Origin of the sequence: Bradyrhizobium sp., assembly GCF_035484855.1 — a bacterium.
Taxonomy (GTDB): Bacteria; Pseudomonadota; Alphaproteobacteria; order Rhizobiales; family Xanthobacteraceae; genus Bradyrhizobium.
This window is the reverse complement of record NZ_DATHOP010000287.1, coordinates 54574-112244: the sequence shown is the minus strand read 5'-3', so window position 1 is coordinate 112244 and position 57671 is coordinate 54574. Positions and strand designations below refer to the sequence as shown.

Here is a 57671-nt window from a genome sequence, read left to right as displayed (position 1 = left end):
GCCACACGACGGTATCGGCGACCTCAGCCGGCGTCACCAGCCTCGCTTGCGGATTGTTGCGGGAAAGATCGGCGACCGCCTGCTCATGGCTACGACCGGTTTTTTTCATGATGTTGTCGATGCTGTCGGCGAGCAGATCGGTGTCGGTGAATCCGGGACACACCGCATTGACGGTGATGTGCGTCGTTGCCAGCTCGAGCGCCAGAGAGCGTACCAGCCCGACGACGGCATGTTTGGCGGCGCTGTAGGCGCTGGCATAGGCGTAACCTTTGAGACCGGCGGTCGATGCAATGGCGACGATGCGGCCATAGGGCCTGACCTTCATCGCGGGCAACACGGCCTGGACGGCATGAACGACGCCCATGAAGTCGACATCGATCATGCGCCGGAACAATGCAACGTCGGATTTGGCGAACGGCGCGGATTCCGCGACGCCGGCATTGGCGATCAGGATATCGATCGGCTGGCGGTCACCTGCCCTCGCAATCGCCGCACTGATGGCGGCCTCGTCCGCGACGTCAGCCACCTCCGCGAAATGCGCAGCACCGGCGGCAACCGCTTCCTCCAGTGTCGCCCGGTTGCGGCCGATCACCGTGACGGTCGCGCCCGCCTGCGCGAGCGCAGAGGCAATGGCGCGGCCGATGCCCCGCCCGCCACCGGTGACCAGCGCATGCGAGGAACGCGGCAGTCCGGACATGCGCAGGCCTTCCCGAGTGAATTCATCGACTGGCGGGTTTGCGTATATTTTAGACTTCAAGCTTTTGCAAGAAACGGCGCCCCGGCGTCACTTGCTTTAAGTATAAAATATCGCTTTTCATCCGTGGATGTGCTGTTAGCATCCGAAAAGGTCCGACAGGAGAGCCGGCGTGCCTCAACCCACAACCTTGAAAACCGCTGACGGCCGCTTCGGCTATGAGGCCGCAGGCGACTTCACTGCGCCGCCGCTGGTGTTCCTGCATGGCATCGGCGGCGCGGCGCGGGGCTGGCGCGGCCAGATCGAGGCGTTCGGCGATCGCTACCACGCGATCGCCTGGGACATGCCGGGCTATGGCGGCTCGGCGCCGCTTGCCGCCGTCAGCATCGTCACGCTCGCCGACGCATTGCAGGATTTCCTGCAAGCGACAGGCGCGGCAAAACCCATCCTGGTCGGGCATTCGATCGGCGGCATGATCGTGCAGCAGTGGCTGACGAAACATCCGGACAGCGCCGCCGCCGTCGTTCTCGCGCAGACCAGCCCGGCGTTCGGCAAGGCCGACGGCGACTGGCAGAAGGAATTCATCGGCGCGCGGCTTGGTCCGCTCGACCGCGGCGAAACCATGGTGTCGCTGGCACCTTCGCTGGTGCGGGAATTGGTCGGCGATGATCCTGATCCCGCCGGGATGGAGCTTGCGCGCGACTGCATGGCAGCCGTACCCGAGGCGAGCTATCGCGCCAGCATGCTGGCGCTGCTCGGGTTCGACCAGCGCGGCGCGCTGAAGAATATCGCGGTGCCGACATTGGTGCTGTCGGGTACAAAGGATAAGAACGCACCGGCGCCGATGATGGCGAAGATGGCGACTTACATTCCCTCGGCAACCTATGTCGAGCTCGAAGGCGTCGGCCATCTCGTCAATCTGGAACGCCCCAAGACCTTCAATGCCGCGCTGGATTCCTTTCTCAGGGCCCATGTGGCTGCAACACGAGTGACGGTATGACGGTGCAAGCCAGCAAGAGCGCGACTGATATCGACGAGATCGATCCGGATGCGCCGATCTTCGATCCCGCCGCGTTCAGGCTGAACGATGAACAGGCCGCCATCATCGCGAGCGCACGCGAGCTCGGCCAGCGCGTTTTCGCCGGCCGCGCCGCGGCCTATGATCGCGAGGCGAAATTCCCCACCGAGAATTACCGGGATCTGCATCGCTCCGGCCTGCTCGGCATCGCCATTCCGAAAAAGCACGGCGGCCTCGGCGCGGACTACCAGACCTATGCGCTCGCTGCCGCCGAGATCGGCCGCTACTGCGGCGCCACCGCGCTGACCTGGAACATGCATGTCTGCTCGACGCTATGGTCCGGTCCGCTGGCCGACGATCTCGAGATGGACGCCGCCGCTCGCGCCGAACACGAGCGCCGGCGCGCCGTCCACTACAAACGCATCGTCGAAAACGGCGCGATTTATTCGCAACCGTTCTCGGAAGGCGGCGCGGCGGCCGCCGGCGGGGTCGCGTTCGGCACCGAGGCAAAGCCGGTCAAGGGCGGCTGGATCGTCAACGGCAAGAAGATTTTTGCTTCGCTGGCGGGCCATGCCGATTACTACGGCGTGCTCTGCACCGAGGTCGCGGAAGGCGAGAAAGCCTCCCGCCGCAATACGCTCTACCTCGCGATCCCCGCCAGGACCGATGGCATTTCCGTCGTCGGCGACTGGGACCCGCTGGGGATGCGCGGCACGGTGTCGCGCACATTGCTGTTCAAGGATGTTTTCGTTGGGGAGGATGCGGCGTTGATGCCCCGCGGCGTCTATTTCCAGGCGGCGATGCGCTGGCCGCACATGTTCCTGACGCTGTCGCCGACCTATATGGGCCTCGCGCAAGCCGCCTACGATTTCACCGTGCGCTATCTGCGCGGCGAGGTGCCGGGCACGCCGCCGGTCAAGCGGCGGATGTATCCGACCAAGCAGATCGCTGTCGCCCAGATGCAGATCAAGCTCGAACAGATCAAGGCGATCTGGTTCCAGGCGGTCACCGAGGCCCGCGCCAATCCGACCAAGGAGCAGGTGCTGCGGGCCTATGCCGCGCAATATTCGGCGATGGAGGGCGCCAACGAACTTGCGACGCTGGCGATCCGCACCTGCGGCGGCCAGGCGATGCTGAAATCGTTGCCGCTGGAGCGCATCTATCGCGACAGCCGCTGCGGCTCGCTGATGCTGCCATGGACCGCCGAGCTCTGTCTCGACCGCATCGGCCGCGAGGCGCTGTATGAGACCGGCGAGACGGACGACTAGTCAGGCCAATGGACCTTTCCGACCTCATCGAGCGGAACGCGGCGTTCACGCCGGACAAGCCCGCGACCTTCTTCGAGGGTGAGGCACTCAGTTACGCCGCGTTCAATACCCGCATCGCACAAACCGCGTGCGCGCTCAGGTCCGAATTCGGCGTCAGTCGCGGCGACCGCGTCGCGATCCTCAGCCTGAATCGGCCAGACTACCTCGTGCTGCTCTATGCCTGCGCGCGGCTCGGCGCCATGCTGGTGCCGCTGAACTGGCGGCTTGCGGTCGCAGAGCAGTTGTTCATCCTGTCGGATGCCGCGATCAAGGTGCTGGTACTCGAACAGGCCTTTGCGGGGATTCTGCCGGCGCTGGAAACGCGCCTGCCCGACACTGGTGCTATCGGGCTTGATTTTGCGCCGCCCCGCGGAATCGCCTTCGATGCCCTGCTGACTCTGGCGCGCGGTAACGGCCGCAATCCGCATACCGACCTCAGCTGTCCGCTGCTGATCGTTTATACCTCGGGGACCACGGGCCGGCCCAAGGGCGCGGTACTGCGGCAGGAGGCGCTGCTGTGGAACGGCGTGATGAGCCAGCACATGCACGGCCTCACCTCGGATGATCATGTTCTCACCGTGCTGCCGTTCTTCCATGTCGGCGGCCTCAACATCCAGACCACGCCGGCGCTGCACGTTGGCGCCACCGTGACCATTCATTCGCGCTTCACGGCGGATGCAGCGCTCGCAACGATCGCGCGCGACCGTCCGACCCTGACGGTGTTGGTTCCCGCGACGATCCAGGGCGTGACCGACCATCCCGCCTGGGCCACAACCGACCTGTCCTCGCTGAAGGCGGTTTCCACGGGATCGACCATCGTGCCGCCGCACCTCATCGATCGATTTGTCCGCCGCGGCGTGCCGGTGCTTCAGGTCTATGGCTCGACGGAAACCTGCCCCGTCGCGATCTACACCCGGCTCGGCGGCGACCTGGCACGATCGGGTTCGACCGGCTTGCCTGGCCTCTGCTGCGAGGCAGTGATCATCGATCACGCCGGCAATGAACTGCCGCCCGGCACGCCGGGAGAGATCGCGGTGCGCGGTCCCAATGTGTTCCACGAATATTGGGGCAATAAGGAAGCGACGCGGGAGGCCTTGCATGACGGCTGGTATCGCACCGGCGACATCGGCCGTCGCGACGCCGACGGCTATTTCTGGGTGCACGACCGCAAGAAGAACCTGATCATCTCGGGCGGCGAGAACATCTATCCGGCGGAGGTCGAGCGCGTGCTGCTGGAGCATCCTGATGTCGTCGAATGCGGCGTGATCGGGCGGCCCGACCCGAGATGGGATGAGGTGCCGGTCGCCTATGTGATCCGGCGCGCGGGGCGCGCGGTGGAAGCGGAAGATTTGCGGGCGCATGTGCTGACGCAGTTGGCGCGCTTCAAGGTGCCCCGCGATATCGTTTTCGTCGATGATCTGCCGCGCACGGCGCTGGGCAAGGTCCAGCATTTCATGCTGCGGCAGCTCGACGCGTCGGTATCATCGAAAGGAGAGGCCATTTGAAGATCGCGGTGCTTGGCGGCGGCAATGGATCGTTTGCGGCCGCAGGCGATTTCGCGTTGCAGGGCCACGAGGTGCGCCTGTGGCGGCGCGACGCATCGGCGGTAGCGGAACATCGCGCCGCGGGATCGCGCATCCTCGTCAAGGATTCCAACGGCCGGCACGACGTGCAGCTGACAGTCGTGACGACCGACATCGCCGAAGCCGTCCATGACGCCGAACTGATCCTGTGCCCGGCGCCAGCCTTTGCTCAACCCAATATCGCCAAACTGCTCGCGCCGCATTTGACGGATGGTCAGGTCGTGTTCCTGCCGCCCGCGACCTTCGGCTCGCTGATTTTCGCGACAGTTGCACGCGATGCCGGCAATCGCGCCAGCGCAAGCTTTGCCGAAACCGGCACGCTGCCCTGGCTCACGCGCAAGCACGGACCGTTCGAGGTCGCCATCACCATCCGCGCCAAGCGGCTGCCAGTCGGCGTATTTCCGTTGAAAAATGCGAGCCATGCGCTCGAGGTGATCGGCCGCGCCTTTCCCGGCGTGATCGAGCCCTGCGGCGACGCGCTGTCGGGCGCGTTGATGAATGCGGGGCCGATCATCCATCCACCGCTGATCGTGATGAACGCCGGCCCGATCGAGCACTTCGAGCGCTGGGACATCCACAAGGAAGGTACGCAAGGCTCGATCCGGCGGGTCACCGACGCGCTCGATGCCGAACGCATCGCGGTGCGCGAAGCGCTCGGCTACGGCGGCCCACATTTTCCGCTGGCGCATCATTACGCGATCGAAGGCGAGCAATGGATGTACGGCCGCGGCTCGCATGATCGGCTGACCGACTCGGGCGACTGGCGCGAGCGCATCGTGCTCAGGGAGCATCGCTACATGCGGGAGGATTTGCGGCTCGGCCTGTCGTTATTGGTCTCGGTCGGCGAACTGGCCGGGGTTGCGACGCCGCTGGCAAGGGCATTTCTGGCCATCGGCGGCGCGATCTGCGGCGAGGATTTCATGAAGGACGGCCGCACGCTCGCAAGTCTGGGACAGGGGGGTGTCGGCCGAGAGCAATTGCAGGTGCTGTTGCGTGAGGGATTTGAGCCATGACCGCCCGTCCCGCCATTGCCTGTCTTGGCGCCGGCCGCATGGGCCGCGGCATCGCGGTTGCGTTTGCCTATGCCGGCCACGCCGTCACCATGATCGACGTCAAGACGCGATCGACTGAGCAATTCGCCACGCTTCAAACCGAAGCGCTCGGCGAAGTCAGGAAAACGCTGGCGAGCCTGGCGCGGTTCGGATTGCTGGCCGAGAGCGACACCGAGACGGTGATCGCTCGTGTCGCCGTCGCGCCTGCGCAAGACATGACTGCGGCGCTTGGCAACGCTGGCATCGTATTCGAAGGCGTGCCCGAGGTGGTCGAGCTCAAGCGCGAAGTGCTGGCATCAGCCTCGAAATGCGTCGGGCCCGATGTCATCATCGCCTCGACCACCTCAACGATTCTGGTCGACGATATCTCGGGCTCGGTCGAGAATCCAAAGCGCTTCCTCAACGTGCACTGGCTCAATCCGGCCTATCTGATTCCGCTGGTCGAGATCTCGCCGGGCGCTGCGACCGATCCGGCCGTGATCATCAGGATGAAAGCGTTGCTCGAAGGCATCGGCAAGGTGCCGGTGGTCTGCGCCGCGACGCCCGGCTTCATCGTGCCGCGCATCCAGGCGCTCGCCATGAACGAAGCGGCGCGGATGGTGGAGGAAGGCGTGGCCAGCGCCGAGGACATCGACAAGGCAATCCGCTACGGCTTTGGCTTTCGCTACGCGGTGCTGGGCCTTTTGGAATTCATCGACTGGGGCGGCGGCGATATTCTCTATTACGCGAGCCGTTACCTCGAGGATGCGCTCGGCAGCGACCGCTACCGCGCGCCCGAGGTGATCGCGCGCAACATGCGCGAGGGCCGCATCGGCCTGCGCACCGGCGCGGGCTTTCTCGATTATTCCGGCCTCGACGTCGATGCCTATCGCGACCGGCGCCTCGCGGCGCTGGTCGACATGCTCAGGCACTTTGGACTGGCCAAACCGCCGGTGCTCTAGCCGAACACATCCTGCAGCACACCGTCATGCACCACCGCGACACCGTCGAGTTCGATCGTCGTCCCCATCATCGGCAAGTCAAAATGCCCCGATGTGTAGCGGCCGGCGAACTCGTTGGCGCCGGTGGAGAACAGGAAATTGCCGGAAACCGCGCGCAGTTCGGTGCCGTTGGTATCGCGCTGGTCGTACATCGCAAGCGCCTCATAGCGGGCGGCGGGGTTCATCCCGAATCCGACATGCGACACCGCATAGGCCTCGCGGTCGCCCCACGCCGCCAGATAGGCGCGCATCATCATGGCGTCGGCGCCCTCGCCTTGCAGATCGGTGACGTAGTCGTCCTTCAAGGTCATCCGAACCGGCGACGTCAGGTAGCGCTTGAAGGTGAGATTGATGTCGCCCGGCGCCATCACCAGCGTGCCGTTGACCGCGCCGCTCTTCGGGAAGCTGACGACGATGCCGCCGGGCCAATGCGCCAGCGTGCCGGGTTTGTCGGTCCAACCCCAGACGCCGACGGTCGAGGCACCGGCCATGTCGACGTCGAGGTCGGTGCCGGCCTTCGAGGTGACGCGCATCCGCTTCGTCCCGCGCAGCATTTTTGTCGCCGCGCGCACGCGTTTTTCCAGCGCCATGTCCGGCACCATGCGCTCGAGCGCTTCGGGATGCTCGTTGGAGATATTGAGAATACGCGCACCCGCTTTCAGGATTTCCGGCGTCTCGACGGCGTGCATCAGCCCTTCGACGGTGCAGTCGACCACAAAGCCTGCCTGCTGCAGCGCCGCGACAACGGGACCGAGGCGCTGGATGGCGACGCTGGCGCCGGTGGAGCGGACCGGAACCACCTCTCTGTTGCGCGGCGTCGGCACGACAATGTGGAATGGCTTGGCGCCCATCCGCAGCAGCGCCAACTCGGCGAGGTGAACGTTCAGCGCGCGCGACTGGGTCTCCGACAGGATAGCGGCGGTGTCCCCCGACTTGACCGCGCAGCGCTCAAAGATTTCGCAGAACGCGTCGATCCATTTTGCTTCGATGCGATCAGCAAACATCAGCCTATCTCCACTTCCAGCATGGCGTCATACTTCGGGGAAGCCGCGCAGCAGATAGGACCGCAATCCCTGCAGCAAACCATTGAGGATCAATCCCAACAACGAGATCGTGATCAGCGGCACGAACATGTCGACCGCCTGAAAGGTGCGCGCCGCGGTCACCAGAACGTGGCCGAGACCGTCGGTCGAGGTGATCATTTCCGCAAGAAACACCACGATGCAGGAGATCACAAGGCCGATGCGGCAGCCGGTGAGGATCGACGGCACCGCGGCCGGCAGCACCACCTTGAACAGGATCTGACGCCGCGGCGTGCCCGCCGCCATCGCCGACCAGATCAGCTTCTGCTCCACCATCGAGGCGCCGTAATAGGTCGAGAGCAGGATCGGAAACAGGGCATCGGCCGCAACCAGGATTATCTTCGATTCGTGCCCGAAGCCGAGCAGCAACAGCAGCGCCGGATAGAGCGCGACCTTGGGCAGCGGCGCCAGCACCCGCACGATCGGCCGCACCACGGCGTCAATGGCTGGATTGGCCGCGGCCGCAAGGCCGATGCTGACGCCCAGGATCACCGCGATCGAAAACCCGGCGAACAACCGAAACAGCGTGGCGGCGATCTCCTCCTGGAACGTAGTGTCCGTGAGTTGCTGTGCCAGACGCATGAACACCTGGCCAGGCGGTGGCAGCAGCGTCGGTGGGGCATAACCGAACGACGAGATGGCCTGCCACAGCGCGATCAGCAGTGCGATCGGCACGATCCCGAGCAGAGTATCCGTGGTGAGCGCGCGCGGGTTCATGCAAAGCTCAGGGGGATATCGAAGCCCGGCTCCGACCATTTCACCAATCTCGCGCGCAGCCGTTCAAACGCGGCGTCGAGGCCTATTCCCATGGCGCCGATGATGATGATCATGGCGTAGACGGTGTCGTATTGTCCCATATCCATTGCGTTGAACAGGATGTTGCCTGCACCCGACTGCCGCGCGATCATCTCGGAGGTGACCATGGTGATCAGCGCCAGCACCAGCCCGGTACGGCAGCCGGTCAGGATTTCCGGCAGGGCCGCGGGCAGCACGATCCGGACCATGCGCCGCGCCGCCGACAGGCCCATCGCGGCACCCGACCACAGCATCTTTTCCTCGACCGCCCTGGCGCCCTGAAAACTGTGATAGATCACGGGCAGGCTGACGCCGAGAAAGATCACCAGCATTTTCGCGAGATCACCGACTCCGAGCCAGAGCATGATGATCGGCATCAGCGCCGCCTTCGGCACCGGATAGGTGACCATCAGCAGCGGGTTGAAAAACGCGGCCACACCGCGCGAGCGGCCCATCATCAATCCCAGTGGAATCGAAACGGCGACCGCCACGCCGAAGCCGATCGCCATCCGGCGCAGCGAGGCCAGGATGTTGATCAGGGATTCCTTGTCGCCGAGGATCGAGGGGATCGCGCGGATCGCTTCCCAGGCGGTGGGGAAACTGTCGGTGTCCAGGATCAGCGCCGAAACCTGCCAGATCGCGAGCAGTCCGAGGCAGGCGAGCAGCGGCGCCGAGCGCGAGAGGAGCGTGCGTGCTGCGATCATGGCCGCAACTCGGCTTCGCTGGTGTCGTCGATCATGCGCTCGATATCGACGACGTATTTCTGGTAATGCAGATCGAGCAGCAGTTCCGCCCGGCGGCGCGGCCGCGGCAGGTTGATGTCGACGATCTCCTTGATGCGGCCCGGCGAACGCGTCATCACCACGACCTTGTCGGACAGAAACACCGCTTCCTCGACCGAATGGGTGACGAACAGCACGGTCTTGCGATCGCGCTCCCAGATGTTGAGCAGGTCGTTCTGCAGCCGGGTGCGGGTATGCGCATCGAGCGCGCCGAACGGCTCGTCCATCAGCAGCACCGCGGGGTGATAGGCGAGCGTGCGCGCCAGCGCGACGCGCTGCTTCATGCCACCGGACAGTTCCTTGGGGTAGAAATGCTCAAAACCCTTGAGGCCGACCATCTCGATCAGCGCGCGGCCCTGCGCCTCGGCCTCAGCGGCCTTCACGCCCTGCTGGCGCGGGCCGTACATCACGTTGCCGAGCACGCTCTTCCAGGGAAACAGCGCGAACTCCTGAAACACCGGTCCGCGATCCGGTCCGGGCCCCGTGATCGCCCTGCCCTTCATCCTCGCCACGCCTTTGGTCGGGCTGACAAAACCACCGACGATATAAAGCAGCGTCGATTTTCCGCAGCCGGAAGGCCCGAGAATCGAGACGAAGGCGCCATCCTCGATGGAGAGGGAAATCTCGGACAACGCCAGATGGTCTTGGCGGCCGGAAGTGCGGAAAATCTGCGAAACGCGATCGATCTCGATGATGGCGGCCGCCGGCTTGCGCAGGGCAGCGGCTTCCGCTTCTAGATTCGATCGCGATGGCACTACGTTCATTCCCGCTGTTCTTCCCGGCAAAGCTCCGTCAGCCACAAGCAGATGCTGGCGATATATCGGTTAAAGCCAGCATGGCGGAAACTTGCAAGTCCTGCCGATCCAGATTGGGCCACGCTCATCGCCTGAGTACCGCGCGTACCGGCGCGGCGTCCAGCCCCCTGAGCTTCAACGGCAGTGCGATCAATTCGTAGTCGCCGGGCGCGACATCGGCAAGGACGAGGTTCTCGACAATTCGAAGGTCATGCCGCCGGCATGCCATGTGCGACGGGAGGTCTTTCGACGCCTCCGGGTCGATCGACGGCACGTCCACGCCGATCAGCCGGATGCCACGCCGCGCCAGACGCTCCACGGTCTCCGGCGCCAGCGCGCGGAAACCCGTCGGCCAGGCCAGTTCGTCACCTCTGTCCATCAATCTCAGGAGCAGTCGTGGCGGGGCCCCGTCGAGGGCGGATGCGATCTCCTCATAGCCGCAGAGAGCGCCGGTTCCGCGCGCGTCAATGACCCTTGCGGGGCCGATGAAATCGGCGAGATCCAGCGTGTCGATGCTGGCGCCCGCGGGATCGTAGTGCAGCGGCGCATCGACATGGGCGCCGCAATGCGTCGACATCGCGATGCTGGCGACGTTGACGGGACAATCCGGTCCGATCGCAAACGTCTGGCTGACGGCGAAAGCGGCATCGCCGGGAAACACCCCCATGCCGACGCGCAGCGACGGCGATATGTCGATCAGGGTCATCACAACTGGGTCCTGACCTGCCAGAGCTCGGGAAACAACACGACGTCCAGCATCTTGCGCAAATAGGAAACACCCGACGTGCCGCCGGTGCCACGCTTGAATCCGATGATGCGTTCAACCGTCGTCACGTGGTTGAAACGCCAGCGCCGGAAATAATCCTCGAAATCAACCAGCTTTTCGGCAAGCTCATACAATTCCCAGAACCGCGCCGGATCTCGATAGACCGACAACCAGGCGTTCTCGACGCTTTCGTTCGCAACATGCGGCAGCGAGACGTCGCGTTCCAGCACCGCCTTGTCGATGCCAAGGCCACGACGATGCAGGAGCTGGATGGTGAGATCGTAGATACCCGGAGCACGGCGGATGGTTTCGAGTCGCTCGGCAGCGGCTTCGTCGCCGGCATGAATTTGGATCATCGCGGCATTCTTGTTGCCGACAAGAAACTCGATCGCGCGATACTGCCAGGACTGAAATCCCGACGATTGCCCCAGCAGTCCGCGAAATTCGGTATATTCGCTCGGCGTCATGGTGCGCAGGACGTCCCAGGCCGAGTTGAGCTGCTCGAGAATGCGCGATACCCGCGATAGGGTTTTAAAGGCCGGCTGCAGGTCGTCCGCCGATATCAACCGGCAGGTGGCGTTCAGTTCGTGTATCGCAAGCTTCATCCACAGCTCCGACGTCTGGTGCTGGATGATAAACAGCATCTCATCGTGGGCGGAGGAAAGCGGCCGCTGCGCCTGCAGAACCTTGTCGAGCTGGAGATAGCCTGAATAGGATATTTCCTGGCGCTGACTCATCGCGTTCATGGCCTCAGACGAGTCGATGACATTTTTTTACGCATGCCATATCCGGTTCGCGCATGCCATGCCCGGAATACTGCCGACGATATTTTAAACTTAAAATGATAGGCTTTTGCTGTCAATCCGGATTTCCGTTATGCTTCCGGAATGTCGACCGAAATCGAGCGCGAGGCTCCCAGCATGTCGTCGGCCTCCATGACTTCGCGCGAGGCGTGCGTCGCGCGCGATTTCATCGATCCGCTTCGCAGCTTTCGCGATCGCTTTGTGATTCCGGAAGGCACCATCTATCTCGACGGCAACTCGCTCGGCCCGATGCCGCGAATCGCCCCTGGTCTCCTCAATCGCACGATCGAACAGGAATGGGGTCATGACCTTATCCGGAGCTGGAACAGCGCCGGATGGTTCGAAATGCCGGTTCGACTCGGTGATCGCATCGGCGCACTGATTGGCGCGGCGCCTGGGCAGACCGTCGTTTGCGACACCACCTCGATCAATCTCTACAAGGCCATTCATGCGGCGATTGGGTTGAGACCGGATCGCGACGTGGTGATCGCGGAGGATGCTTCGTTCCCGACAGATCTCTATATCGTCGAAGGCGCCATGAAGTCCGCGGGTCGTCCGATGAAGCGACGTTTGATCGGCGCCGACGGACCCTCGGTGGAGGCGCTGCTCGACCGAAACGTCGCGGCCGTCGTGCTTTCCCACGTCAACTATCGCACCGGCGAGCTGCTCGATATGCCCGCCATCACCAGACTGATTCATGCCGCCGGCGCGCTGGTCGTGTGGGACCTCTGTCACTCCATCGGCGTGGCGGAGATCGCCCTCGACCGGGATGCCGTCGACTTCGCGGTCGGCTGCACCTACAAATACCTCAACGGGGGCCCGGGATCTCCGGCGTTCATTTCCGTGGCAAAGGCCCATCAGGCCACCGCGCAGCATCCGCTGTCGGGCTGGTGGGGCCATGCCGCTCCCTTTGCCTTCGACCGCGATTTCCGGCCCGATCCGGGCATCAAACGATTCCTCTGCGGCACCCAGCCGATCATTTCCCTGCGCGGCGTTGACGCGGCGCTCGACGCCATGGAGGGCGCTGAAGTGGCCGCGCTCAGGCAGAAGAGTCTTGCTCTCACCGGGCTTTTCATGGCGCGGGTTGGTGCGCTTCTGCCGGACCTCAAAATCGTGACACCCCGCCAGGCGTCGTTACGCGGCAGCCAGGTCGGGATAGAATTCGACAGGGGTTATGCGGTGGTCCAGGCGATGATCGAGCGCGGCGTTATTGGCGATTTTCGAGCGCCCAACCTGATGCGTTTCGGCTTCGCGCCACTGTATGTTCGGTTCAGCGACGTTTGGGATGCCGCCGAAATCCTCGCGGAGTCCATCCATGCCGAAGTTTGGCGCGATCCCCGGTTCAGCCGGCAGCTTGAGGTGACCTGAGGCGGCCGAAGCTCGGCGGCTTGCGTGCTAGTCGAACCACGGCCACTCCGCCGCTCCGGCATGGGTGACCGCGCCGCCGGGCGCCTGGCCGACCAGGCGGGCATATTTGGCAAGCGCGCCGGCCCGATGCCGCGGTGGACGCGGTTTCCAGGCCCTTCGCCGTTCTGCGAATTCACGCTCCTCGATCAACAGATCCATGCGGCGGGCAGCGGCGTCGATCCGGATGCGGTCCCCCTCCCGCACCAGCGCCAGCGGGCCGCCGATAAAGGATTCCGGCGAGACGTAGCCGATGCACATGCCGCGTGTTGCGCCGGAGAAACGTCCGTCGGTGATCAGGGCGACTTTCTCGCCCATGCCCTGCCCATAAATCAGTGCGGTGACGCCCAGCATCTCGCGCATGCCGGGACCGCCGACCGGACCTTCATTGCGGATCACGAGAATCTCGCCGGCCGAGTAGTTGCGGTTGCGCACGGCATCGACGCAGTGCTCCTCGTCTTCGAACACGCGCACGGTGCCTTCGAACACCAGGTTTTTGAGACCGGCAACCTTGATGACGGCGCCATCGGGGCAGAGATTTCCCTTGAGAACCGCGACGCCGCCGTCCGGCATGATCGGCGCGCTCGTGGAGAAGACGACCTCGCCGTCGGGTATATTCGCGCCGCCATATTCCTCGGCAATGGTCCGACCTGTGATCGTCAGACAACTTCCGTCGATGTGGCCGCTTTCGACCAATGCACGGATGACGACGGCGGCGCCCCCGATATCGTAGACGTCTTTTGCGGTATATTTTCCGCCCGGACGTAGATTGCCGATCAAGGGCGTGCGGGCGAAAACCTCGCCGACATCGTCGATCGAAAAGGCAATGCCGGCCTCGTTGGCCAGCGCCGGCAGATGCAGCGCGGCATTGGTCGATCCGCCGGTTGCGGCCACGATGGCCGCGCCGTTTTCAAGGGATTTTCGGGTGACGATTTCGCGCGGCAACGGCCCGCCTCGTTGCAGCATCTGCATCACCAGACGACCGGCCTGGCGTGCCACCCGCGCGCGCTCGGCATAGACGCCGGGGATCATCGAGACGTTGGGCATGGTCAGTCCCATCGCTTCGGACACCATGCCCATGGTGTTGGCGGTGAACTGGCCTGCGCAGGCGCCGATGGTCGGCAGGCAACTACGCTCGATGCCTTCAAGCGTTGCCTCGTCGATTTCGCCGGTCATGAAGCTGCCGACGGCCTCGTAGGAATCCAGCACGGTGAGGGTTTTCCCCTCGAACCGCCCCGGCAGCGCGCTGCCGCCATAGATGAAGATCGACGGCACGTTGCAGCGGATCATCCCCATCATCACGCCGGGCAGCGTCTTGTCGCAGCCGCCGAATCCGATCAGCGCGTCGTAGGCGAGACCATGCACCACGGCCTCGATCGAATCGGCAATCAGCTCACGCGACAGCAGCGAGAACTTCATGCCTTCGTGATTCATGCTGATGCCGTCGGAGACGGAGATGGTGGCAAATTCCCGGGGCGTACCGCCGGCCTCCGCGATGCCGACCTTGGCGGCTTCGACCTGGAAGTCGTGGGTCATGTTGCAGGGCGTCTGCTCGCCCTTCATGCTGACGACGCCGATCATCGGCTTGGCGAGCGCCTCGTCGTCGAGCCCCATCGCGCGCATGAAGGCGCGATGCGGCGCGCGATCGAGGCCATCGGTCGTCACGCGGGATCGCCACTTCTTCATGGGATACCAATCCCTCTCCAACTCGCCGCGAAGTCTCGTTGAGACGTACTCCACCTATTGCAGCGGCGCGACGATCGTCGGATGCTTGAACTGCGCGACGTCCATCTTCGGCAGCATTCCCGTCTCGGCGTAGATGTCGAGCATCTTCTGGATCGCCGGAAAATTCGGCGCGGCGCCGGGGTCGCGGCCGAAATCATTGTCCTTGAGCAGATAGGTGTCCAGCACCGGAATCGGCGCCTTCAGCACTTCGGAGACGACCTTCAGCGTTTCCTCGCGATTGGCCAGCGCCTTCCTCATGCCGGAGGTGATGTCGCGGACATAGGCCCTTGCCAGTTCCGGGTTCTTGTCGACGAAGTCGGCACGGCAGGCTTCGAGAATGTGAACGATGTTCGGCATCGCCTGATTGAGCGAAAACAGCTTCCGGATGCCGCCCTTCGCCTCGGCGCGCGCCGCGAACGGCTGGTTCATGTTGACGGCATCGACGCGGCCCTGGCGCAGCGCGTCCTCGGAAACGGCAAATCCGACCTCGACCAGCTTGATGTCCTTGGCCGGATCGACGCCATTCTGCTTCAGCAGCATGTTGAACGGGCCCTGGGTGCCACCGCCGATCACGGAGATGCCGACGGTCTTGCCCTTGAGGTCGGCGATGGTCTTGATCGGCGAGTCGTCCTTGACAGCCCAATAGACCGAAAACCCGCCGGGTTTCTCGAAGACGTGCTGGGCGACGATGTAGGCCTTCAGGTTTCCACCGACCACGCCGTTCGCCAGCGACAGTGGCGCTTGCGTTGCGCAGTCGAGGGCACCGGCGGCGAGTGCCTGGGTCATCGGCGCGGTGCCCTGGAACTGGGTCCACTCGATGTTGTAGGTCTTTCCGATATCGGGAAATTCCTGGGGCCTTCGCATCATCCAGTATTTCGATTCCTCGGCCGGGATGGTCCAGCCGACGCGGATTGTCTGCTGCGCCTGCGATGCATTCACGCCGGCAAGGACGGCCAAAGCTCCGGCGAGAAAGGCCCATTTCGAAGTTATCCGCATCGCACTCACTCCACCTCTCCGATGCCGACTGGCGCCGGCGCAAAATTGCTTGCGCCAAACCTTTCATGGTTCAAACATTGAGGCAAGCCACCGGGCTTGCCGGTAATCGCTCGACAAAGCCTCGAGTGTGGTAAAAGCCGGCATGCCGGACGTGTTTTGGGCGACGGCTGGGAAAAGGAATAGAGAATGGCGGGGGCCGGCGGGGAGGATAAGACGAAAGTCGAAAGGCTCGGCTATCTCGGACTCGGGATGATGGGATTACCCATGAGCCAGCGCCTGCTCGAGGCAGGCTACGACGTCATGGTCTGGAACCGATCCACCGGCAAGGCCACTGCCCTGGTGGAGGCTGGCGCGAAGCTCGCAGGCGTTCCGCGCGATGTAGCCGAGAGTGCCGACATCATCTTCATGTGCCTCACCGACGCCGCAGCCGTGGAAGAGGTGGTGTTCGGCTCGGATGGCCTTGCGACAGTGGCCGGCGCCGGCAAGCTCGTCGTCGATTTCTCATCGATTCATCCCGATGCGGCGCGCGCCATCGCCGCGCGGCTGAGACTGGCCAACGGCATGGGTTGGATCGATGCGCCGGTTTCCGGCGGCACCGTGGGTGCCGAACAGGGCACGCTCGCGGTGATGGCCGGCGGCGATGCTGCCGACGTCGAACGAGCGCGGCCCTATGTTCTGGCCATGGCGCGTCGGCTCACGCATATGGGCCCATCAGGTGCCGGCCAAATGACAAAGCTCTGCAACCAGGTGATCGTCGGCTGCGCCATGGCGGTGCTGGCGGAGGCAACAAGGCTTGCGACGAATGCCGGGATCGACGCCACGCGGCTGCCGGAGGCGCTCGCCGGCGGCTTCGCGGATTCGATCCCCTTGCAATTGTTCGTGCCGCGCATGGCGCAGGGCATTCATTCGCCGCCGCTCGGCCATATCGCAACGATGCTGAAGGACCTGGATACGGTGATCGATGTCGCCCGCAATACATCGAGCCCGGTGCCGATGGCCGGCCTTGCCGCGCAATTGTTCAGGCTGGCCAAATCGGCGCGCGGCGCGGATGCCGACGCGCTCGAAATCTATAAACTGTCGGCCGCACAAAACAGGTGAGGCATCGGCCCTGATAAACCATAAATGATATTTTATCATAATTGTAATCTTGGGTAGAAAATTTCGGCAGCAGAGGATCGCGCCCATGTACCAACCGGTAGGCGTCAAAACATCGCTCCAACTTCCCGTTCCCACGCAGATGAAAGCCTGGGTCTTGGGCGACCCGGACCAGCTTGTTCTCCGCGACAAACCGACCCCCTCACCGGGACGCGCCGAAGTCCTGGTTCGCATCGACGCGGTTGCGATCTGCGCGACCGACCTCGAGGTCATCCACGGCGGCTCGCCCGCGAGCATCGGCGGCGGCCTGCCCTTCAACAAGAATTTCACGCCGGGCCATGAATATATGGGCACCGTTGCGGCGCTTGGACCGGATGTCGACGAGTACGAAATCGGCGAGCGGGTCAGCGTCGAGATCCACGCCGGCTGCGGTCAGTGCAAGCGGTGCCGACAGGGCATGTACACTTCGTGCCTCAACTACGGCAAGCCCGAGAAGGGTCACCGCGCCAACGGGTTCACCACCGATGGCGGTTTCGCCGAATACGCCGTCAATCACATCAACACGCTGGCGCGGGTGCCCGACACCATGAGCGATGCGGAGGCAACCCTCGTCGTCACCGCCGGGACATCGATGTACGGATTGACCGAACTGGGCGGGCTGGTGGCCGGCGAGAGCGTAGTCGTGATCGGCCCGGGCCCGATCGGGTTGCTCGCGGTCGCCGTCGCCAAGGCGCTGGGCGCGAGCCCGGTCATCCTGACGGGAACGCGCAACAGGCGGCTTGCAATCGGCAGGGAGTTGGGTGCGGACCGCGTCATCAATATCGCGGAAGAGAATGCGGTCGAGGTCGTCAAACATCTCACCGGCGGCATCGGGGCGGATTATGTCGTGGAGTGTGCCGGCACCGAGAGCACAGTCAATCAAGCCATTCACATGGCCAATCGCGGCGGGAAGATATGCCTCGCGGCGTTCCCGCACGACCCGGTAACCACAGATATCGCCCATCTTGTGAAGAACAATATCTATGTCTACGGCATTCGCGGCGAAGGCCGCAGCGCCACACGGCGGGCGATGGCGCTAATGGCGGAAAAGCGGTTCGACGCGGCGAAAATTCACACCCATACCTTCGCGCTCGCCGATCTGCCGACCGCACTGCGCTACGCGCGGGATCGGGTCGAGGATGCCATCAAGGTGGTTGTCACCACCCGGCAGGAGAACGTCGTCGCCAACGCGGCTGCAAAGTAGGAAAGATGCAAACCCGCCCGCAAATGCTCGCGGACGGGCTAACGAAGAATTGCGCCGCTGAGAACGGCATCCGAACGACCGCCAGGTACACAGTGAAATCGTCCGCCGAAAGAAGGCGGATTATTTCAGCGACGTGTTGATCGACGTGAACTTGGTGTTGAGATTGGTGCCCAGACCGTTGACCACGGCAATGATTGCCAGGCTGATGCCGGCGGCAATCAAACCGTATTCGATCGCAGTCGCGGCCGACTCGTCAGCCCAAAACTTTGCAAGAATCTTGTTCACTGTACCTCCTGGTAAATTACGCCCGAATGCTTCGGGTCCCGAGGTCGGCAGTGTGAGGCCAGGTCATTAAAATTGAACCAAATAATGTAATGAACGATTCATGAACCGACCCGCCGACCGGCGGCGTCGGGTGACGTCAGTAATGGGGGTCGTACATCTGCGACTCGATGTATCCGATCAGATCGTTGGGCGCCTGCCCGGTCGCAAGACCGCGCTTGTAGGCAACCTCCGCAACGGCGGCGGCGATATGGGCCGATACTTCACGGATCCGCGGCAGCGCCGGGTAGAGGCTGCCCTGCTCGATATCGTCATCATTGACGAGATAGGCCAGGGTGTGCGCGGCGGCCATGAACATTTCGTCGGTCACCCGCCTGGACCCGCTCGCGATCGCTCCGAGGCCGACGCCGGGGAAGATGTATGAATTATTGCCCTGGCGCGGCACGAACGTCTTGCCGTCGAACTCCACCGGATCGTAGGGGCTGCCGCAGGCGAACAGCGCGCGACCGCCGGTGTGGCGGTAAGCCTCCTCGGCGGAACATTCTGCTTTCGAGGTAGGATTGGAGAGCGCGAAGACGATCGGCCTCTGGTTGATCCGCGCCATCGCCTGCAGCACCTCGGGCGTAAAGGCCCCGCCGACCGCGGCAACGCCGATGATCGCGGTAGGTTTCAGCGTCTCGATCGCGGTCAGGAAATCGCCGATCGGCGCATGCTCATGTGCGTAGCGAAGCTTGTGCTCGGTCAATCCCGGCCTGTCCTTCACAACAAGTCCGCGCGAGTCCACGAGCCAGTTGCGCCTGATCGCATCGGCTTCGGACGCCCCCTCTGCCCTCATGGCGGAAACCACGAGATCGGCGATGCCGGTCGCGGCTTCGCCGGCACCGAGAAAAAGCACGGTCTGATCGACAAGCTTGCCGCCGCCCACGCGCAGCGCCGAGAATAGTCCTGCGAGCGCCACCGCGGCCGTTCCCTGGATGTCGTCGTTGAAGACGCTTGTTTTATCGCGATACTTATGGAGCAGCCGGAACGCCGAATGATTGGCGAAATCCTCGAACTGGATCAGCACGCCGGGGAATGTCTCGCGCGCGGCGGTGATGAATTCGTCAACGAACTCGTCGTAAGCGGCGCCGCTGATACGCTTCTGACGCAGGCCGATATAATAGGGATCGTTCAGCAACTCCTCGTTGTTGGTGCCGACGTCCAGCATCACGGGCAGGCAATGCTCGGGGTGGACGCCGGCACAGGCCGAATAGAGCGAGAGCTTGCCGACCGGAATGCCCATGCCATGGGCGCCGAGGTCGCCGAGGCCCAGGATGCGCTCGCCATCGGTCACCACGATCAGCTTCGCCTGATAAGGCCAGTTGCCAAGCAGTTCGCCAATCCGTCCGCGATCATTGGCGCCAATGAACATGCCGCGCGGACGCTGGAAGATCAGGCCGAACCGCTGGCAGGCGAGACCGACGGTCGGGGTGTAGATCAGCGGCTGAATTTCGTCGATGTTGTCGCACACGACGCGGAAGAACAGTGCCTCGTTGCGATCGTGCAGCGCGTTGAGCGCGATGTATTTTTCCAAATCGCTCGGCAGGCTGCGCAGATTGATCAGGGTACGCTCGACCTGCTCCTGCATCGACAGCACGTGCGCAGGCAGGAAACCGCGCAATCCGAACGCGTCGCGCTCTTCTTCCGTGAAGGCCGTGCCCTTGTTGAGCAGCGGATCGCGTAACAGCGCCAGGCCGCGCGGCGATTCGGGAGGCGGTGAGCTGGGCGGCATCGCCCGGACTGGCACGCTCATGATGTTCCTCCCAAAGCCGGCCTATTAACTATTTCCAGCGTTTGCCGATTGAAGCAGAAAGCGCTGATTGAGATCAAGGCCCGCTGAAGTGGCTTTGCGGGTTCTTGCATTTGCCGATCTGCACGCCACGCCGCACTGCGCGATTCCACGGTGCGGTGGCGCCCCATGATCTGGTTGTCGTTCGTATTTGGCTTTGTCGGCATCGTCCTCGATTAGACCACCCCAAGCGCCGTCAGGATCACCTGCGGCGTCAGGGGAATCTCCGTGACAGCAACCCCGAACGGCCTGAGCGCATCATTGACCGCATTGGCGACCGCGGCGGCCGCGCCCGCCGTCCCGGCCTCGCCCGCGCCCTTGGCACCCAACTCGGTCTCAGCGGTCGGCGACACCACGTGACCGACGTCGATGTCAGGCATTTCGCCGGACATCGGAACCAGATAGTCGGCCATATTGGCGTTGGTGAGCTGGCCGCGCTCATCGTAGATGCATTTTTCGAACAGTGCCGCACCGAGGCCCTGCACCACGCCGCCTCTGATCTGCTCATCGACCAGTTGTGGATTGATGATGGTGCCGCAGTCCTCGACCACCCAATGCCGGAGCAGCTTTACAAGACCTGTGTCGGTGTCCACCTCAAGCCAAGAGGCCTGAACGCCGTTGGTGAAGGCGAACGGATATTCGCGCGGTACAAAGTGACGAGTGGCCATCAATTCCGGTTGAATGCCGGGCGGCAGCGTGTCGGGACGGAAATAGACAATTCTGGCCAGTTCGCGCAGGTCGATGCGCGGCGATCCGTCACTCGCGTTAACGACCGCGTTGCTGATGATGTCGAGTTCGGCAGGCGAAGACTGCAGGATGGCCGCAGCGACATCGAGGATGTTCTTGCGCAGGATCTTCGCTGCCTGAAGCGCCGCCTCGCCACCGATGCCGGCGCCGCGCGACGCCCAGGTGCCGCCGCCATAGGGGGTGTTGTCGGTATCGCCCAAAATGACGCGGACCCGCTCCATCGAGACGCCGAGCACGCTGCCGACGATCTGCGCCGTGAGGGATTCCGAGCCCTGCCCCTGCTCGGTAATGCTGGTCTGGCAGACCACCGAACCCTGCGCGTCCAGCCGCACGGCGACGCCGTCCTGCGACGAGATGCGGGCACCGCCGACGCCGTAAAACGCGGCGCTCGGATTGGTGACCTCGATGAAACTGGCAATGCCGATGCCGCGGTGAATGTTATTCTCGCGCAGCGCCGCCTGTTCGGCGCGCAGCGCGTCGTAGTCCATCATCGCCATCAGCTTGTTCATCGCGGCGTGATGCGACAACAGCTCGAACCGCAGGCCGGAAGGCGAAGCGCAGGGATAGGCGTCATCAGCAATGAGGTTGCGGCGGCGAATTTCCACCGGATCCATGCCGATCCTTGTCGCGGCCAGGTCCACCAGACCTTCCGTCACCGAGCACGCGATGGGGTGGCCGACAGCGCGGTACTGGCACATCACGTTCTTGTTCTGGAACACGACGCGGGCGCGGGCGCGATAATTCTTCGTCACGTAGGGGCCGCCGACCAGATTGACGACCTGGTTGGCTTCGATCGCGCTGGTGCGCGGGTACATCGAATAAGGGCCGATGCCGGTGAGATCGTCGATCTCAAACGCCATGATGGTTCCGTCGCGCTTGACGCCGATCCTGCCCTTGCAACGGTGGTCGCGGGCATGAATGTCGGTGTTGAAGCTTTCGACGCGGTCTGCGACGAATTTGATCGGCCGGCGCAGCATTTTGGAAAGCGCATAGGTCGCCATTTCGTCGGCGTAGATATGAACCTTGATGCCGAAGGAGCCGCCGACATCCTTGCAGACCACGCGAACCTGCGACTCTTCGAGCCGCAGATGCAGCGCCGCGATGTTCTGCACCATATGTGGCGCCTGCGTGCCCTGGTAGATCGTGAGCCTGTCCTCGGCGGCGTTCCAGTCAGCGACCACCGCGCGCGGCTCGAGCGTCACGCCGGTGTGCCGGCCAAAGATGAAATCCGCTTCGACCACCTCGTCGGAATCTGCAAACGCCGCATCGACGGCGCCGGCATCGAGGTTACGTTCGAAGGCAAGATTGTCGCCGAGCGAGGGATGGATGACCAAAGTTCCCGGATCGAGGGCGGTGCGCATGTCCGTCACCGCCTCGAGTTCCTCATAGTCGACCCGCACGATCTCCGCCGCGTCCTCGGCAACGGCCCGACTCTTGGCCACCACTGCCGCGACGGCTTCGCCCTGCCAGCAAGCGCGTTCGATCGCAATGGCATGCTGCGGGGCCGATTTGAGCCCCTTCAGATGCGAGAGCACGCCGACCCAGGGGGTGATCACGGACGCGAGTTCGCGGCCGGTGACCACGGCGATGACGCCCGGCATCTGCCGAGCCTCGGTCGGATCGATGCCAACGATCTTGGCATGGGCATGCGGCGAGCGCAGGAATACGACGTGCCCCATGCGCGGCAATTGCATGTCGCTGACATAGAGCCCGCGTCCCTGCATCAGCCGCTCCAGGTTCGGCCGCGGCACCACCTTGCCGATATAGGAGTTCGGCCGATCGAGCTCCGAGAGAATTTCGGGATTGGCAGAGGTTATCGTCACGGCCGACGCCCCATGCGTGCCCGCGCCGTGGTCTCGACCGCGTCGATGATGGCCTGGTATCCGGTACAGCGACAGTAATTCCCGGAAAGATGCTCGCGGATCCGCTCGCGGCTCGGCTCGGCTTGCTGCTTCAGCAAATCCTGCGCCGCCATCAGCATCCCCGGCGTACAATAGCCGCATTGCAAGGCATTGCGATCGCGGAACGCGGCCTGCAGATCGGCGACCTCGCCGCTATCTGAAAGTCCCTCGATGGTCTGGACAGACGTGCCGTGCGCCTGCACCGCCAGCATCAGGCAAGAGCGAACGATTTCATCGTTGACGCGCACCGTGCAGGCACCGCAAACCCCGTGCTCGCAGCCGACATGGGTTCCGGTCAGCTCGAGCTGTTCGCGCAGGAAATCCGCCAGGTTGAGCCGGGGCAGAACATGGGCGTCGACGCGCTCGCCGTTGACCTCGAGCGAGATCGGCATGGGAACGGTCATCTCGATTGCCCGGCAGCGAGGTCGTGGCGGGGCAGCAGCGCGGCCACGCAACGCGCCATCAGGACCTTCGCCAGATGGCGCCGCATCGAAGCGGATGCCTGCTGGTCCGGCTGAGGATCGAGCTCCTGAGCCAGTGCCGCCGATGCTTGCGACAGCACTGCAGGGGTGATGACGACGTTGACCAGCCCGTTCGCCGCGTGGGCCAATACCGGCCGATCGCCGACGGCAAAGAAGGCCATGCGCAGGTCCGCGAAGACATTGCCATCCACGACGGCCTGGGTGGCGAGGCCTGCGATGGCGTAGTCCCCGTGCCGCCGGGCGAACTCATGAAAGAAGTGCCTGGAGTTCCCGTTTTCGACCGGCACCTCGACGGCTATGAGCAATTCCTGCGCGGACAGGGCCGTCTCGTAAATTCCCTTGAAGAATTCCTCCGCCGCGACCCGTCGTTCGCCGTTCGGACCGACGATGACAATAGTTGCATTCAGCGCGACCACACAGGCCGGCAGCTCGGAAGCAGGGTCCGCATGCGCCAGGCTGCCGCCGATGGTTCCCCTGTTACGGATCGCAGGATGAGCGACATGGGCAATCGCTTCCGTCAGCAGCGGCGCATGCGCGGCGACCTCAGGCGACTTCTGCAGATCGGCATGGCATGTCAGCGCGCCGATCCGAAGCACGCCACTGCTGACCGCGATGCCGTGCAGCTCAGCGATCCCACCGATATCGACGACGAGTTCCGGAGAGATCAGGCGCAAATTCATCGCCGCCATCAGGCTCTGACCGCCCGACAGCACCTTGGCCTTGTCCCCGCATGCAACGAGCAGTTCCAGCGCGTTCGCGACGCTGCCTGCGCGTGCATAACTGAAAGCCGAGGCTTTCATTGACGTGACCTCCCCGGCCGGTCTTTACGCTGATTTTGCTTGAGATTAGAAGGCGGCGGCCCTTAAAGGTCAAGTTTGTTTATCGAACGATTATTTCGTAACATTCGACCTTGGACCTGTCATAATATCACGGACGCCGCGCGGTCGGCCTCATCAAAAGAGCCCCCGGGAGGAGCAGGCGATGAATCTGGGTTTCTTCACAATGCCGATCCATCCCCTCGGCAAGGACTGGAAACTCTCGCTTCACGAAGACCGCGAAGCATTCCTGCTGGCTGATGAACTGGGGTTTACGGAAGCCTATGTCGGCGAACATGTCACCGACCAGGCCGAGAACATCACTTCCTGCATCGCGTTTATTGCATGGATCGCGGCGGCCACCCGGCAGATCAAGCTCGGTACCGGCACGATCAACATGCCCAATACCCATCCGGCCACCGTCGCCGCAACCATGGCGATGCTCGATCACATGCTCGACGGGCGCCTGATTTTCGGAATTAGCCCCGGGGGGCTGCTGTCCGACGCGGAACTGTTCGGCAATCTCGACTCCGACCGCAACGCCATGTTTCTCGAATCGATCAATCAGGTGCTGGATATCTGGGCCAGCGAACCGCCGTATAATATCCAGGGAAAGTACTGGAACATCTCGACGCAGAAGACGCTCATCAGGGAGATCGGCCAGGGGTTCATTGCGCAGCCGTTGCAGCGACCGCATCCGCCCATCGTCGTCACCGCGGTTGCGCCGTTTTCCAAAGGCGTCACCGAGGCCGCGGCGCGCGGTTGGGATCCGATTTCAGCCAATTTCCTGATGCCGGCCTGGGTGAAAAGCCATTGGCCGAAATATGTCGAGGGCTGCGAACGCGCTGGCCGCGCCGCCGATCCGGCGAACTGGCGTGTCGCCAAGAGCGTGTTTGTCGCCAAGGACGCGGCAACGGCCAAGGCCTATGCCACCGATCCCGATGGGCCTTATGTCTATTACTATCGCTCGCTGTTCACCAAACTGAAAAACAACGGCCGCATTGAGTTGTTCAAAACGCGCCGCGATCAGCCCGACGAGGAAGTGACGCTGGAGATGATCTGCGACAGGCTGATCATCCATGGCACTCCCGAGAGCGTCGCCGATCAGGTGCTGGCTTTCCAGGACGATGTCGGCAAGTTCGGCACGCTGCTATATGCAGGCAAGGATTGGAAAGATCGCGAACTTGGCCGCCAATCCATGATCCTGATGGCCGAAAAGGTGATGCCACGGGTCAACGCGGGAATTTCCAAACAATCCAACGCCGCGGAATAGTCCGCAGCCCGTCAAAAGGATTCGTCGTGGCTCTGACCGATCGCATCCCCTATCAGGCCCAAGTCGACCGACCAAAGCTGACATTGCCCGGTGGCAAGAAACTTGCGGTATGGATCATCCTCAATGTCGAGGAATGGCGGATCGAGAACGCGATGCCGCGGACCGTGTTGAGCCCGCCGATGGGACAGCCGCTGTTGCCGGACGTACCTAACTGGTCATGGCATGAATACGGCATGCGCGCCGGGTTCTGGCGCCAGTTCAAGGCTTTGACCGACCGCAACATGCCGGTCACTCTGGCCTTGAACGCCAACGTGTGCAGCTCCTATCCTCGCGTTGCTTCGGCGGCGCTTGAGGCGGGCTTCGAGTTCATGGGCCACGGCTTCGTTCAGGGGCCGATGCACAGGCTGGAAGACCAGGGCGATGCTATCAAACGGGCCGTCGATACAATCGCAAGATTCAGTGGCAGGCCGCCCAGATCGTGGGAAAGCCCGGGTCTCACGGAAACCGACGAGACCCTCGATCTGTTGCGCCTCAACGGCATCGAATATGTCGCGGATTGGGTGATCGACGACCTTCCGCAGGATATCTCAACGCCTCACGGCACCATCACGACCATTCCGTATTCGGTCGAAACCAACGACATCGTCATCCACGCGTTGCAACACCTTTCTTCCGAGCAATTTCTGAAACGTTGCACCGACCAGTTCGACCGGCTCTACCTCGAGGGCGCGGCCAATGCGCGGATCATGGCGATCTCGATCCATCCCTACATTACCGGCGTGCCTCATCGCATCAAGTATCTGGAAGCATTGCTCGACTACGTCATCAGCCATGACGGCGTCGCGCTGATGACCGCAAGCGAAATCGGCGACTGGTACCGTACCGAAATGTCGAAATCATAGTCGGAAGCGCAACGGCGCATGATCAAAGCCGCTATCATTGGTTTGGGATGGTGGGCTCAACCAACCGCTTTCACCGGCGCGCGCTTCGGTGCCGCAGGCGCAGCAAATACCCGTCCGAAGCCGGCCAGAAAGACATCCAGGGCATCGCTGATCATTTGCTCCTTGTCTTCGAGCACCGGCGATTCATAGATGTACTTGCGTACGCCATAATAGAATATCCCGCTGTGAAACACCCAGGCGACCTCCAGCTCGGAGGCGGTCGGTTTGTTTTGCGCGGGAAGCCCCGCTTCGTGACGGCATTCCCTGATGATACGCGTCAGAATCTTGTCCCGCACGACGCCGACATACCACCGGTTAATATCAAGCCCCTTCAGACCTGAATAGAGATAGATTCGAAGCCACTTGCGGGTGAAGAGCACGTTCGTGTAGGCGTTGTAGAATTCCTGCAGCCGATCGCGGATCGGCCGGGTGCGATCGGTTAGCAGCTTCTCCCAGCCGGTATCGAGCGGCTCGAGATAAACCGTGCGATAGACTTCCTTGATCAGATCGTCCTTACTTGGAAAGTAGCGATATAGCAGCGGCTGCGTCACGCCGAGCCGCCGCGCCAGATCACGCGTCCCACCGCCAAATCCTTGTTCGGAGAAAAATTCGGTAGCCTTGGCGACGAATTCCTTGCGGCGATCATCGGGGGACAACCGCTTCTGCTTCGCTCGAATCCGCTTGAGCGGCGCTTTCTTCTTCATGGCTTGGACGCTGGACCGCCGCCAGCCCCGAGAAACCGGCCGTACCCGCCGCGGGCAAACAACAGCGGCTCCTGCCGATTGTACGAATAGGCCTCGACCGCACCCAGGAAGATTACGTGGTCGCCGCCATAATATCGGTTGGCAGCACGGCACTGAAAATTTGCCACACTATCCGCAAGCAGCGGCGCGCCGCCGAGGCCCGGCGTCCATTCGATACCAGCAAATTTTTCCTCCGCGGACTTGGCGAATCTGGACGCCAGCGCCTGCTGCGATACGCCGAGTACATTGACCGCGAAGTGACTGGCGTTTTGGAAGACGTTTAATCGCTGAGAGAACATCCCCAGACTCCATAGCACCAGCGGTGGGTTCAGCGACACCGACGCAAACGAATTGCACGTCAGGCCATAAGGCTTTCCGTCGGCCGCGATCGCCGTGATGATGGTGACGCCCGTGGCATAGGTACCGAGCGCGTTACGGAAATCCCTCGGATCTATGGGTGAATGATCGCTGGCCAGTTCGTTAGCCGGATCCGGTTCGGTCGGATGCTTTGGAGCGTCGGTCATCCGTAGTCTCAAAGCGTCAGGTTTTCGGAAGGCAGGCCAAGCGCCACCCGACCGTAGTTGGTCCCCGCCGCATCGAAATTGAAGGCGATGTGCGAATTGATCGCGTGGGCATCACGGAACTGCCGCTGCAATACACCTGTGGTGAACAGGCCCCGCGCGCCGCTTGCCGCGAACAACAGCGATACGGCTTCGGTGCAGAGATTGACGGCAAAAGCCCCATCGCGGCGCGATTTGGTCTTGGCGGCGATATCAGGAACGTGACCGCTTCTCGCACCGGCCATCGCCTCGATACAGGTCGAACGCATGATCAGGCGAGCCGCATCTATCTTGGCAGAGGCTTCCGCGATCTTGATCTGCGTGCTCTGGAGGTCGCCGATCTTGGCGCGATTGTAGGTCGAAGCGCGATGGCGTGCGATATCGACATAGTCGTCCAGACAAGCCTGCGCGTTTCCGAGTGCCACACCGGAAAGCACATAGGGAAACAACGAAAACACCGGCAGCACATAAAGCGCATTGGGATTGACGGCGCTCCCGGGCGTGGGGCCACCGTCCAAATCGCTCACCGCCAGGGTCATGAAGTCGGCGACAAAGGCATCGTTGACCTCGACATCGTTCGATCCCGTCCCTCTCAATCCGGTCGCGTACCAGGTATCGAGTATCTTGTAGTGGCTCTTGTTGACAAGGAAGATCCGGTACTCGATGCCGTCCGCCTCATCGTCGGATGAAACAACGCTGGCAAGCATGTTCCATTCACTGGAATCTACCCCTGACGAAAACGGCCAGCACCCCCGCAACACATATCCGCCGTCCACCTTTTTGGCGCGGCCTGCCGGAAAAATGAAGGAGGAAGCGATCAATGCGTTGGCATCCTTGCTCCAGACGAGATCCTGGGCGCGTTTGTCGAACATAGCCAGCATCCAGTGATGGCTGGCGAGATTCGCGAGATTCCAGGCCACCGACGCATCCGCCCGTCCGATCACGTCGGCGGAATCAACCAACGCGACATAATCGAACTCGGCGCCGCCCACCCGCTTCGGCTGCACGATCCGAAACAAACCCGATTCATGCAAGTCGCGCTCGGTCTCCGGCGGCAGGCGCCGAAGCTCCTCGGTCCGCGAAGCGCGATCGCACAAGGCCGGAATCAGTGCCTTGGCGCGCGCAATCATGGCGGCATAGGCGCGGTCGTCCTTATCCAGTCCCAAGGGCTGGCCTGCGTTCGGCTTCCGGCCGGCATCAGCCATTTTGGCGTTCCTCGCTCGTCTCTTGTTACCGTCTTTAGACGGACGAGCATGCTTGGTGTTTATCGCCTGATCACTAATTGTTCAAGATGCGTTCGGATCTTTGGCCACGGCTATCGGTATCCGACAATCGGAAAGGGTTATTTTCAGACCCTCTAGTCTGCCGCGAAACTGCGCTTCAACCTCACCTCGCTGTCAAGCAGCATCCCGGTATCAAGCCTTCCATGCTCGAATGCGTCCGACGCACACCCAAAGAGCCGATAGAATTGCGAACCGTCGAAAGCGACGAGCAGCAGGTCCACGCTCGCGTTGAGCGCCTCAACGACGGCCGTGCAGACGTTGTGCCGATAGATCGCGCCCATCACCAAATCGTCGGTAATGATCACACCCTGGTAGTTCCATCTCTCGCGAACGATTCCGCTGATGATACGTTTGGAATGCGATGCCGGATGATCCGGGTCAATCGCCGTCAACGTGACATGCCCGATCATGAGTTGCGCGCGCGAACCCGCCAAGACGTCCCGGAAAGGGCGCCAGTCGGAAGCTTCGAGGTCCGCCAGCGGCGTATCAAGGGCGGCGCTAAAATGATGGGTATCGGTGCGCACGCGGCCCAATCCGGGGAAATGTTTCACAGTCGCCCCTACACCGAACGAGTCGAGGCCACGTATATAAGCCAGACCAACATCCGTGACCGTGTCCGGATCGCTGGATATTGCGCGCTGGCTGATAAGCGTGTTGAAATCAAATCGGCTGTGGCTTGACGCGGGGCGCAGGTCGAGGACCGGGGCAAAATCAAGGTTCACACCGAGTGCCGCTAATTCACGCCCGTGAATGCGCCCGAAGTCTTCAGCCCTCTTTGCCCGAGTCTCCGAGGGCAGGTCTGCCAGCGTGGATAACGCGGGCAGTGTGGTCAGTGGCGGCGACAGGTGGGAAACGATGCCACCCTCTTGATCGGCAGCGACGATCAAAGGCGGCAGACCAGCGGCGCGGCGCTTGTCCTGTAGCGCGGCAATCTCGGACCTCAACGCCTGCGTTGTCTGCTCGGCGATATTGTGCCGGGTAATATAGATTCCTGCAATCAAGCCTTTTTCGACTAACGATGCCACTTCATCGAACGATGAATAGCCCACGACGAAATGCCGCCCCAGTATATGCCCGCGCATGGGGTCGGTTTGCAGGACATTTCGCTTGCGGACTTCAAACGATGCGTGCGCGCGCAGCATTGCCACTGACGGCAGACACCATAGTAGAATCAGTATTCTTGCCGTGATGGCTCGCCGATTCCAGTATCCATGCTTGATCAGAAAGATAACGACAACGATGCTGGTACTGCCAAGAGCAACGGCTCCCGAGCCGCGCAGCGAAATCAGGTAGGGCTCGTTGATATTGACGCCTGCGAAAAGGAAAGCCGATCCAAAGAGCCAAATCAAAACGATTCCGAGAAGTCTTGCCATCTGGCTGAGCGATCGTGAGTGCTTGCGCGATAGTCTCGCGGTTCAATCGCCGGTATCAAACTTGCTCATTCAGCGCCAGACGCATCGCCATGTCTGCACGATATCTGCATAACAATCCTAATCTTCCGACGATAGCCTCGGCAATAAATGCATCGCATCACTTCATCGCCCCAAGGTGCAAAGCAAGCTGTCATCGACCGCAACCAGCGGGCGGTACCCTTGCCATTCGTGCTCAGGCAAACTATCGATGGCGTCACTTGACCGATCTAAGCCGGGTGACGATTATTCATCGCTGATCGCTATCCAAGGCGCGACCAGCCTTGCCGGCAATCGGAATTCGAAAACCAGCCGCGGGGAGCGAACACATGGACAAGACCGTCGGAATTATCGGCCTTGGCATCATGGGAGGGGCAATCGCCCGCAATCTGGTCGAACGCGGATGGCGCGTGATCGGCTTCGATACCGACGCCGCGCGACGCGCGGACCTTGAACTCGCTAAGGTTGTAATTGCAGGCAACGTCCCTCAAATTGCGCGGGACGCGCCCATCATCATGACCAGCCTTCCCAGTCCCGCAGCCGCCGAGCAGGTCGCGCGGGAGATCGCGGGCTCCGGTCAGTCTCCGCGAATCGTGGTCGAACTATCCACGCTCAGCATTGCCGACAAGCTCCGCTTCGAGGCAATCCTGAAGAACGCCGATCACATCGCGCTGGACTGCCCATTGAGTGGAACCGGCGCGCAAGCGAAAAATCGCGATCTCATCGTCTATGCCAGCGGGGACAGCCACGCCATCGCGCAATGCACGAGCCTGTTCTCTGATTTCGCCAAACAGAGCGCCGACCTTGGCCGGTACGGGAACGGCAGCCGAATGAAGTTCGTTGCCAACCACCTCGTAGCCATCCACAACGTTGCGACCGCCGAGGCAATGGTCCTGGCTGAGCGCGCCGGCCTCGATCCCAAGATGGTGGTGGACTTGGTCGGACCAGGCGCCGGCGGTTCCCGGATGTTTCAGATGCGCGCGCCGATGATGGTCGAAGGCGTTTACGAGCCCGCGACCATGAAGGTCTCTACCTGGAAAAAAGACATGTCCATTATCGCCGAGTTCGCCGACGACGTCGGCTGCTCAACGCCGCTATTTACGCTGACGCAGCCCGTCTATGACAGGGCCTTGGCGATGGGACTGGGAGACCAGGATACGGCGGCGGTATTCGAAGTGCTGAAGACGACCATCATCACGCCCCCCAAACAGACCGCCCCCACAGGGGAATAGACGCGCGCGCGATACCGCACCGCATCAACCGAGGACGTTCGGGTGCGAAAATATCCTGCGCGACAACTCGATGGCGTGGTTATCACTTGATCATTTACGCCTTCCGTTCGATAAATCCGTCAATCAAGAAAATATCAAGGACTGGTTCGCTTGTAGCGCTTTCGGGGAGGGTTCCAATGAGGATATCGCGACGAGACTTCGTCTCTGGCGTTGCCGGTGCGCGTATCGCCAGCGTGGCTACTCCCAATCCAGTCTTTGTCCAAGATAGCCGACCGGCAAAGAACTTTGAGCCATAGTCCCGCGTTCGCGGGTTGGCAATCGCACAAATCCTCGGGACGAGATCGGCGAACGATGCAGTTTTGGATCATCCAGGGACTCAACAGCCTGTCGCTCGGCGGTCTGCTGTTTCTGCTGTCCTCGGGATTCTCTCTGATCTTCGGCCTGATGAGGCTGGCGAACCTGACGCATGGCGCCTTCTTCATGCTCGGCACCTATTTCGGAGCCACGGCGCTGCGCTCCTACAGCGGGCTGAATATCTGGGTAACGGCACTGGGCGCCGGAATCGCAGTCGCTGCAATCGGCGGTCTGTTCGAGCGACTGGTATTGACCAGACTCAAGACCAACCCGCTCGGTCAGGTGCTGGTTACCCTCGGCATGTCCTTTATCATCTCCGACGCCTGCCTGCTGTTGTGGGGCGGCGATTCGATTCCCGTGCCGACGCCGCAAAACCTGCAGGCGCCAACTCGGGTACTTGGTTTCGTGTTTCCGACCTATCGGCTGGTTTTGGTGGGCTGCGCCGTTGCCGTTGCGATGGTACTGTATTTCCTGCTGGAGTGGACACGGTTGGGGGCGATGATCCGGGCCGGTGTCGACGACCGGCAGATGGCGCGCGCCGTCGGCATCCCGGTTTCGAATTTGTTCACGGTCGTGTTTTGCCTAGGCGCGGGGATCGCCGGCGCAGGTGGCGTGCTGGGCGGACCCATTCTGTCGGCCTATCCGGGGCTCGACGCCGACATGCTGCCACTGGCGCTGATCGTCGTCATTCTGGGAGGCATTGGAAGCTTGCTGGGTGCATTCGTCGGCAGCTTTATCATCGGGTTCATCTATACATTCGGCACCGCGCTGTTTCCGGAACTGGCCTACATCATCCTGTTCCTGCCAATGATCGTCGTCATTGCTTTCCGGCCACAAGGCTTGTTTGGACGTCTCGGCGCATGAAGTGGATCGCCGCAGCATTGCTCGCCGCCCTGCTTGTTTTGCTGCCCTCGTTCGCGGGCGACTTCTACGTCAATCTCGCCAGCCAAATTCTGATCGCGGCCATCTTCGCACTCAGCCTTAATCTGCTGGTAGGCTATGGTGGGATGACGTCGCTCGGACACGCCTCATATCTCGGCGTCGCCGCCTATATTTCCGCCCTGCTGACGAGCCGGTACGGGTTCGGACACGGATCGGCCGCGATCGTCTCGATTGCCGGAACCACCACGATGGCGGCCTTCTTCGGCATCATCGCCCTACGCGCCACGGGCCTGGGCTTTCTCATGATCACGCTGGCGTTGTCGCAGGTATTGTGGGGGCTTGCCTATCGCATGTCCGGTGTGACCAATGGCGACAACGGCATCGCCGGCCTGACCCGGCCCATGCCGTTCGGCATTTCGCTGGAAAGCGCCGCGTCGTTTTACTGGTTCGCCCTGGTCGTGGCGTCGATCGCTTGTCTGATGATAGCGATTTTCGTGTCATCGGCATTTGGATCGTCATTGAAGGGCGTACGCGATCAGCCGCGCCGGATGGCCGCACTTGGCTTCAATCCCTGGATGATCCGTTGGATCACTTTCATCTACGCCGGCTTCTGGGGCGGCGTGTCCGGATTGCTTTACGTCTATTACAACAAATATATCCACCCAACGTCGCTCTCCACCACGAGCTCGGCCGAGGCATTGCTCGGCGTCATCGCCGGTGGCTCAGGAACGCTTGGCGGCCCCGCCGTCGGCGCGGCGCTGGTGCTGCTGTTGAAGAATTACGCCTCGGCCTATATCGAACGTTGGAACATGCTGCTGGGCTTGGTGTTCCTGTTCATCGTTCTGGTGATGCCTACCGGCATAGTTCCTGGCCTGAGCAGGCTGGCCACGGCTCTTCGCAGGGGTTCGCGATGACCCCGGGGATATCCGACTACGCACTCGAGGTCGTCAAGCTGAACAAGGCCTTCGGCGGCCTTTCGGTCACGCAGAACATATCGCTCGCGATTAGGCCCGGAGAACGCCGTCTGATCATCGGCCCGAACGGCGCCGGCAAGACCACGCTGTTCAACCAGATCAGCGGCGACATTCGGCCAAATTCGGGCGAGGTCAGGCTTTTCGGCACCGACATCACGCGGTTGGCGCCCTATCGGCGCGCCCACGCCGGGCTGTCGCGAACCTACCAGATCATCACCCTGTTCACCGGCGATACGCTCGAACACAACGTTATCCTCGGCCTATTGGGTTTGCGGCCGTCGCGCTGGCAGATGTGGCGGCCACTGTCCTATTACCGCGATCTCGCAACCGAGGCGCGCAGGACGCTGGATGCGGTCGGACTTCTGCATCTGGCTCAGCATCCAGTCACGGATATCGCCTATGGCGAAAAGCGCCGGGTTGAACTTGCGATGGCGCTTGCTCAGAAGCCGCGCGTGCTGCTGCTGGACGAACCGATGGCGGGCCTTTCCAATACCGAACGATCTCAGGTGAAGTCGCTGATCGCTTCGATCCCGCGGCAAACCTCGGTGATCATGATCGAACATGACATGGATACAGCCCTTGACCTTGCCGAAACCGTGACGTTGCTGAACTACGGCCGAGTGATCGTCGATGGCGAGCGGGATGTGGTGATCGCGGACGAGCGAACGCGCGAGGTGTATCTTGGCTCCTGACGCACTCAGCTTGATAGATGTGCATACCTTCTATGGCGACAGCCATATCCTGCACGGCGTCAGCTTTTCCTTGCAACCGGGAGGCGTGCTGGCCTTGCTGGGGCGCAATGGGGCGGGAAAGACGACCTGCATCTCCACGATCATCGGCTTTCTGCGACCGCAGGGTGGCGAGATCAGCCTGTTTGGAGAGCAAATCGGAGGCCTCAGCCCCGAACGAATTTCGCACCTTGGCATCGGGCTCGTTCCGCAGGGGCGCCGCATCTTCCCATCGCTCACGGTCCGGGAAAACCTTCTGGTTGCGCACCAGCGCGGACGGGCAACTGAAAAACCCTGGAACGTCGAGCGAATTTACGGGATGTTCCCGCGGCTGCGCGAACGCCACGCTCAATTTGCCGGTACACTCTCGGGCGGCGAGCAGCAGATGCTGGCAATCGGGCGGGCGCTGATGGGCAATCCGAGGGTACTCCTACTTGACGAGCCATCGGAAGGCCTTGCCCCACTGATCGTCGCGGAGGTCGGCCGTACCATCCGGCGCCTGAAGGAAGAGGGGCAATCGATCGTGCTAGTCGAACAAAACCGTCAACTTGCGCTCGACGTTGCGGATCATGCAGTGATCCTCAATACCGGACGCTGCGTGTTCGCCGGGCCGGCCAGTGACGTCTTGAACAATGAAGAGCTGATCGCACAAAATCTCGGCGTCTTTCATGCTCACTAACTCAGCCATCCACTGCTGAATCGAGGTCAAGCTATGAAGATCGGCGTATGCGGAACGGGGCGTATGGGGTCAGCGATCGCGCAGCGATTGATGTCGGTTGGGCATGAAATCGGGGTCTGGAATCGCAACCCAGCCAAGATGAAGCCGCTCGTCGATGCGGGCGCACGACTGTTCGCCTCGCCGGCGCAACTCGTCGAGGGTTGCGAGGTCATCATCGTCATGTTGCTGAATGATGCCGCCACCGAAGCGGTCTATCGTGCGCCAGACGGCATTTTGAAAGCCAAGCTTGCCGGCAAGCTCATTGTCGATATGAGCACGATCCGTCCGGACACGATGAAGTCGAACGGCTCTTCGGTATTGCAGCAGGGCGGCGCATTTGTCGAATGCCCGGTCGGCGGAAGCACCGCACCGGCGAAGGAAGGCAAACTGCTCGGCCTGGTCGGAGGGTCAAAGGCAGATGTGGCGCGGGCATTGCCGATCATGGAACAAATGTGCCGCCGCTTCGAGCATGTCGGCGACCTCGGCGCGGGCTCCATGATGAAACTGGCGGTCAACCTGCCGCTTCTGGTGTACTGGCAGGCGCTTGGCGAAGCCTTGACGATCTGCAAGCCGCTCAATCTGCCGGCCGACCGACTGATCGACATCCTGACTGACACCTCGGGCGCGCCGACGGCCATGAAGGGTCGCGGCCCCGTCATCGCCAAGGTATTGGGTGGAGCGCCGCTCGGCGAAACCGCTTTCGGCCTCAACGCCGCGAAAAAGGATCTCGCCTGCGCGGTCCAATTCGCGTCCTCGCTTCATGCCGAGCTTCCTGTCACCGCCAGCGCGCTTGCGTGCTATGAGGAGGCGGAAGCCGCTGGCCTCGGCGATGCAGACGCAACCGCGATTTCGACCCGCTGGACCCAACGCAAAGGCAAATCCTAGTAACATCAACCCCGCTCCACGCCCGAAACAGAAAACTCCAACAGCAGAGTCAATTCAAATGATCGATCGCAAGAATCGCTATGGCCGCACCGCTGCCCGCATCCATGACGCCGACGGCCTCGCCCGGCGACCGACATCCGCCACGATCGACATTCACGCTCACATCGTGGTTCCTCAGGCCGCCAAGCTAGCGCAACCGCATATCGACATCAGCCGGATTCCGCTTGCCCATTTTGCCGATGCCGCCACCAAGGAGATCAATGCGCAGCAGGAGAAGGACGTCGGTGAGGTCATGACCACGATCGATCGTCGCCTTTTCGATCTCGACAAGATGGGCATCGACATCCAGGTCGTGGCGCCGGCGCCGGGCCAATGCTACTACTCCATCGACCCGAAAATTGCGGAGTCCGCTCACCGCCTCGCCAATGATGGCGTGGTGGAATATTGCTCGCGCAAACCGGACCGCTTCGTCGGCCTTGGCGTGGTGACTTTGCAGGAGCCGGAGATCGCAGTCCGCGAGCTTGACTACATTATGAACGGCCTGAAGCTGAAGGGCGTCGAAATCCTCACCAATGTCGACGGCCAGGAACTGTCCGATCCGAAATTCCGTCCCTTCTTTGCCAGGGCCGAGCAACTCGGGGCCTTCATCATGATGCATCCGAACGGATTCACGCATGGCGAGCGCCTGACTCACTTTTATTTCAACAACGTGCTCGGTAATCCGCTCGACACGACCCTTGCGCTTCACAACCTGATCTTTTCGGGAACGCTGGCGCGCTTTCCCGATCTGAAGCTGATGGCAGTGCACGGGGGCGGTTATCTCCCCGGTTACTCCGGGCGGATCGATCACGCCTGGGGTGCGCGGCAGGACTGCCACGGTGATCTGCCCTTGTCGCCGACGACCTATCTGAGGCAGGTCTATCTGGACACCGTGGTCTTCTCCTACCACCAGCTGGCCTATCTGATCGACGTGTTCGGCCCCGATCGTATCGTGATGGGCACCGACTATCCCTTCGATATGGCTGAATATAATCCGATCGGACATATCGCCGGTGTCCAGGGCATGGACGAAGCGACGCTGGCCCAGATCGCCGGCGGCAATGCTGCACGGGTGCTCGGGCTCGATGTCTGAAGCGCGATGGCCAGAGCGTTTTCGAGCGAAGTGGCCACCGGTTCGCGCTAAGAAAACGCGTCAAAGCAAGAATCTGGAGCCCCGTTTTGATTCCATCGAACGGTAAGGTCTCTAGTGATGCCCGTTTGCCGTCTTATACCCCGGCTGCTCGAACGGATGGGATGTGGCGAAAGCGGGCATCTCGAAGCAATGGTCGGTCAGTCTCGCCACCGTTGGAAAGGCGCTCAGTTCCAGTTTGAGATATTGCCCACCCACGACATGGCCAGCGATGCAAATGTCAGCTAGCCCCGGTTGCGCGCCCAAGGCGAAGGGCGCCGGGGCGCGGTGCGCTAGCAGCCGTTCATAGGTCGCAAGCCCCTCGATCGTCCAATGCCCGCCCCAGTCTTCGATCGCCTTCGCATCGGCGCCGAAGGTTTTGGCGAGATGATTGCGGACACGGGGCACCAACAGCGGATGCGCGTCCGCAATCGTCATCAACGCCAGCGAGCGTGCGTAGGCACGTTCCTTGACGTCTTGCGGTATCAGTCGCGGCTCCGGCTGGATCTCATCGAGATATTCGATGATCGCCAACGACTGAAATATGGAGTGGCCGTCATGGATGAATGTCGGCACCACGCGCTCGGCATTGACCGCTGCGTAATCCGGCTTGAATTGCTCGCCGGAAAGAATGTCAATCGGGATTTCCTCAAAAGCCAGGCCCTTGAGCCTCAAGGCAACCCGCACGCGAAATGAGGCTATCGACCGCCAAAATCCGTAAACCGTTATGCTCATGAGATTCCCTTGCCAATATTTGGTCTGCCCTGACAGATACAGTACCGGACCTGTTCCACTTTCGGCGGAGCGACGGCGAAGGCGCCTCGATGGAAGTAACATTCCACCCACTTTCGGGAGCCGGCCGGCGAACACATCACGCGTGTTCCCTCTCCTTGCCGGCAACCTGTTCCAAGGCGTTCAGCACCGCATCGCCCATCTGCTCGGTCGAAAGTTTTGTCGCGCCGAGTTCAGCAATATCAGCCGTGCGCGCACCCGCCGATAGCGCCTTGCCTACCGCCTTTTCCAACAAATCCGCATCGTCGGGCCGGTTCAGCGTCAGTCGTAGCATCATGGCAACGCTGAGTATCGAGCCGAGCGGATTGGCGATGCCCCTGCCCGCAATGTCGGGCGCGCTGCCGTGGACAGGCTCGTAAAGCGCCTTGCGGCGACCGAACTTGTCGACTGGACCGAGCGAGGCCGACGGCAACATGCCGAGCGAGCCCGACGCCATCGCGGCGCAATCGGAAAGGATGTCGCCGAAGATATTGCCCGTCACCATCACATCGAACTGCGAGGGCTGCCGAACGATCTGCATGGCGGCATTGTCGACATAGAGGTGGTTGAGCTCAACATCTGGAAATTCTGCGGCATGGAGCGCAATGACCTCCTCGCGCCACAACACGCTGGCTTCCAATACATTGGCCTTGTCGATCGAGCAGACCCTACCCTTGCGCGTGCGCGCCAATTCGAAAGCAGCCCGCGCCACGCGACGGACCTGATTAGTGGTGTATTGCTCGGTGTTGAATCCGCGGCGCTGTCCATCCGCGAGGGTTTCGATGCCGCGCGGCTCGCCGAAATAGATCCCGCTGGTGAGCTCGCGAATGATGACGAAATCGACGCCCCTGAGCACATCAGGTTTGAGCGGCGCCGCACCGGCCAGCGCGGGATGAGAAAAAATGGGCCTCAGGTTGGCATAAAGGTCGTATTTGCTGCGTAACGATAACAAGCTCCCTGCCTTGCGCGCCGCGGCTGGAACCTCTTTCGTCTCCGGGCCGCCAGTCGCTCCCCAAAGGATCGCGTCGGCTTCGTCCATCGCCTCGACCGTGTCCTGCGGCAATACCTTACTGGCCGCGAGATACGGAATGAGGCCGTATTGGGCCTCGCGCATGACGATCGGTACGTTTCGCTTCGCGGCGAACCAGTTGAGCACGCGATGCGACTGCGCTGTTACCTCAGGGCCGATGCCCTCGCCGCCGACCACCGCGACCTTGACCATGTTGGAAAGACTATTCACGCCGATTTCCTCGCAAAATGAATCCACGGTCGCTCGGCCCGATCGGCCGCCTGAAAGGCGCGGATTTCGCGGTCGCGCTGCAGTGTCAGTGCAACCTCATCAAGACCGCCAAGCAAGCCGGCGCGGCGGCGCCGATCGATCTCAAAGCGGTGCCGCTGTCCCGTTGGCGAGGTGATCGTCTGTTCCTCGAGATCGACGCCGATGCGTCCAGCCCCCTGGGTGAGTTCGATCTCCGCAGCGAGGCCGTCAACGATCGCCTCGTCGACGACGATTGGGAGAACACCGTTCTGAAAGCAATTGGCGAAGAAAATGTCTCCAAAACTCGACCCGATGACGGCGCGGATCCCCATTTCCTGCAGCGACCAAACCGCCCCTTCGCGGGAGGAACCACAACCAAAATTGGGACCGGTGACGAGGATTTCCGCCTGCCGATAGGGCTCGCGATTCAGAATGAAGTCGGGGTTCTCCGAACCATCCGCAAGATACCGCAGCGAACCGAATGCCCATTTACCGAGCGTGCCGCGAACGGCATTTCCGACGAGACGCTCGATGCGGATGATGACATCGGTATCGATGTTGCCGCGCATCATCGGTGCGGCAATTGCGCTCAGTTTCGTGAAAGCCTTCGGCATGTCAGCGCTCCATCGTCCGCACGCCGGCAATGGCGCCGGATATTGCCGCCGCTGCCGCCGTGGCCGGGCTCGCCAGATGAGTCCGCGCGCGCGGTCCCTGACGGCCGACAAAATTACGGTTGGAGGTAGAGACCGACCGCTGGCCGGGAGGGACGGTTTCTCCGTTCGCCGCCACACACATCGAACATCCCGGCTCACGCCATTCGAAGCCGGCATCGATAAAGAGCTTGTCGAGGCCTTCGGCCTCCGCATCACGCTTGACAGTCTCGGAGCCCGGCACGACCCAGGCGCGAACGCCAGGCGCAACCTTGCGGCCCCGCGCGACCGCAGCGGCAGCCCGCAAATCGCCGATCCGGCTATTGGTGCATGATCCGATGAAAACCCAATCGACCGGCGTACCGGCGATCGGCGCTCCCGGTTTGAGACCCATATAGTCGAGTGCGGTCTCGATCGCTGCGCGCCGCGCCGGATCGGCAATCTCCCTGGGATCGGGAACATGACCGTCGACGCCGATGACATGTTCGGGGCTCGTGCCCCAGGTCACCTGGGGAATGATCTTCTCGACATCGATGAGGACTTCCCTGTCGAACACCGCGTCAGGATCGCTCGGCAGCTGCCGCCATGCTTTGACGGCCGGCTCCCACATCTCGCCCTGCGGTGCATAGGCGCGTCCGCGGATATACTCGTAGGTCTTCTCATCCGGCGCTATCAACCCCATTTTGGCGCCGAGTTCGATCGAAAGATTGCAGATGGTCAGCCGCCCTTCGATCGGCAGGTCGCGGATCGCACCGCCGACATATTCGACGGCGTAGCCGGTGCCCCCGGCTGCCCCGACATCGCCGATCAAAGCGAGAATGAGGTCCTTGGCAGTCACGCCGAACGGCAGTCGGCCCTCGAATCTCACGCGCATGGTTTTCGGCCGGCGCTGGATGATGGTTTGCGTTGCCAGCACATGCGTCACTTCGCTCGATCCGATCCCGAAAGCCAGCGCACCCAGCCCGCCATGCGTACAGGTATGGCTGTCGCCGCAGACGATCAGGCAGCCGGGAAGGCTCAAGCCAAGCTCTGGGCCGATGACATGGACGATGCCCTGGCCAGGCTCGCCGATATCGAACATCGCAATCCCACTGGCTGAGGTTTCAACCCTCAAAGCCGCCAACAGCTCCTGACCGATCTTGATAGTGCCGGCCCGGCCGCGCGCCGTCGAAATGGCATGGTCGGGCGTCGCGAAAGTCAGCTCCGGATTGTGCACCGAAAGGCTGCGGCTTTTGAGATCGAGCAGGCCGCGCGACCCGCCCAGATCGTGCAGCAGGTGTCGATCGACATGGAGGAGATCGGTATCTTCGCTGAGCTGCGTGATGACGTGCTGGTCCCAGATCTTGGCCAGCAATGTACGGCTGGGCTCTCGCAATGGGCTGTCCTCCTTTTTGGCTTCTGCGGCCGACGGAATCGGCCGCTGGCCGCGTTTTCGCGGCCCATATTCAGGCCTCGGCCCTCCCGTATCAAAGCACAACAGGCTGCCGTTCGACTAGTGTCTGAACCGGATGGCAGCGAGGCCAATTGTCATTTGCCATGCAATATCGCACCATCAAGCTCCCGAAAAAATCGAGCAAGACATGCCCCGACCCAAAAACGTCCTCTGGATCATGTGCGATCAGCTTCGCTTTGACTATTTGGGTTGCACGGGGCATCCAACCCTGAAGACGCCGAATATCGATGCCATGGCGAAGCGCGGGGTGCGCTTTTCAAACGCCTATGTGCAATCGCCGATCTGCGGCCCCTCCCGAATGTCGTTTTACACCGGTCGCTACATGCGCTCACACGGCTCGCACTGGAACGGCTGGCCGCTACGCATCGGCGAACCGACGCTGGGCGATCATCTCAAGAAAATCGGCGTGCGCAATGTGCTGGTCGGCAAGACACATATGACGCCGGACCTCGAGGGCCTGAAAATGCTCGGGATCGCGCCGGATTCGATCATTGGCGTCCATGTCGCCGAATGCGGTTTCGAACCGTACGAGCGCGACGACGGCTTGCATCCGACGGGCCGACCGCGTCCGAAATACGACGGATATTTGCGCGAACAAGGTTACGACGCGGCCAATCCCTGGGAGCAATGGGCCAATTCCGGCGCGGCTGACGACGGCACGCTGCAGAATGGCTGGCTGCTGATCCACGCCGACAAGCCGGCCCGCGTTGCCGAGGAGGATTCCGAGACGCCCTACATGACGCGCCGCGCCATGGATTTTATTGTCGAGGCCGAGCAAGACGGCCGCCCATGGTGCCTGCATCTATCCTATATCAAACCGCACTGGCCCTATATCGCCCCTGAACCATACGCCAGCATGTACGGCCCGGGCGGCGTCAAGCCGGCGGTTCGCTCGGAGCAGGAAAAACAGAGCGCCCATCCAGTTTTTGCCGCCTACATGGACATGCGCTACTCCCGGAACATGGCGCGCGACGAAGCCAGGGAAAAAGTCATCCCGACCTATATGGGCCTGATCAAGCAGATCGACGATCAGATGGGTGTTCTGATGGATTTTCTGCGCGCGCGCGGCTTGCTGGATACCACCATGATCGTGTTCACCTCCGATCACGGCGACTATCTCGGCGATCACTGGATGGGCGAGAAGGATTTGTTTCACGATCAATCAGCAAAAATCCCGCTGATCGTCATTGATCCTTCTGAAGCTGCCGATCGCACAAGGGATACGGTCTGCGATGCCCTGGTCGAGGCGATCGATCTGGCGCCGACTTTCATCGAATATTTCGGCGGCAAGACTCCAGATCATATTCTCGAGGGACGCTCACTGATGCCGCTGCTGCGCGGCCAGGTGCCCGCGGACTGGCGCCAGGTGGTGTTCTCGGAATACGACTATTGCATGCAGGATGTCCGGCTGAAGCTTAACCAGCCGATTGATCAATGCCGGCTTTTCATGGTGTTCGACGGACGCTGGAAATACATTCACGCTTCCGGCTTCCGGCCAATGCTCTACGACCTTCTCGAAGATCCGCAGGAACTGATCGATCGCGGCGAAGATTCAAACAGCGCCGATGTCACTGCTCGTCTGCAGTCGGCCCTGTTCGACTGGGCACTACACCCCAAAGGCCACATCACGACGAGCCGGGAAAAGATCGAGGCCTATGCAAGCCAGCAACTGCAGGTCAAAGGCGGGATCCTGATCGGGATCTGGGACGAGACTGAACTCGCCGCAGTCCGCCGAAAGATCGGCCTGACGGAACTTAATAAGTGATTTTGTAGCCTGTGGCCTTGACGATCGGCCGCCAGAGCGCCGTATCGGCGGCCAATTCCTGTGTGAGGCCTTCCGGCGTCGTTCCGACGGGAATCAGACCGATTGCCATCAACTTTTCGCGGACTTCCGGCTTGGCAAGCGAGGCCACCACTGCCGCGCTGAGCTGATGGCCAAAATCCGGTGGGCTGCCAGCGGGGAGCCACATCCCGTACCAACCATCGGCGACGAGATCAACGCCGCTCTCCTTCAGGGTCGGAACGTCAGGGAGGAACGGCGAACGCTCGGCGCTGCTCACGGCAAGAATCTTGACGTTCCCGGCGCGATGTTGCGGGATTGCATCCGCGATCGTCACGATGGCGAACGGCAGATGGCCGCCGATCAGATCGTTGATGGCTGGGGCACTGCCGCGGTAGGCCACGCGGGTCAGAGGGATGCCGAGCACCTGTTCGAGTTTCGATCCCGTGAAATGCGGGATGGTACCGTTGCTCGGCACGCCGAATGTGGCCTTGCCCGGGTTCGCCTTGAGCCAGGCGACGAATTGTTTGAAGTCCTTCGCATCAACCGCAGGGCCTGTGACCACACCGAACTCGAAACGCGCCAGCAGCGAGACGGGCGCAAAATCCTTGTCCAGATCGAAGCTCGGTTCGGTCTCCACCATTGGCAACAGATACATGGTTGGGCCGGTGGTCACCAGGATCGAGGTTCCGTCGGGGCTGGCATTCTTGACCCACTTGATGCCAATCAGCCCGTCTCCGCCAGTCCGGTTCTCGACGATGATGGTCCGATCGAGCAGCTGGCCGGCATATTGCGCGACGAGCCGGCAAAGCGTATCGCCTCCGCCTCCGGCCGAGAAAGGAAAGATCATCTTGGTCAGCGGACCAGACTCTCCGAACGCGTCACCCACTCCGGCAACTACTGAAACACCGGCGCAGCCGGCCAGGAAATTACGGCGATCCACGTTCTTGTCTCCCCCGAGGGTTTTTCCGATTACACCAGACAAACCCGCAGATAGATATCGTGCCAAAGTTGCAAGCGGCGGCGTCTGGACAAAAAAGGAGGAAGGAGGAGACCGCAAGCGTGCCAAGCCGGCCTTTGAACCGATTTCCATTTCCAAGCGACACATCGCCAAGCGCCGGCCTGCCGGGGTATTGGCATGCAGAGAAACCATGGAAGACTTCTTCGAATTCCTGTTCGGCGCCAGTGGGCGCATCAACCGGGCAAAGTACTGGCGCTCCGTTCTTGCCTATGTTGGCGCGGGACTGATGACAGCCGTGATTCTGTTCACCGCCGCCGGCATCGCCGCGGCGCTCTTCATCATCATGGTTGTCGTTGTCCTGATCCCCTGGCTGCTGTGGGGGCTCTCCTTCACCACCAAACGGCTGCACGACCGCGACAAGAGCGCCTGGTGGCTCGCCATCTTCTACCTGCTGCCGGGCGCGCTCGACCAATTGGCCAGGGTTGCATGGGTTGGCAGTGCGGGAGGCATAGTGCCACGCTACATCCTGGTCCTGGCGGCATTTGCATTGACGATTTGGGGATTTGTCGAAATCGGCTGTCTGCGCGGCACCACCGGCGCGAACAGCTATGGACCTGACCCTCTATCGCACTCACGTTGAAGGACAAGCATCCTAAAACGAAAAAAAGCCCGGCGGCCATCGGGCCACCGGGCGGATGTTGCAATCTGGGGAAATTCTACACTGAACGATGCCCTGCGGGGGCATCGTTCCAACGTCAGCTGGCCAATACCGTTGCCACCCTTCCAAATACGCCCGCCCCGGCAAGTGCCTCGAGCCGAGCATCGTCATAGCCGAGCTTCCTGCGCAACACCTCCTGTGTGTGTTCACCAAGCAGGGGCGCGGCGACAGGATCTATGATCGACGTCAGGCCGAGATGGATGGGCGATTCGATATTGGGAACGAAGCCCGCGGTCGGGTGAGGAATCTGGCTGATGCGATGGCGCTCGCGCACTTCCGGCGAGTTGAAAGCCTGCTCGACGGTCCGAAGATAGCCGACGGGGATGTTGGCCGCCTTCATCTTCGCCATCCAGTTTTCGCGAGCATCCTGTACAAAAATCCCGGTGAGGATCGCGCGCAGTTTTTCTTTGTTGGCCGATCGCGAGCGCCGGTCACCGAACTCGCCGCTGGCGAGATCAGGGCGGCTGAGTACTTCGACGACGAGGCGGCGATAAAGACGATCATTGGCGCAGGCGATATAGAACGGTGCGTCGGAGGCCTCATAGACGCCGACGGACGGAGACCCGTTCGGGGAGTTGCCCTGACGGCTGGGATTCACGCCAGTCATCAAATAGGCCATGCCGTAAAACTGGGTCATCGCCACCGCAACGTCGAACAGCGCCACCTCGACATGCTGGCCGCGGCCGATCCGATCGCGGGCAAGCAGCGCCAGCAGGATGGCGTTGCAAGCCGACATGCCCGTGAGCATGTCGACCGCGGGCGGTCCGGTCCGCACCGGCGGACCATCCGGAAAGCCGTTTAGCGACATGAATCCGCTCTCGGCTTGCGTGATCGGATCGAAGCCCGGGCGGGACGCAAACGGCCCATTCCTGCCGTAAGCCGAAATCGAGCAATACACCAGGCGAGGATTGGCAGGGCCGACCGATGCATAATCGAGGTCATACTTCTTCATCACGCCGGAGGAGAAGTTCTCGACTACCACATCCGCCCGCGCGATCAATTCCAGCGCGACCGCGCGCGCCTCGGGTTTGGTCAGATCAAGAACGATTCCGCGCTTGTTGCGATTGAGGTTGATAAAAGCGGCGCTTTCGCCAGCCAGATCGGCGTGTTCATAGCTCCGCGTGTCGTCGCCGCCTTCCGGATTCTCGATTTTGATGACCTCGGCCCCGAAATCGGCCAGTGTCTGCGTGCAGGCAGGACCCGCAACCACCCGGGTGAAATCCACGACGAGCAGACCGTCGAGCGCGGTCGGCGCGCCCTTGGTTCGAGGCGCGCGCTTCGGCAATTGCGGTCTGGCAGCCATGATCGTCTCTTCCCTTCCGGTATCGATTGGCGCCAAAGCGGCCGGCGCCAAGCGATTTTAGGGTCTATTTCCAGAAGGGCAACGTCGGCAATCGCTTGAGCGCATGCGCAAATCGCGGCCCACGGCTGTCTCACCCGATTGCCTTGCGCCAATATAGCGTGTTCGGCCAGGCCCAGGGACATCGCGGCCGGTACAATTGATAGCCGGCACGGATGAAATTGTTCGCGGACGCGACATTATCCGTCGTGTCAGATACGATGCTATTCCATCCGTTGTGCCGCGCGCGCAATTCCAACGCGCGCATCAGCCGCAGCTGGAGGGCATTGCCGCAATGCCTTTTCAGGACGCCCACACGGCAGAAATAGCCAGCATTTACTGCGAGTGTCGACGGAACGACGCCGGCAAAGGCAATTGGCAGGTCTTCGTGGTAGGCGAGCCACCAGTGTCCCAAGTCGAATTCCGGAATCGGAGCATCGTCGAAGAATGTCAGCCGATGCAGGTCAGCGAGCGTATCGGCAATTTCGTCGTCCTGTCCGTCAACCTCGCGAATCCTGTACATCGGATCGATCCTTGACATCACGATTCTCGGGACATGCTACTTGAGACATCGTCGGGCCTTCTCAATCTCTGCTTCGGAGATGCCCCTTGCGCGAGCCCAGGATTCCACCGCCGCCTCGCCATATTGCGCAACGGCCTTCCTGACCATCCAGCAAGGAATGGCTTGCGCCGGAACTATGACAAGCAGAGCCGCAACCACCACCATTGTACGTCTCATTTGCCCAGCATGACCTTGACGCCAAGCCAGACTGCCCCGACGAAGCCCGTGACGATATGCAGTGCATCCTTGATGAAGGAATACAGAATCATGAAACCGGGATTCTGCTGCATGAAGACGTGATTGACGTAGTCGGTCTCCTGTTGCGCCGCGGCCTCGTCCTCTGGCCCGACCGGCTCGAAGCGCACCACTTCATCGGATCCGGCAAAGATATCCATCAGCGAGGGCATCAGACCTTCGATGGTGTCGGCGACATCGGTGGAGACCGCGCGCGAACGGCCATCCTGCGCCGGCATGTCCTTGCGCATGTCGCCGAGGTAATAATCCATGGCGTCGGCGCGCTCTTCCATCAGCTGCGCCGCCGAAATCGCCGCCAGCGCGTTGGCCTTTTCGGAGGCCAGCATGGCTTTCAGATCGAGTACCGACATCTTTGACATTCTCGTTCCTTTGGGATCGATCGGGCTTGGCCGTCAATGCGAGGCAATCGCGAGCGGCCTGCAGCATGTTGGCGTAGCCGCTGCCCGATACAAAAAGCCCGCGACCGGTTTCCCGGCGCGGGCTGCAATTTTTCGATGTTGAATATATGCAGGTGATTTGCCCGACGTGTCAAATTTTTCGACGGTTCGGTGCTCGTCTTCAATTGTTAGAGGTAGTCTCGAAAAGAATGGAATCGCAGGCAGAGGTGCCGGCCCGTTTATTCTCGATAAGCAAAACACCTCTGGCCGGCGCCTTCCTTGAAGAAGCACGCTCGAGACGGTAGCTGGTGCGGATCCACGGTTACCGAGTCAGTGGCGTCGTCAAAATAGGAGCAGAAATTCGACCGCTACCCGATGCAAAAAACCCGCGACCGGTTTCCCGGGGCGCGGGCTGAAATTTTCGATGTTGAATATATGCAGGTGATTTGCCCGACGCGTCAAATCGTTCAACGAAGGTCAGCGCCTCTGGCTCAACGCGGATTTGGAGCTTATACGCTGCGACCGCGTCCCTGAGAAAAGCCCGGCAAGTCAGCCGGAAGCAGAACTAAGCTGCCTCTAGCATTGCCTTTTTTGCCGCTTGAGTCAGGAAGCCTGATCTGGAAAGACCATGCGTCTCAGCATATCTGTCGATTTGCTCCAAGATATCGCTGGGAAGCGTGACGTTTACTCGAATAATTTTGGGCGCCTCGGTTTTTACGGCGACCAAGATGGCAACGCCAGATCTATTGTCTGGGTCGGACATAACTTCTTCAAGGCTAGAAGCTTCGGGAATAGCCTCTCCATCCTCAACCAACCCCTCGATATGAAAGGCGAGAGCTTCTTCAGCCATAGCTCGAGCATCATCCAAAGTAGTGCCTGCAGTGACAACACCCGGAAAATCTGGAAACGATACGCCGAAGTGGCTATCTGCTTCCTTATGGATAAGACCAATATATTGACCCATGTCTCTTACCTCAGCTTGAGACCCGATTGCTTTTCGATACTCTTCAATGTCCCGATCGGGATATCCCGTTCAGGGTGCGGAACTGTTACACGGCCCTTTTTAGCAGGGTGCTTGAATTGAACATGGCTTCCCTTTCGGGCCACCTCGGACCATCCATCCCTTTGAAGGACCGAGATAATTTCCCGGCTTTTCATAGTGTGTATAAATACACATTAGCATCTAATTGTCAACACGTAATTTTCCGAATGGTTCCCGAGACGCCAATATTTAGCGATTCCGCTTTTTCCGTAAGCCAGCCAACCAAGCTCAGCAGTTGGACCATGCGCAAAGACTTCACACCCATCCCTGCTCCCGATACTGGATCGGCCGGTTGAAACTCGCTTGCCTTCCCGGCTCCTGGTAGCAGATCGCCATCAGCCCGAGCGCGTCGGCGGCGTGGCTCGACCAGTCGTGTTCGGGGCCGAGGCCGATGTTGCGGGTCTCGTCCTTGCGCTCGTGGTAGAAGCCGATGGCGTCGCGGCCGGGCTCGGTGGTGGCTTCGTTCCACTGGAGTTGCGGACCCAATCGGCGCAGCGCCTCGATCCGCATCATCGCCGCGCCCTTGCCCTGGTTCCTAACCGGCGGCTGGACCGCAAAGCCGGCTTCGCGCAGATGATCCTCGTAGCGCTTGCCGGTGATGTTGTTCTCGTTGACGCCGTCATGCGGCAGATAGAGGATCGCCTGCGCATAGCCATGCGAGCGCAGCCAGTTGACGTGAAACGCCAGCACCTGGCCGACCGACTCGTAATAGTCCAGCACGCGAATCTCTGCGCCGACCCATTGCACGATCCAGATCGTGAAGGCGTCGGCGGAAGCGCCGGAACCGCCGATGTCGATGAAGGCGCGCAGTGGCAGTAGCGGATCGGCGGCGACTTTTCCGATGCGGCCCTGCGCGCTCGCCTCCGACAGCATTTGCGCGAAATAGGCGCCCTCGAATGCCCTCACGTAGTCGCCCTCCCAGATGTGGTCGTAACGATCGGGATAGAGCGACAGGTCGGTCTGGCGCTCGTCTTCCAGCACCGACGGAAACCAGGGATTGTCGCGCCAGTTGGCGTTGACGACGATCGCGCCCGCGGGCCGTTTGGCCCGGAAAAAATCATCTATCGAATCGGAGCGGCGCCTGGGATTCCAGCTGGCCCACAGCTCGGAGGCCTTCGCGCGAATGGTCGGGCGCAGTAGCGAAAGACTGCGCGCGCTCAGATTCTGCGCCTCATCGATCCAGGCGATCCGAAACCCCTCCAGCGATTTTATCGACTCCGAGGTATGATCCTGCATGCCACGAAAGATGATGAGGCCGTCGCCTGGCGTCTCGATCTTGTCGCTGAAGAGCTTGAACTGGCGGCCGAGACCCAGTGCGGCGATCTTGCTTTCGATCAGGCGCTGGCTTGATTGCGCCAGCGTCCGTTGCGCCTCGCGGATGCACACCGCCAGCGTGCCGCGCTCGGCCTGACAGGTTTCCACCAGAAGCTCGCCGAAGAAGTGCGATTTTCCAGAGCCGCGGCCTCCGTGTGCCGCCTTGTAGCGGCCGGGCTTGAGCAGCGGCTCAAAGATTTTCGCTGTTGGGATTTTCAGGATGGACAATGACGCGCTCGATTCTGTGGATCATTTCGAAGGCGCCGTCGCCGCCGTTCTCAATGGCTTGCGGCGCCTTGCCCCAGCCGCGGTCCAGGATGGCGTTGGCCGCCGATACCCGCGCGGCCGCGGTCGCATCCTTCGACCGCATCACGCCGACCAGCACATTGAGCGCGGTCCTGGTGTGGCTGCGGGCCAAAGAGCGAATTTCAGTCAGGGTTTTAGCCATGGGGAATTTGACCTTTCCGGGCACGCCGCGATCGCGCTGGGAACGTTCCGATTGAGAGAGCAACTGGTGCCCAGGCATTTTTCCGGTCTGGCCCTGATTGGCGCGGGGCTTGCCGCCATCGACGATTGTTCCGCCGGGGGCAGCGGGTTCATCGAGCGACTATCATGAGAACCCGTCCCACACGGCGATCGCAACCAGGCCCACCAATGAAAGCGATATCAGATACGCGGTCATCTCTACCTCCATCCAGAAGTACGCGATTGCTCATCGCCGGGCTTGAGCAGCAAAATGAAGCTCGGACGGCAGCGCGCTGTGACGCCTGGCGACTAGCGCTCTACGGGAGAGTGGTGCGCCCGCGGCTGCCGTCCGATTCGAAAACCGCCAATGAAAAAACCCGCGGCCAGTCTCCCGGCGCGGGCTTTAGAATTCTTGCGAGGTTGTAGATATGCAGGTGATTTGCCCGACGTGTCAAACTTTCTCAGCAATCAGGCCTGTTCCTGCGGCGACTGATTCGCGCCTGCCACTGGCTGTATCTTCTGGCGTTGGACAACGCCACTGCGTGTCAACGGGCTCGGTGACATGCGGCGGTCGTCTGACGAAAAAGCCCGCGACCGATTTCCCGGGGCGGGCATCAATTTCTGGGATGATGAAGATATGCCGGTGATTTGCCCGACGTGTCAAATCCTTTTGGCCACCCCAATTCCTTACCGCATGAAGCGGCGTCCTGATCCTGAGCTGATTGGCCGGCTTCGGCACCAAGGCGATCTCGGCCCTCACGCCGAACAGGCGGTTGTCGTTGTCGTCCATGCGGTCGAGAACCGACATGCACCACGCGGCACACCGAACCCGCGAGCGCGGCGCTTGGGCCTCGCCGCGCGGGGCGGCTACGCCTCGTGAACGCGTTCGCTCGGCCGCAGCCGCTCTGCGCTCAGTTATGCGCCTGAGTCACCAATTCCATCCCCGGCGGAGCCTTTGCCCAGGAATAGTTGTGACTTGCCAGATCGTATCCGCGGTTAAAGAGCGCGATCATGTATTTCTGGTCAAACGGCTCGTCGCTGGTGTCGGTGAAGTCGGCTGGAATGCTCGCAAGGTTAAAATCGATGCCGTCTTGCCTGGTCACGGAATAGATCCGATAGAGATCTCCGATCCCCTGATTCTTGATCAGCGTTGAGATCGAGCGTTGCGTAACCGACACGACATTGTCGTTGACCGATTGCCATTCGGGATCGATTTTTCCGTTCCTGATCACGAACAATCTCGGCTTCGCGGCTGCCCTCCCGGCCTTTTGATCGTGGCCCACGAACGAGAATACTGAGGGAGCGATAAATACCTGCCTGGTGACACCGCCATCGACATGCAGCTCGTCATAATTCTGTCCGCCGACCCGTACCTGAATCCGCACCGGCGGGAAAACTCCGGGAAGCGTCGCCGACGCCAGCAATATCTTGCGAAACAGGTTGATCGCGTCGCGATTTCTGCTCATCGCGATCCGGCCCATGTCCCACAATACCGGCCTCTGGGTATCGAGGTTGGTGGTGCCGATCAGCAGGATGCGACCCTTGATCCGCTCTCCGGCAATTTCCTGCAGAAACGCCGCATCGACATATTTCTCGATCAATCGGGCCAGCGGAGCATCGTCCGCCAGTGCGGCTCCTTCGAGCAACCCGGACACGTTGTAGGTAAAAATGTCCTTGCGTCCGTATTTGGTGAAAATCTCGCGCAGCTGATTATCGTGTTCGCGCCCGAGGAAAACAAACGGAGCGATCAGCGCGCCGGAGCTGACACCGGTGACCAGGTCGAACTTCGGCCGCGTGCCGGCGTCGCTCCAGCCGACCAACAGGCCGGCGCCGAAGGCGCCGTCCTCGGCGCCGCCGGAGATGGCGAGCAGGTTGGAAACCTGCTGGTGCCTTTCAACCGACAGGGAGGCAGATGTTCCCGCTTTCGGCGCGTCTGCCATCATGATCGCGTGGATATCCTGGGCCGATGCGTCGCCCCAGAAACGTATGTCGTGAAATCCCTCGAGCTCAAGCTGGCCGGCACTGGCTTGCGGCAAGGCGTTGCGCGGAGCCATCGTTGCGCATCCGGCCGTCAGAAAGATCGACGAGCTTATCAAGCCAAGACGCAATGCTGACCGCAGCAGGCGCCAGGGGCGCCCGCGTTGCACAGAATTCGGACCGTGCAAGAATTGCCGATGCCGGCAGAACCCCGATCCCTTCTCGTCTCGAAAGGACCTACTCAACGCAGCGACCGCAGCGGCATTTTTGAAAGATCACCCCGTTCGAGGCTACCCTGCCCCGAGCGCACGCACTTCAGTTATGGCGCGGCGGCGGATGAATGTTCGATTTAGGGTATTATCACGGCGAAGTTGGAAAGCCTGCGAAAAACCCGGAAAACAAGCAGCTTCGGCGCCAATCCGCCAAGCGAGCCCCGCGGTCACCCACGCTAGATCGCGATCTGCCGGCCGATCTCGACGACCTGATCGCTGGGGAGGCTGAAGAAGTCGCTGACATGAGCGGCATTGCGCTCCATCACCGCGAAGATTTTCTCCTGCCAGGCAGGCAAGCCCGTGCCGTCCTCGCGGCCGATCACCGTCTCGCGTCCCACATAATAGGTCACGTCGGCGAGGTCGACGGTGCAGCCCAGCGATTTGCCGGCGGCGAGCAGTTCCGGAATGTTCGGCCGCTCCATGAAACCGAAGCGCGCATCCGCGCGCCAGAAGTTCGGCGCGACTTCCTCGATCGAGATGCGGCTGCGCGAGGAGACCCACGGCACCGAAAGGATTTGGACATTCAGCACGAACAGATGCTCATGCAGCGCGCGGTTATGCTTGACATGCCAGATCATGACCGGCGGCGTATCCCGCTCGGTTCGGGTCGGGAACACCGCCGTGCCGGGAACGCGCGGGATGTTTTTTTCGGCGATCCTGGCCATGAATTCCGGGACCGGAATCAGCGCTTCATGCAGCCGTGCCGCGATGGCTTCTGAGCCGCGGTGCCAGATCCACATCATGCCGTAGACGGAGACCGCTAGGATCAACGGCACATATCCGCCTTCAGCAACCTTGGTGAGATTGGCCAAAAAGAAGGCACTATCGATGATGAGAAAGAAACCCGCGACCGAGCCGGCCGCCCACGGGCTCCAGCCCCAGATCTCGCGCATCGCGATGAAAAGCAACGCGGACGTCATCAGCATCGTCAGCGACACCGCAATGCCGTAGGCGGAGGCCAGATTGTCGGATTTGCCAAAGCCTATCGTAAGCCCGATGGTCACGAGCATCAGCAGCCAGTTGACGGCCCCGACATAGATTTGCCCGTAGCCCTCGGACGAGGTCTGCTTGATCTGCAGTCTTGGCAGCCAGCCGAGTTGGATCGCCTGCCGTGTCATCGAGAACGCACCGGTGATGATCGATTGGCTGGCGATGATCGTTGCGACCGTCGCCAGCACGATCACCGGGATCAGCAGGATGGCGGGGCAAAGCCTGAAGAAAATATTGCCGTCGGTCGGCGCGCCTTCGAGCACCAGCGCCGCCTGGCCCGCGTAGTTCAGGATCAGGCTTGGAAACACGACGGCGAACCAGGCCATTTTAATGGGCCCCCTGCCGAAATGACCCATATCGGCGTAGAGCGCCTCGGCGCCGGTGACGCAGAGGAACACCGCGCCCAGCACCAGGAAGCCGGTCGACCCGTTGGAGAACAGATAGGACAGGCCGTAAACAGGATTGAGCGCGGCAAACACCGTGGGATGCTGTACGATGCCCCATATTCCCATGACGGCCATGGTGGCGAACCAGAGCAGCATTACCGGCCCGAACAGATGGCCGATCGCTGCCGTTCCCCGCGACTGGATCGCAAACAACGCCAGCAGGATCGCAACCGCTGAAGGAACGACATAGGGCTGCACCGCTGACGTCACCATGTTCAGGCCCTCCAGCGCCGACAGCACCGAAATCGCCGGCGTGATCGCTCCATCGCCATAGATCAAGGCCGCTCCGAACAGGCCGACCGCGACGATCGTCGGCCGGTTCTGCTTCTTCACTCCCAACAGCGCCATCAGCGCCAGGATGCCGCCCTCGCCGTCATTGTCGACACGCATGGCGAACGAGACGTATTTTACCGTCGTGATGATGAAGAGCGTCCACAGCACGAGCGAGAGCACGCCCAGCACAACGGCTGCGTTCGACGAGGTCTCCGTGGCGCCGAGGATGGCCTTGAAAGTGTAGAGCGGGCTGGTGCCGATATCGCCGAACACAATGCCGAGCGCCGACACGGCGAGAATGGGCAGCTTGCCCTGCGGAGGTTCTCGCCCGCTTTCGACGGCAACCAGTGAGGAAGTTTCGCTCAATTGATCCCTTGCCCCAATCGCCGCTCGTGAAAGGTATGGATGCTAATCGACCGCACGGCTTGCTGGTTCCATTGCACCGAATTCCAGGTTGGGCGCCTGCCCATCGGCGGTGGCAATCAGGTGCCTGGGCACCAGCAGCAGGGCCGGCAGTATCAAGGCGTAGACCACCGTGATCGCAACGACGCAAACCGTAAAGCCGCCGTAGCGATCGTAAAGGTTGGTTCCGAGAACATCGCCAAATCGCACGACAACATAATAAAGACTGTACGACATCATCAGCGTCGTCCCCTGCAAGCCCCGCGGGCAGGAGCGAATGATCAGGTCCAGATAGGCCCCGGTGGCAAGACCGCCCATCAGGCCGATCGGCACGGCTGCGATCAGAGCCTGCGCTACCGTATGGATGAAGAGCAACGGCACCATCTGCGGGACGGCGAAGACCGTTCCCCACCACAGCAGCGTCTTCAGCGGATATTTGCGGCAGAGCAGTCCATACACGATGAACGTCGGAATGAAGGATGCGGCGAAGATGGCGTTCCACAGCCCCCATTGACCGTCGGTGGCGTGCAGGGTGTTCTGCAGATGATACTGCAGCGGCGTCACCGAGCCGGGCGCGAAATTCCAGAGCACCCAGATCAGCATCGCCGGATAAATCGGCCAGTGCCGCACCAGCCGCTTGATATCCCGCATCGGATGACTGCCCGATCCGTTCTCGGCGCGGATATTGTCGAACACCGCGCGCGGCCGCCACAGCGCATAAAGCGAAATTGCGCCCATGATCGCGGCGCCGGCGAGAAACAGGATCCGAACCGCCTGATCCGGGCTTTTTTCTTCCAGCATGCCGCTCAGCGTTCCGCCGATTAGTAGCGCGGCGAACGTAGGAATCGACAGGAAAACGTTCCAGGCCGCGCTGACCTGACCGGTCATCGCGTGCTGCTGACCGATCACCGAGGTTAGTCCGTTCTGGGCGCTGGAGACGAAGAGGAACGACGCCGTCAGTACAATGACCGCGACGAGCAGCGTCGCATAGCTCATGGGCGCGAACGCAAAAAGCAGGTAGAGCAAAGCCGTTATGCCGCCAAACAGCAACATGTATCCGCGGTCCTTCATCCCGAGCGGGTTCCACATGTCGCGGATGAATCCGAAAACAAACGACAGATAAAGCGGGATTGCCGCCAAGACCCGGAAATTGGCGACTTCGTGCGCGGTCAAATGCAGTCTGTTCTTGAGAAAGAAGCTGATTGGAATATCGATCAGGCCGCCCGCCGGGCTCCCAAACGCGAGCAGAATGATCAGGATTCCCAAATAGAGAAAGATGGTCTGCCGCACCGTGGGCGGCAAGTCGACGACGGCTGCGGAACGGTCGATCTTCATTGCGGACGAACTACCCCTTCGAGCGGCAATGCAGCACCGTAACCGCCCCGAGAGCAATTTGATAGTTGTGAGTGCGGAGCACCCAGGCCGATCCCAATTCCGCAGGATGCACATCCGCGAAGATCCGCTGGTCACGAACCGGATCAGCACAACGGCATCAAGAGACGATCGGGGGATGGCTTGACGGGCGACCTATGGGACCAGAAACATCGCGATCACCGCGCTGGCGATCAATGCCGAATGACGGATTGCCGTTCGCGTGAGCCCGATGTCATTGTGGGCGACATGTCCGAGCATCATCGCAACGAGCGCCGCGGAAGCGGCCAGGGCTGTAAGCCCGATCAAGAAGCCGAGGCGTATTCTCATCAGCTGGGGATCTCCAGCGCGGACCTTTCAGCGCCGAACACCTGCTGTTACTCCGCCAGTTCCGAATATGGCGTGGTCGGCACCTGGGCCTCGATCGCCTTTTCTTCCGCAATGATCTTCGGCTTGCGCAGCCAGACATAGATCTGGGCCGAAATCAGCACGACGCAAATGAATAGAAAGAATGCGCTGATCGGGCGGTCGATGAAGGTCATCAGATCGCCGCGCGAGATCAACAGGCTGCGCCGGAAGTTTTCCTCGAAGCGCGGTCCCAGCACGAAGCCGAGCAGAATCGGCGCCGGATGAAAATCCAGCCGCAGCAGGATGTAGCCGATCACGCCAATGAACAAGGTCTCGCCGACCTGGAACATGTCGTTGTTGGCGGCATAGACGCCGATGCAGACGAAGAACATCGCGCTCGGATAGAGGTAGCGATAGGGGATGCTCAACAACTTCACCCATAGCCCGATCATCGGCACGTTGAGGATCACCAGCAGGATGTTGCCGATCCAGAAGCTCGCGATCAGGCCCCAGAAGATGTCGGCATGTTGACTGATCAGTTGCGGACCGGGAACGATGCCGTGAATGATGAGCGCGCCCAAGAGCAGCGCCATCACGGTATCGCCGGGAATACCGAGACTCATGGTCGGGATGAAGTCGCCCTGCACCGAGGAATGCGTTGAAGCCTCGGGGCATGCGACCCCCTCGATCGCACCGTGACCGAACCGCTCCGGCGTCTTCGATATCTTTTTCTCGGTGGCGTAGGACACAAAGGACGCAATCGTCGGTCCGGTCCCCGGAATCAGCGCACAGAGGCTGCCGAGAAGGGTGCCGCGGATCATCGGCCAGAACGATTTCTTTAGATCGGCCTTCGACGGAAACATGTCGGAGATGCCGACCTTGGCGTATCGCAGGTCGACATCTTCGGTATTGTTGATGCTGTTCATGAACTCGGCGATACCGAACATGCCGAGCGCCAGCGCGATGATCTCGACGCCGTCGAACAGTTCGGTGATGCCGAAGGTGAAGCGGGGTTGCCCGGTCTCGATGTCGGAACCGACGATGCCGACCAGCAGGCCGAGAACCGTCATCGCGATGCCCTTGAGCGGCGATCCCTTCGCCAGCGTCGAGCCCGCCAGCAGACCCACCAGCATCAGCGAACAGACCTCTGCGGGCCCGAATTCGAGCGCCACCTTGACCAGGAACGGCGCCAGGAAAATCATCTCGGTGATGCCGAAGGACGCGCCGACGAAGGCGGCGATAATGGTGATGCCGAGCGCGGTGCCGCCCTTGCCCTGTTTGGTCAGCGGGAACCCGTCCAGACACGTCACGGCGTGCGGCGGG

The 57671-nt window shown here is 61.5% G+C and carries 55 protein-coding genes (2 of these 55 only partly in view); 19 read left to right on the top strand and 36 right to left on the bottom strand.

What is annotated here, in order from left to right:
* A protein-coding gene (locus tag VK804_RS32525) for an SDR family oxidoreductase (protein WP_325752392.1) crosses the window boundary here: on the bottom strand, window positions 1-697 show its 5' portion. It extends 65 nt beyond the left edge of the window; only the first 697 of its 762 coding nucleotides appear in the window; the start codon lies at window positions 695-697; its stop codon lies beyond the left edge, outside the window.
* Window positions 698-866: 169 nt separating this feature from the next.
* Between VK804_RS32525 and VK804_RS32520 the strand changes: the two genes are divergently transcribed.
* The 5 genes from VK804_RS32520 to VK804_RS32500 are packed head-to-tail and all read left to right on the top strand — an operon-like array spanning window position 867 to window position 6595.
* Window positions 867-1694, top strand: a complete 828-nt coding sequence (locus VK804_RS32520) for an alpha/beta hydrolase (protein WP_325752391.1) — start codon at window positions 867-869, stop codon at window positions 1692-1694.
* Window positions 1691-2980: an acyl-CoA dehydrogenase gene (locus VK804_RS32515; protein ID WP_325752390.1), complete on the top strand. Its 1290-nt coding sequence runs from the start codon at window positions 1691-1693 to the stop codon at window positions 2978-2980. Before VK804_RS32520 ends, VK804_RS32515 begins: the two co-directional genes overlap by 4 nt.
* A gap of 8 nt (window positions 2981-2988) precedes the next feature.
* Window positions 2989-4524 (top strand): class I adenylate-forming enzyme family protein, encoded by a 1536-nt coding sequence (locus tag VK804_RS32510; protein ID WP_325752389.1) that lies wholly within the window; start codon window positions 2989-2991, stop codon window positions 4522-4524.
* Complete coding sequence (locus tag VK804_RS32505) at window positions 4521-5615, top strand: NAD/NADP-dependent octopine/nopaline dehydrogenase family protein (RefSeq protein WP_325752388.1); 1095 nt, start codon at window positions 4521-4523, stop codon at window positions 5613-5615. The genes VK804_RS32510 and VK804_RS32505 overlap by 4 nt, the downstream gene beginning before the upstream one ends.
* On the top strand, window positions 5612-6595 hold the full coding sequence (locus tag VK804_RS32500) for a 3-hydroxybutyryl-CoA dehydrogenase (protein WP_325752387.1): 984 nt from the start codon (window positions 5612-5614) through the stop codon (window positions 6593-6595). Before VK804_RS32505 ends, VK804_RS32500 begins: the two co-directional genes overlap by 4 nt.
* On the opposite strand, the gene VK804_RS32495 is transcribed toward VK804_RS32500, so the two are convergent.
* The 6 genes from VK804_RS32495 to kynA all read right to left on the bottom strand — a co-directional run bounded on the left by VK804_RS32495 (window position 6592) and on the right by kynA (window position 11590).
* Window positions 6592-7638, bottom strand: coding sequence for a peptidase M29 (locus tag VK804_RS32495; protein WP_325752386.1), 1047 nt, complete (start codon window positions 7636-7638; stop codon window positions 6592-6594). The genes VK804_RS32500 and VK804_RS32495 overlap by 4 nt on opposite strands.
* 27 nt (window positions 7639-7665) lie before the next feature.
* Window positions 7666-8433, bottom strand: coding sequence for an ABC transporter permease (locus VK804_RS32490; protein ID WP_325752385.1), 768 nt, complete (start codon window positions 8431-8433; stop codon window positions 7666-7668).
* On the bottom strand, window positions 8430-9215 hold the full coding sequence (locus VK804_RS32485; RefSeq protein WP_325752384.1) for an ABC transporter permease: 786 nt from the start codon (window positions 9213-9215) through the stop codon (window positions 8430-8432). Before VK804_RS32485 ends, VK804_RS32490 begins: the two co-directional genes overlap by 4 nt.
* On the bottom strand, window positions 9212-10057 hold the full coding sequence (locus VK804_RS32480) for an ABC transporter ATP-binding protein (protein WP_325752383.1): 846 nt from the start codon (window positions 10055-10057) through the stop codon (window positions 9212-9214). The genes VK804_RS32485 and VK804_RS32480 overlap by 4 nt, the downstream gene beginning before the upstream one ends.
* A gap of 115 nt (window positions 10058-10172) precedes the next feature.
* A complete protein-coding gene (gene kynB, locus VK804_RS32475) occupies window positions 10173-10793 on the bottom strand; it encodes an arylformamidase (RefSeq protein ID WP_325752382.1) in 621 nt (206 codons plus the stop codon).
* Entirely contained in the window at window positions 10793-11590 is a 798-nt protein-coding gene (gene kynA / locus VK804_RS32470) for a tryptophan 2,3-dioxygenase (RefSeq protein WP_414642875.1), read from the bottom strand. The genes kynB and kynA overlap by 1 nt, the downstream gene beginning before the upstream one ends.
* A 150-nt stretch (window positions 11591-11740) precedes the next feature.
* Between kynA and kynU the strand changes: the two genes are divergently transcribed.
* Window positions 11741-13024: a kynureninase gene (gene kynU / locus VK804_RS32465; RefSeq protein ID WP_325752380.1), complete on the top strand. Its 1284-nt coding sequence runs from the start codon at window positions 11741-11743 to the stop codon at window positions 13022-13024.
* A 27-nt stretch (window positions 13025-13051) separates the two neighbouring features.
* On the opposite strand, the gene ilvD is transcribed toward kynU, so the two are convergent.
* Both ilvD and VK804_RS32455 read right to left on the bottom strand, forming a co-directional pair.
* Window positions 13052-14746: a dihydroxy-acid dehydratase gene (ilvD, locus tag VK804_RS32460; RefSeq protein ID WP_325752379.1), complete on the bottom strand. Its 1695-nt coding sequence runs from the start codon at window positions 14744-14746 to the stop codon at window positions 13052-13054.
* A gap of 54 nt (window positions 14747-14800) precedes the next feature.
* On the bottom strand, window positions 14801-15781 hold the full coding sequence (locus VK804_RS32455) for an ABC transporter substrate-binding protein (protein WP_325752378.1): 981 nt from the start codon (window positions 15779-15781) through the stop codon (window positions 14801-14803).
* A gap of 186 nt (window positions 15782-15967) precedes the next feature.
* Between VK804_RS32455 and VK804_RS32450 the strand changes: the two genes are divergently transcribed.
* Together VK804_RS32450 and VK804_RS32445 are read left to right on the top strand one after the other, a co-directional pair.
* The gene (locus tag VK804_RS32450; RefSeq protein WP_325752377.1) at window positions 15968-16879 is read left to right on the top strand and encodes an NAD(P)-dependent oxidoreductase; all 912 of its coding nucleotides are present in this window, start codon (window positions 15968-15970) and stop codon (window positions 16877-16879) included.
* Between the two features lie 85 nt (window positions 16880-16964).
* Window positions 16965-18119, top strand: coding sequence for a zinc-dependent alcohol dehydrogenase (locus VK804_RS32445; RefSeq protein WP_325752376.1), 1155 nt, complete (start codon window positions 16965-16967; stop codon window positions 18117-18119).
* 120 nt (window positions 18120-18239) lie between these two features.
* Here VK804_RS32445 and VK804_RS32440 read toward each other — a convergent pair whose 3' ends face one another.
* From VK804_RS32440 to VK804_RS32420, 5 genes are all read right to left on the bottom strand, one after another.
* Window positions 18240-18395, bottom strand: a complete 156-nt coding sequence (locus VK804_RS32440; protein ID WP_414642877.1) for a Flp family type IVb pilin — start codon at window positions 18393-18395, stop codon at window positions 18240-18242.
* Window positions 18396-18540: 145 nt separating this feature from the next.
* Window positions 18541-20133, bottom strand: coding sequence for an NAD-dependent malic enzyme (locus tag VK804_RS32435; RefSeq protein ID WP_325752400.1), 1593 nt, complete (start codon window positions 20131-20133; stop codon window positions 18541-18543).
* Window positions 20134-20405: 272 nt separating this feature from the next.
* On the bottom strand, window positions 20406-22799 hold the full coding sequence (locus VK804_RS32430) for a xanthine dehydrogenase family protein molybdopterin-binding subunit (protein WP_325752374.1): 2394 nt from the start codon (window positions 22797-22799) through the stop codon (window positions 20406-20408).
* Window positions 22796-23281 carry a (2Fe-2S)-binding protein gene (locus VK804_RS32425; RefSeq protein ID WP_325752373.1) on the bottom strand — a complete coding sequence of 162 codons (486 nt, stop codon included), beginning with the start codon at window positions 23279-23281 and terminating at the stop codon, window positions 22796-22798. Before VK804_RS32425 ends, VK804_RS32430 begins: the two co-directional genes overlap by 4 nt.
* Window positions 23278-24159 carry a xanthine dehydrogenase family protein subunit M gene (locus VK804_RS32420; RefSeq protein ID WP_325752372.1) on the bottom strand — a complete coding sequence of 294 codons (882 nt, stop codon included), beginning with the start codon at window positions 24157-24159 and terminating at the stop codon, window positions 23278-23280. The genes VK804_RS32425 and VK804_RS32420 overlap by 4 nt, the downstream gene beginning before the upstream one ends.
* Before the next feature lie 181 nt (window positions 24160-24340).
* Here VK804_RS32420 and VK804_RS32415 point away from each other — a divergent pair, with 181 nt between their 5' ends.
* On the top strand, window positions 24341-25447 hold the full coding sequence (locus VK804_RS32415; RefSeq protein ID WP_325752371.1) for an LLM class flavin-dependent oxidoreductase: 1107 nt from the start codon (window positions 24341-24343) through the stop codon (window positions 25445-25447).
* A gap of 26 nt (window positions 25448-25473) precedes the next feature.
* Entirely contained in the window at window positions 25474-26349 is an 876-nt protein-coding gene (locus tag VK804_RS32410) for a polysaccharide deacetylase family protein (RefSeq protein WP_325752370.1), read from the top strand.
* Between the two features lie 56 nt (window positions 26350-26405).
* Here VK804_RS32410 and VK804_RS32405 read toward each other — a convergent pair whose 3' ends face one another.
* The 4 genes from VK804_RS32405 to VK804_RS32390 all read right to left on the bottom strand — a co-directional run bounded on the left by VK804_RS32405 (window position 26406) and on the right by VK804_RS32390 (window position 30347).
* On the bottom strand, window positions 26406-27092 hold the full coding sequence (locus VK804_RS32405) for a TetR/AcrR family transcriptional regulator (protein WP_325752369.1): 687 nt from the start codon (window positions 27090-27092) through the stop codon (window positions 26406-26408).
* Complete coding sequence (locus VK804_RS32400; RefSeq protein ID WP_325752368.1) at window positions 27089-27655, bottom strand: flavin reductase family protein; 567 nt, start codon at window positions 27653-27655, stop codon at window positions 27089-27091. The genes VK804_RS32405 and VK804_RS32400 overlap by 4 nt, the downstream gene beginning before the upstream one ends.
* Before the next feature lie 8 nt (window positions 27656-27663).
* Window positions 27664-28896: an acyl-CoA dehydrogenase family protein gene (locus VK804_RS32395; RefSeq protein ID WP_325752367.1), complete on the bottom strand. Its 1233-nt coding sequence runs from the start codon at window positions 28894-28896 to the stop codon at window positions 27664-27666.
* A 152-nt stretch (window positions 28897-29048) separates the two neighbouring features.
* Window positions 29049-30347: a glycoside hydrolase family 3 N-terminal domain-containing protein gene (locus VK804_RS32390; RefSeq protein ID WP_325752366.1), complete on the bottom strand. Its 1299-nt coding sequence runs from the start codon at window positions 30345-30347 to the stop codon at window positions 29049-29051.
* 320 nt (window positions 30348-30667) lie between these two features.
* On the opposite strand from VK804_RS32390, the gene VK804_RS32385 reads away from it, so the two are divergent.
* The 7 genes from VK804_RS32385 (at window position 30668) to VK804_RS32355 (ending at window position 37288) form a co-directional block, all read left to right on the top strand.
* A complete protein-coding gene (locus VK804_RS32385; RefSeq protein WP_325752365.1) occupies window positions 30668-31615 on the top strand; it encodes an NAD(P)-dependent oxidoreductase in 948 nt (315 codons plus the stop codon).
* 351 nt (window positions 31616-31966) lie between these two features.
* Entirely contained in the window at window positions 31967-32833 is an 867-nt protein-coding gene (locus VK804_RS32380; protein WP_325752364.1) for a branched-chain amino acid ABC transporter permease, read from the top strand.
* The gene (locus tag VK804_RS32375; RefSeq protein WP_325752363.1) at window positions 32830-33765 is read left to right on the top strand and encodes a branched-chain amino acid ABC transporter permease; all 936 of its coding nucleotides are present in this window, start codon (window positions 32830-32832) and stop codon (window positions 33763-33765) included. The genes VK804_RS32380 and VK804_RS32375 overlap by 4 nt, the downstream gene beginning before the upstream one ends.
* The gene (locus VK804_RS32370; RefSeq protein WP_325752362.1) at window positions 33762-34517 is read left to right on the top strand and encodes an ABC transporter ATP-binding protein; all 756 of its coding nucleotides are present in this window, start codon (window positions 33762-33764) and stop codon (window positions 34515-34517) included. Before VK804_RS32375 ends, VK804_RS32370 begins: the two co-directional genes overlap by 4 nt.
* Complete coding sequence (locus VK804_RS32365) at window positions 34507-35232, top strand: ABC transporter ATP-binding protein (RefSeq protein ID WP_325752361.1); 726 nt, start codon at window positions 34507-34509, stop codon at window positions 35230-35232. The genes VK804_RS32370 and VK804_RS32365 overlap by 11 nt, the downstream gene beginning before the upstream one ends.
* Before the next feature lie 33 nt (window positions 35233-35265).
* Window positions 35266-36156, top strand: coding sequence for an NAD(P)-dependent oxidoreductase (locus tag VK804_RS32360; RefSeq protein WP_325752360.1), 891 nt, complete (start codon window positions 35266-35268; stop codon window positions 36154-36156).
* A 58-nt stretch (window positions 36157-36214) separates the two neighbouring features.
* Complete coding sequence (locus VK804_RS32355; protein WP_325752359.1) at window positions 36215-37288, top strand: amidohydrolase family protein; 1074 nt, start codon at window positions 36215-36217, stop codon at window positions 37286-37288.
* A 111-nt stretch (window positions 37289-37399) separates the two neighbouring features.
* On the opposite strand, the gene maiA is transcribed toward VK804_RS32355, so the two are convergent.
* From maiA to leuC, 4 genes are read right to left on the bottom strand one after another with little or no spacing between them, the layout of a single operon-like run.
* Window positions 37400-38194: a maleylacetoacetate isomerase gene (gene maiA, locus VK804_RS32350; protein ID WP_325752358.1), complete on the bottom strand. Its 795-nt coding sequence runs from the start codon at window positions 38192-38194 to the stop codon at window positions 37400-37402.
* A gap of 1 nt (window position 38195) precedes the next feature.
* Window positions 38196-39317, bottom strand: a complete 1122-nt coding sequence (leuB, locus tag VK804_RS32345) for a 3-isopropylmalate dehydrogenase (protein WP_325752357.1) — start codon at window positions 39315-39317, stop codon at window positions 38196-38198.
* A 14-nt stretch (window positions 39318-39331) separates the two neighbouring features.
* Complete coding sequence (leuD, locus tag VK804_RS32340; RefSeq protein ID WP_325752356.1) at window positions 39332-39967, bottom strand: 3-isopropylmalate dehydratase small subunit; 636 nt, start codon at window positions 39965-39967, stop codon at window positions 39332-39334.
* A gap of 1 nt (window position 39968) precedes the next feature.
* On the bottom strand, window positions 39969-41378 hold the full coding sequence (leuC, locus tag VK804_RS32335; protein WP_325752355.1) for a 3-isopropylmalate dehydratase large subunit: 1410 nt from the start codon (window positions 41376-41378) through the stop codon (window positions 39969-39971).
* 205 nt (window positions 41379-41583) lie between these two features.
* Here leuC and VK804_RS32330 point away from each other — a divergent pair, with 205 nt between their 5' ends.
* Complete coding sequence (locus tag VK804_RS32330) at window positions 41584-43221, top strand: alkaline phosphatase family protein (RefSeq protein ID WP_325752354.1); 1638 nt, start codon at window positions 41584-41586, stop codon at window positions 43219-43221.
* Here VK804_RS32330 and VK804_RS32325 read toward each other — a convergent pair.
* Window positions 43211-44389 carry a Bug family tripartite tricarboxylate transporter substrate binding protein gene (locus VK804_RS32325; protein ID WP_325752353.1) on the bottom strand — a complete coding sequence of 393 codons (1179 nt, stop codon included), beginning with the start codon at window positions 44387-44389 and terminating at the stop codon, window positions 43211-43213. The genes VK804_RS32330 and VK804_RS32325 overlap by 11 nt on opposite strands.
* On the opposite strand from VK804_RS32325, the gene VK804_RS32320 reads away from it, so the two are divergent.
* Complete coding sequence (locus VK804_RS32320; RefSeq protein ID WP_325752352.1) at window positions 44388-44837, top strand: DUF805 domain-containing protein; 450 nt, start codon at window positions 44388-44390, stop codon at window positions 44835-44837. The two genes, VK804_RS32325 and VK804_RS32320, sit on opposite strands and share 2 nt — an antisense overlap.
* A 115-nt stretch (window positions 44838-44952) precedes the next feature.
* Here the strand turns inward: VK804_RS32320 and VK804_RS32315 are convergent, their stop codons facing one another.
* The 13 genes from VK804_RS32315 to VK804_RS32255 all read right to left on the bottom strand — a co-directional run.
* Window positions 44953-46218, bottom strand: coding sequence for a CoA transferase (locus VK804_RS32315; protein ID WP_325752351.1), 1266 nt, complete (start codon window positions 46216-46218; stop codon window positions 44953-44955).
* 130 nt (window positions 46219-46348) lie between these two features.
* Window positions 46349-46777 carry a GNAT family N-acetyltransferase gene (locus VK804_RS32310; protein ID WP_325752399.1) on the bottom strand — a complete coding sequence of 143 codons (429 nt, stop codon included), beginning with the start codon at window positions 46775-46777 and terminating at the stop codon, window positions 46349-46351.
* Window positions 46778-46989: 212 nt separating this feature from the next.
* Window positions 46990-47430 carry a portal protein gene (locus VK804_RS32305; protein WP_325752350.1) on the bottom strand — a complete coding sequence of 147 codons (441 nt, stop codon included), beginning with the start codon at window positions 47428-47430 and terminating at the stop codon, window positions 46990-46992.
* Between the two features lie 583 nt (window positions 47431-48013).
* Entirely contained in the window at window positions 48014-48412 is a 399-nt protein-coding gene (locus VK804_RS32300) for a type II toxin-antitoxin system HicB family antitoxin (RefSeq protein WP_325752349.1), read from the bottom strand.
* 5 nt (window positions 48413-48417) lie between these two features.
* A complete protein-coding gene (locus tag VK804_RS32295; RefSeq protein ID WP_325752348.1) occupies window positions 48418-48606 on the bottom strand; it encodes a type II toxin-antitoxin system HicA family toxin in 189 nt (62 codons plus the stop codon).
* A 139-nt stretch (window positions 48607-48745) separates the two neighbouring features.
* Window positions 48746-50032 carry a PBSX family phage terminase large subunit gene (locus VK804_RS32290; RefSeq protein WP_325752347.1) on the bottom strand — a complete coding sequence of 429 codons (1287 nt, stop codon included), beginning with the start codon at window positions 50030-50032 and terminating at the stop codon, window positions 48746-48748.
* Complete coding sequence (locus VK804_RS32285; RefSeq protein ID WP_325752346.1) at window positions 49995-50252, bottom strand: hypothetical protein; 258 nt, start codon at window positions 50250-50252, stop codon at window positions 49995-49997. The genes VK804_RS32290 and VK804_RS32285 overlap by 38 nt, the downstream gene beginning before the upstream one ends.
* A gap of 468 nt (window positions 50253-50720) precedes the next feature.
* The gene (locus tag VK804_RS32280) at window positions 50721-51077 is read right to left on the bottom strand and encodes a hypothetical protein (protein WP_325752401.1); all 357 of its coding nucleotides are present in this window, start codon (window positions 51075-51077) and stop codon (window positions 50721-50723) included.
* Window positions 51078-51180: 103 nt separating this feature from the next.
* The gene (locus tag VK804_RS32275) at window positions 51181-52323 is read right to left on the bottom strand and encodes a patatin-like phospholipase family protein (protein ID WP_325752345.1); all 1143 of its coding nucleotides are present in this window, start codon (window positions 52321-52323) and stop codon (window positions 51181-51183) included.
* Between the two features lie 371 nt (window positions 52324-52694).
* A complete protein-coding gene (locus VK804_RS32270) occupies window positions 52695-54593 on the bottom strand; it encodes a potassium transporter Kup (protein ID WP_325752344.1) in 1899 nt (632 codons plus the stop codon).
* A 42-nt stretch (window positions 54594-54635) separates the two neighbouring features.
* The gene (locus tag VK804_RS32265) at window positions 54636-55964 is read right to left on the bottom strand and encodes an MFS transporter (RefSeq protein WP_325752343.1); all 1329 of its coding nucleotides are present in this window, start codon (window positions 55962-55964) and stop codon (window positions 54636-54638) included.
* 192 nt (window positions 55965-56156) lie between these two features.
* Window positions 56157-56330, bottom strand: a complete 174-nt coding sequence (locus VK804_RS32260; RefSeq protein WP_325752342.1) for a hypothetical protein — start codon at window positions 56328-56330, stop codon at window positions 56157-56159.
* Window positions 56331-56377: 47 nt separating this feature from the next.
* A protein-coding gene (locus VK804_RS32255) for a tripartite tricarboxylate transporter permease (RefSeq protein ID WP_414642876.1) crosses the window boundary here: on the bottom strand, window positions 56378-57671 show its 3' portion. The gene runs 200 nt beyond the window's last position; the window shows 1294 of its 1494 coding nt (coding positions 201-1494); the start codon falls outside the window, past its right edge; it ends in the stop codon at window positions 56378-56380.

Coding starts and splice junctions, on each gene's coding strand:
- VK804_RS32515 (WP_325752390.1), top strand. CDS start 1,691: ATGACGGTGCAAGCCAGCAAGAGCGCGACTGATATCGACGAGATCGAT.
- VK804_RS32510 (WP_325752389.1), top strand. CDS start 2,989: ATGGACCTTTCCGACCTCATCGAGCGGAACGCGGCGTTCACGCCGGAC.
- VK804_RS32500 (WP_325752387.1), top strand. CDS start 5,612: ATGACCGCCCGTCCCGCCATTGCCTGTCTTGGCGCCGGCCGCATGGGC.
- VK804_RS32495 (WP_325752386.1), bottom strand. CDS start 7,638: ATGTTTGCTGATCGCATCGAAGCAAAATGGATCGACGCGTTCTGCGAA.
- VK804_RS32490 (WP_325752385.1), bottom strand. CDS start 8,433: ATGAACCCGCGCGCGCTCACCACGGATACTCTGCTCGGGATCGTGCCG.
- VK804_RS32485 (WP_325752384.1), bottom strand. CDS start 9,215: ATGATCGCAGCACGCACGCTCCTCTCGCGCTCGGCGCCGCTGCTCGCC.
- VK804_RS32480 (WP_325752383.1), bottom strand. CDS start 10,057: ATGAACGTAGTGCCATCGCGATCGAATCTAGAAGCGGAAGCCGCTGCC.
- kynB (WP_325752382.1), bottom strand. CDS start 10,793: ATGACCCTGATCGACATATCGCCGTCGCTGCGCGTCGGCATGGGGGTG.
- kynA (WP_414642875.1), bottom strand. CDS start 11,590: ATGAGTCAGCGCCAGGAAATATCCTATTCAGGCTATCTCCAGCTCGAC.
- kynU (WP_325752380.1), top strand. CDS start 11,741: ATGTCGACCGAAATCGAGCGCGAGGCTCCCAGCATGTCGTCGGCCTCC.
- ilvD (WP_325752379.1), bottom strand. CDS start 14,746: ATGAAGAAGTGGCGATCCCGCGTGACGACCGATGGCCTCGATCGCGCG.
- VK804_RS32455 (WP_325752378.1), bottom strand. CDS start 15,781: ATGCGGATAACTTCGAAATGGGCCTTTCTCGCCGGAGCTTTGGCCGTC.
- VK804_RS32450 (WP_325752377.1), top strand. CDS start 15,968: ATGGCGGGGGCCGGCGGGGAGGATAAGACGAAAGTCGAAAGGCTCGGC.
- VK804_RS32445 (WP_325752376.1), top strand. CDS start 16,965: ATGTACCAACCGGTAGGCGTCAAAACATCGCTCCAACTTCCCGTTCCC.
- VK804_RS32425 (WP_325752373.1), bottom strand. CDS start 23,281: ATGACCGTTCCCATGCCGATCTCGCTCGAGGTCAACGGCGAGCGCGTC.
- VK804_RS32420 (WP_325752372.1), bottom strand. CDS start 24,159: ATGAAAGCCTCGGCTTTCAGTTATGCACGCGCAGGCAGCGTCGCGAAC.
- VK804_RS32415 (WP_325752371.1), top strand. CDS start 24,341: ATGAATCTGGGTTTCTTCACAATGCCGATCCATCCCCTCGGCAAGGAC.
- VK804_RS32405 (WP_325752369.1), bottom strand. CDS start 27,092: ATGAAGAAGAAAGCGCCGCTCAAGCGGATTCGAGCGAAGCAGAAGCGG.
- VK804_RS32400 (WP_325752368.1), bottom strand. CDS start 27,655: ATGACCGACGCTCCAAAGCATCCGACCGAACCGGATCCGGCTAACGAA.
- VK804_RS32395 (WP_325752367.1), bottom strand. CDS start 28,896: ATGGCTGATGCCGGCCGGAAGCCGAACGCAGGCCAGCCCTTGGGACTG.
- VK804_RS32390 (WP_325752366.1), bottom strand. CDS start 30,347: ATGGCAAGACTTCTCGGAATCGTTTTGATTTGGCTCTTTGGATCGGCT.
- VK804_RS32380 (WP_325752364.1), top strand. CDS start 31,967: ATGCAGTTTTGGATCATCCAGGGACTCAACAGCCTGTCGCTCGGCGGT.
- VK804_RS32375 (WP_325752363.1), top strand. CDS start 32,830: ATGAAGTGGATCGCCGCAGCATTGCTCGCCGCCCTGCTTGTTTTGCTG.
- VK804_RS32370 (WP_325752362.1), top strand. CDS start 33,762: ATGACCCCGGGGATATCCGACTACGCACTCGAGGTCGTCAAGCTGAAC.
- VK804_RS32360 (WP_325752360.1), top strand. CDS start 35,266: ATGAAGATCGGCGTATGCGGAACGGGGCGTATGGGGTCAGCGATCGCG.
- VK804_RS32355 (WP_325752359.1), top strand. CDS start 36,215: ATGATCGATCGCAAGAATCGCTATGGCCGCACCGCTGCCCGCATCCAT.
- leuB (WP_325752357.1), bottom strand. CDS start 39,317: ATGGTCAAGGTCGCGGTGGTCGGCGGCGAGGGCATCGGCCCTGAGGTA.
- leuD (WP_325752356.1), bottom strand. CDS start 39,967: ATGCCGAAGGCTTTCACGAAACTGAGCGCAATTGCCGCACCGATGATG.
- VK804_RS32330 (WP_325752354.1), top strand. CDS start 41,584: ATGCCCCGACCCAAAAACGTCCTCTGGATCATGTGCGATCAGCTTCGC.
- VK804_RS32320 (WP_325752352.1), top strand. CDS start 44,388: ATGGAAGACTTCTTCGAATTCCTGTTCGGCGCCAGTGGGCGCATCAAC.
- VK804_RS32325 (WP_325752353.1), bottom strand. CDS start 44,389: ATGGTTTCTCTGCATGCCAATACCCCGGCAGGCCGGCGCTTGGCGATG.
- VK804_RS32315 (WP_325752351.1), bottom strand. CDS start 46,218: ATGGCTGCCAGACCGCAATTGCCGAAGCGCGCGCCTCGAACCAAGGGC.
- VK804_RS32310 (WP_325752399.1), bottom strand. CDS start 46,777: ATGTACAGGATTCGCGAGGTTGACGGACAGGACGACGAAATTGCCGAT.
- VK804_RS32305 (WP_325752350.1), bottom strand. CDS start 47,430: ATGTCAAAGATGTCGGTACTCGATCTGAAAGCCATGCTGGCCTCCGAA.
- VK804_RS32300 (WP_325752349.1), bottom strand. CDS start 48,412: ATGGGTCAATATATTGGTCTTATCCATAAGGAAGCAGATAGCCACTTC.
- VK804_RS32295 (WP_325752348.1), bottom strand. CDS start 48,606: ATGAAAAGCCGGGAAATTATCTCGGTCCTTCAAAGGGATGGATGGTCC.
- VK804_RS32285 (WP_325752346.1), bottom strand. CDS start 50,252: ATGGCTAAAACCCTGACTGAAATTCGCTCTTTGGCCCGCAGCCACACC.
- VK804_RS32280 (WP_325752401.1), bottom strand. CDS start 51,077: ATGTCGGTTCTCGACCGCATGGACGACAACGACAACCGCCTGTTCGGC.
- VK804_RS32275 (WP_325752345.1), bottom strand. CDS start 52,323: ATGGCTCCGCGCAACGCCTTGCCGCAAGCCAGTGCCGGCCAGCTTGAG.
- VK804_RS32265 (WP_325752343.1), bottom strand. CDS start 55,964: ATGAAGATCGACCGTTCCGCAGCCGTCGTCGACTTGCCGCCCACGGTG.
- VK804_RS32260 (WP_325752342.1), bottom strand. CDS start 56,330: ATGAGAATACGCCTCGGCTTCTTGATCGGGCTTACAGCCCTGGCCGCT.